This is a genomic window from Pedobacter suwonensis, assembly GCF_007833675.1.
GTDB lineage: Bacteria > Bacteroidota > Bacteroidia > Sphingobacteriales > Sphingobacteriaceae > Pedobacter > Pedobacter suwonensis.
In genome coordinates, this window is the sequence record NZ_CP031708.1 from 3,516,384 (window position 1) to 3,574,054 (window position 57,671).

A 57,671-nucleotide genomic window follows, 5' to 3' on the forward strand; every position below is an offset into this window, starting at 1 on the left:
GCCACCAGCATATTTCCGTTGAAGCCATATTTTTTATGCAGGTTATCTACAAAGTCAGCGATCCACTTGTCGCCTTTTTGCGGGTTGTAAACCAGCAAGAGGCTATCTGCCTTATCATCTTCTTTGGTACGGACTTTTTTATCAGCTTCCTTTTTTTCTTCAGATTTTTTACCTGAGCAGGCAGTTAGTAAAGTTGCAGAGAGGGCTAATGCTGAACATATATATCGAAAATTCATTTATACTGGGGATAGTGTATTTAAAACCCGAAAATTAAAGAATTTTAGACGGTTGCAACAAAAGAGTTTTACACATTTTCGCAATTTTGGCCATACCAGCACTCAAATAAATGTCCTTTGCTTCCGTAAACCGGGTCGCTATCTGGATTTTTTACCATAGAAATGGTTTTATCAGCTTCAGGACGCTCCTCTGCCTGGCCATATTTAATATCATAATCTGAGCCATTCGGATATGCGCCAACAACCGTAAAGTCATCACTTGAGTTCAGCTTTTTATGGGCTACACCTGCTGGAATAATCACGACATCACCTTTATCCAATTCGATGCAAACACCGTGTTGGCCGCCAAATTGTACATCTGCTTTACCGCAAAATACCCCCATTACTTCGTGTGTATTGCTATGGTAGTGATGATAATCGAAGATGCCATCTACCCAGGAGTTGGTATAACCGTTTTGCGCAAAAACCCTTTTTATTACCTCTGCAGTATCATCAGGATGCAACCTGAATGTACCTTTGTATATCATCAATGGCAAATTGGGATTGTTGGGGAAATTGCCATTTTCTTCAATTTTATGTGCAACGAGATAAGCTTCTTGTATCAGTTTTTCTTTGTCCATGATTTTAGGGTGTTTCAATAGTTAACAATGTAATTGGAAAAGGGTTTCGAGATTTGATGAATTGGGATGATAGTGATTCGTGCGGACACGACCACGGCGTAAAGCAAAGGGTTTAGATTTATCAGGTTTTTCTCCCGCAGATTTGGGAAGATAAACGCAGAGTTGCTCTCTTTTTCTTAAACTGATTTTATAATTTTGATAATTACAGAGATTATAATATTTTTAGTTAATCATCCTCATTTAAAAATACCAATTAAATTTTTATACTATGGATGAGAATGATATCTCCTATCAAATAAGAGGTGCAATATTTACAGTTTACAATGCATTAGGCCCCGGTTTATTAGAATCTGTTTACGAAACGGTATTGACTTATGTTTTAATCGAAAATGGCTTAGATGTTAAGCGACAGGTAAAATTACCAGTTGTTTTTGAAGGTATAACCCTTGATGTCGGCTATCGGATAGATTTATTAATAAACGATCTGGTCATTATCGAAGTAAAATCAGTAGAAACACTTGCGCCAGTTCACCATAAGCAGATACTTACTTATCTGAAGCTTTCTGGCTTACGACTTGGATTGCTTGTTAATTTTAATTCATCAGATATATCAAGTTCTATATGGCGAAAAGTGAATGGACTTTGATAAATGTTTGTGGCTGATTGATTTGACATCGCATAATTAAATATCTGCGTTATTTGCGACATCTGCGGGAAATTTTTTATCAAATTCATCAGATATATCCGTTCTATATGGCGAAAAGTGAATGGACTTTGATAACGTTTCTGGCTGGTTGCTTCGAAATCGCATAATTGTATATCTGCGTTATTTGCGAAATCTGCGGGAAATTTTTTATCAAAACTTAAACGCAAAAAAGCCACCCCAAAGGATGGCTTTTAATATGTAGTCAGTATAAACTGAAAACTGTAAATTGCTTACGCTAGTAACCTGATCGGTTCTTCCAATAAACCTTTTAATGTTTGCAAGAAAGCTGCTCCGGTTGCACCATCCACTACACGGTGATCGCAACCTAAAGTTAGTTTCATTACATTACCAGGAACAACAGCGCCATTTTTAACCACAGGTACTTGTTGAATCGCACCTACTGATAAAATTGCACCATCAGGCGAGTTGATAATGGAAGTAAACTCATCTATACCAAACATACCTAAGTTAGAAACAGTAAAGGTAGAACCTTCCCAATCTGCTGGCTGTAATTTTTTAGCTTTTGCTTTAGCACCAAAATCTTTTACCTCCGCAGAGATGTGTGATAAAGATTTTCCATCTGCGAACCGCACAACAGGTACCAATAAACCATCTTCAACGGCCATGGCTACACCAATATTAGTGTGCTCGTTAAAACGGATTTTATCGCCACCCCACGATGAGTTAACAGCAGGATGTTGTTTTAGGGCAACAGCAACTGCTTTGATTACGATATCATTGAATGAAACTTTAACCGGGGCAACGGTGTTGATTGCAGTACGTGCAGCCATTGCGTTGTCCATATCAATGCTGATGGTTAAATAGAAATGTGGTGCTGTAAATAAACTTTCTGCCAAACGTTTTGCAATTACTTTACGCATTTGCGAAACTGGTTGTTCAGTAAATTTGACTTCACCTACAAATTGTGGAATAACTGGTGCTGGTGCAGCAGATTTCTCAGCAGCCGGAGCTGATGCAGATTCTGTTTTTGCTGGCGCTGCAGCTGGTTTAAAGTTTTCGATATCTTTTTTAATGATACGGCCACCTTCTGCACTCCCTGCAACCTGAGCTAAATCGATTCCTTTATCTTTAGCAATTTTCTTAGCTAAAGGAGATGCTTTAACGCGGCTATCTGAAGAACTTTCGGCAACAGGAGCAGATGAACTTGAATCAGCAGTTGCAGCTTGTTTTTCTTCTTTTGGTGCTTCGCTTTCAGCTTTGGGCGCTGGAGCTGAACCACCTGCCAAAATTCCGCTTACATCAGTACCTTCAGGACCAACGATAGCGATAATTCCATTTACTTTGGCAGCCTGGCCTTTTTCTACACCGATGTGCAATAAAGTTCCGGTTGCATAACCCATTACTTCCATTGTAGCCTTATCGGTTTCTACATCAGCAAGTACATCGTCATCCTTAACTTTATCACCCACTTTTTTATGCCACTCGGCAATTACGCCTTCGGTCATGGTATCGCTCAATAAAGGCATGCGGATTACCGTAACACCTTTAGCAGCCAATTCTTCTTCACTTAAGCCTCCGCCTTGGGTAGCGGCAGCTTCTTCTTTTTTATCTTCTGCTTTCGGAGCATCGTCTTTGCTTTCAGCTTTCGGACTTGCCGAATCCTGACTTCCTGACTTTTCTGCTTCTAAAGCCGCTTTATAATCTTCGCCTTCTTTACCAATCACGGCCATGATGGCATCAACAGGAACAGCCTGACCTTCTTCTACGCCAACGTATAAAAGGGTACCATCCCAATAAGATTCCATATCCATTGTTGCCTTGTCAGTTTCTACTTCTGCCAAAACATCGCCGCTTTTCACTTTATCGCCCACCTTTTTATGCCACTTCGCCAAAACCCCTTCGGTCATGGTGTCGCTCATTTTGGGCATTTTAATTACATCAGCCATTATATCTAATTAATTGAAATCTTATTAATATTAGTCCATTACGTAAGGATAGTCCTCTTGCATATATACATCTTTGTATAACTCAGATGCATCAGGCCAAGGAGATTCTTCAGCAAATTTTACTGCCTGATCTACAATTCCTTTTACTTTAGCTTCTACTTCTTCAATCCAGGCCTGATCTGCATATTTTTCTTTCAAAATAGTTTCTCTGGCCAATTCAACAGGATCTTTTGCTTTATAATCTTCTAATTCTTCTTTAGTACGGTATTTTGCCGGATCTGACATCGAGTGACCACGGTAGCGGTATGTTCTCATTTCTAAGAAAGTAGGTCCTTCGCCTTTACGTGCGCGCTGGATGGCCTCGTCCATAGCATTATGTACCGCAACAGGATCCATACCATCAACTGGTGCACATGGCATGTCGAAACCTAAACCTATTTTATAGATATCAGTCATGTTAGTGGTACGTTGTACTGAAGTACCCATTGCATAACCATTATTTTCGCAAACAAAAACAACAGGCAATTTCCAAAGCATAGCCATGTTAAAAGTTTCGTTTAATGCACCCTGGCGCACTGCACCATCGCCCATATAACAAATGTTTACGTTATCAGTTCCTTTGTATTTTTCTGCAAAAGCAACGCCGGCGCCTAGTGGAATCTGACCACCAACAATTGCATGGCCACCGTAGAAGTTATGCTCTTTACTGAACATGTGCATTGAACCACCTTTACCTTTAGAGCAACCTGTAGCTTTACCGTACATTTCTGCCATAATACTATCAGCACTAACTCCTAAAGCTAAGGCGTGAGCATGATCACGATATGTTGTAATCATTGAATCACCTTTTTGCATTGCAGATATTGCACCTGCAACTACAGCTTCTTGTCCAATGTATAAATGACAAAAGCCACGTATTTTTTGTTGTCCGTATAACTGGCCAGTTTTTTCTTCGAATTTGCGCATCAGCAACATCGACTCGAACCACTTTAACCAGGTATCTTTATTTATTTCTACTGCACTCATTTTAGGGTATTTGTTTTTTTGCGACAGCAAATCTAATTTTTTTATTGTAATTTTTGACACTTTTTAGTGTAAAAACATCATAGTATTAGGGTTATAATCAGATTTAACAGTTGTTTTACAATTAAATGTAAAGCCCTATTTTCAATATTGCGTTGACATTGATTTTTTATAAGTAAATCAATTCCCTTTATCGTAATATGGAATCAATTTATTCTGAAATTTAATTCTGTGAATCTGCTTATATCCATAATTTAAAAATAAAGTATTTTCATTGAATAGTGCGTAACTAAGAGAAAACTTTTTTTGGAAGAAAGCCCGTTTTTTATGGGAATCTGGATCAAAAAAGGTGGATAAAAAACAGAAATGTTGATAACTTTCACTTTTTCTAAGATTACATTTGGATAACATTTGTATAATTAATACTTTTGGCAACCGACAATAAGCCCATGTGGTGTACGTTAATGTGTAAGTGAATACCCAAACATAACTGTATAACATGATTAAAAAATTTTTGTTTTCTACTCTAATTGCTATCTGTTCGCTCTCAGCCGCATTTGCGCAGACAAAAACAAAAGAATCTGGTAAAGAATTAAATGATCCCGACAACCTGGCGTCGCAATATTTTTCGCAGGTAATGGGTGTGGCGGTAGATGCAACATCAAATTTAAAACTGTACAAGTTTATTTACGAATGGATCGGAACGCCATATAGTTACGGTGGAAACACAAAAAGAGGCATCGATTGTTCGGCATTCACTAAAGCCATTTACGATAAAGTTTTCAACACGACAATTAGAAGAAATTCTCGCGATATTTTCAGCATGGTAGATCCATTATCAAAAGAAGATTTAAAAGAAGGCGATCTGGTTTTCTTCAAAATTAAAAGCAGAAGTATTTCACATGTAGGTATTTACCTGGGCGATAACCGCTTTGCACATGCGTCAAGTTCTCGCGGTGTAGTCATCAGCAACCTTAACGAGCCTTATTACAGCCGTTACTTTTACAAGGGCGGCCGCGTTTTAGAATCTTTTAAGAAAGAATTTACAGTAGAATAGTTCAGTTGGCAGTTAACAGTTCACGGTTGCCTAAATAAAGAATACAATCCTCCTAAAGAAATTTTGGAGGATTTTTTGTTTAATCTTCGTTTTAAAAACCATTCATTTCCTTTAAGTATCGTCATCCTGAATTTATTTCAGGATCTTCTTGCGATAAAAGCGATCAATAAAATAGCCTCCAAGACATACCTTATGAAGCTCATCAACACCCTCTTAACCTTACCATTCGTTGTTATAATCCTGATCAGTTGCACGAACAATAATGCACAGGTTACAATACCGGTAACCAGGCAGGATACCTTAATCAGGAAAATTAAAGATACCATATCCATTACCGCTGTTGGCGACATCATGCTGGGCTCTGCTTTCCCGACCAAAGCCAACCTCCCTCCTGACGATGCGGTAAACAGTTTCCAGGCAGTTGATGGTTTATTGAAAGGAGATATTGTTTTTGGCAACTTAGAAGGCTGCTTTCTGAACTCAGGCCATTCGAATAAATGTAATGGCATTAATCCGAATAACTGTTACGCCTTTAGAATGCCGGAGCGCTATGCCGGGATATATAAGAGTGCAGGATTTAATGTGTTGAGTATTGCCAATAACCATGTTGGTGATTTTGATACAAAGGGAAGGAAAAACACTGCCAGGATTTTAGATTCCCTCCAGATCCATTACGCCGGACAGCTAAACAAACCTTTTGAAGTTTTTGAAAAGGATAGCGTAAAGTATGCATTTTTTGCCTTTGCCCCCAATGAAAATACAGTATCGATCAATAAAATTGATAGCGCAAAAGCACTTGTGGCCCGATTAAAGCAAATGGCAGATATCGTAATCGTTTCTTTTCACGGAGGAGGTGAAGGTGCTAGGTTTGAACATGTTCCCCGTAAGAATGAAATATTTTATAAAGAGAACAGGGGAAATGTTTATGCCTTTGCACATGCAGTGATCGATGCTGGTGCAGATGTGGTGTTAGGACACGGTCCGCATGTAACCCGCGCTGTTGAAGTTTATAAAAATAAATTCATAGCTTACAGTTTAGGAAATTTTTGTACCTACGGGATGTTCAGCTTAAAAGGCAATAACGGCATTGCACCCCTGCTTCAGCTAAAAATAAATGCGAAAGGCGATTTTCTCTATGCCGATGTGGTATCGGTTAAACAGGATAAAATTAACCGTTTAACCCTGGATGATGACCATAAGGCATTTAAACGCATTAAAGAACTGACGGATGTTGATTTTATTGGTCATCAACTGAAATTTGCTGATAACAGAATCAGTTTAAAAGATTAATCTTCTGCGACATCAATTTCAAATTATTTCAGAATATTTGTCGTATGAAAACAGGGTTAATACTTCATTATATTATAGGTATTGCAGCTGCAATTTTAGTATTGGCAGCCGCTTACTACATCAACCAAAATCCGAAAAATCTGTTATCTGCGGGGATTATTATCCTGGCCGGTTGCTTGGTTGCCTTTAGCCAGTACCAAATCATCAAACAGAAGAAAAAGCAGTAATGTTACTGAGATTGGATGCTGAACAGCTGAAATTAAAAATTTTGATAGGCCATCATTCAGGATGAAAGCCTGGTTAGCTTTCATCCTTTGTGTTTTTTACCAGACCAATTCCAGATACAAAAAATATCAGGCCGATGATACCGTATACCATCAACCCCCTTGTATTTTCACTGTGGTTTACAAATCCATAGCCTGCGTAAATTAAACCGATTATTCCAAGAATGGTTAATACAGTCCCAAAAGTGCGTTTTACGTTCATACGGTTATAATTTTAATAAGAGTAAGACAAAATATTTTCCCTTTTGTTTTAAACCAATAAAGAAGCCCATTCCGAATGACGAAATGGGCTTCTTTAATAAGTGTTCTAATCATTTCATTTACCAAACACCTAACCTGTCTGTGGGCGCGATATACATTTTTGCGGTAGCAGGAATGTTAAATGCTTTATAAAAAGCTTCCATGTTATATACGGGGCCATTCACACGGAACATTTCCGGGCTATGCGGATCTGTTTTCAACCTTACGCGCATACTTTCATCGCGGGTTTTGATTCGCCATACCTGGGCAAAACTTAAAAAGAAACGCTGATCAGGCGTAAAACCATCAATCTTTTTATCACCTTTTCCTTGTTCTGTTAATTTAAAAGCATCATATGCAATGTTCAACCCACCAATATCGGCCAGGTTTTCGCCCAATGTTAATGAACCGTTTACGTGCTGATTGTCTAATAGCGAGAAGTTGTCGTAAAATTTTTCTACTTTACCGGCCTTCGCTTTAAATTGATCAGCATCGGCTTTTGTCCACCATTCTTTTAAATTACCCATTGCATCATACTGGCGGCCCTGATCGTCGAAACCATGTGTCATTTCGTGACCAATTACTGCACCGATTGCACCATAATTAATGGCATCATCTGCGCTGAAATCAAAGAAAGGAAACTGTAAAATTCCGGCGGGGAAAACAATTTCGTTGAAGGATGGATTGTAATAGGCATTAACAGTAGGTGGCGTCATGCCCCATTCTGTTTTATCTACATTTTTACCCAGTTTATCCATCATTTCTTTATAAGCATGTTTGCTTGCCGACTGAAGATTGGCATAATAGGTGTTTTTAGAAATCTCTACGTCATCGTATTTTTTCCATTTATCAGGATAGCCGATTTTTTTAATGAAGGCATTCAGTTTTTCCAAAGCTTTCTTTTTGGTATCTGGTGTCATCCAGTCTACCTTCTGGATTCTTTCTGCATATACTTTCTGTAAATTGTTTACCAAGGTTAGCATACGTTCTTTAGCCTCTGGCTTGAAATACTTTTCGGCATATAACTGGCCTAAAAGCTCGCCTAAATTACGATCGGTAGCATTCACAATCGCTTTCCATCTTTCTGTAGGCGCTTGCTGACCAAACAGTGTTTTAGAGAAAAAGTCAAACCTGACATCTCTGAATTTTTTGGTAAAAGCATTTGCCGATTCGTTCAGCGCATCAAATTTTAACTTTTCTTTCCAGATTTCTATAGGCTGACTTTTCAAAAGAGCTGATAGTGTCTGATAATATTTCGGCTGCCTGACAATAACGGTATCCGTACTTGCACCTAGTTTGTTTAGAACAGATTTCCACTCCATATTTGGGGTCAGTTTTTGAAAATCAGCCACCGTCATTTTGTGATAGTTTTTCTGTGGATCGCGCAGTTCAACAGGTGTTGAATGGGACTGGGCAATAGCTGTTTCCAGTTTTAAGATATCAGCGGCATATTTAGCTGCGTTTGCCGAATCGCCTGAAAGGGTAAAGATTTTTGTGATGTATTTGATGTACTCTGATCTGATTCTTTTTGCCTTATCATCCTGTTCGAGATAATAACTGCGATCTGGTAAGGTAATGCCAGCCTGGGTAAATGAAAGTGCATTTTTAACGCTTAATTTGTCATCTGGTTCAATACCAAAGCCTAATAAATCACCTTCACCATTTTTATAGCCTTCGGCAATGAAATTAATTAAATCCTGATCATTTTTAATTCTATCTATTTTACTTAAAAGCGGCTTTATAGGTTCGATACCCAATTTTTCAATAGTAAGCGTGTCCATGCCGCTGGTGTAAAAATCGCCAACTTTTTGTTCAGCACTTCCTTTGGCTGCCTTCGCTTTGGACGCATTTTCAAGAATGTTTTTAAGGTTCTTCAGGTTATCATTATATAGGGTGTAAAAAGAACCCCACCCTGTTTCGGTTTTAGGTATTTCCGTGTTTTTCATCCATTTTCCATTGGCATAAAGGAAAAAGTTATCACCTGGTTTTACAGTGGTGTCCATGCCAGCCTTATCAAAAAAAACGGTACGTATATTTGCCATATCTGTTTCCTGATGGCTTTTATTCTGACATGCCGCACATAGCAAAATGCCTGCCGCTGGAAGAAATAATTTAATTTTCATCTGTATAAATTTTGTTTTTTAAGTTATCATATTTATTCATACCACTGCAGGGTTTGAAAAATCCTGATGTTTTCGATTGATATAAGTTAGTTTGAAAAAACTTAAAGCTACGAAATGCCTGGTGTAGTTTGTATGAATTTTTATACCTTCATGAAAAAATCTAATTATGCAATACACCGTTTATATTTTAGTAGTAATAGGAGTTATAATACTGCTAAGTTCATTCGTAACTGTTAAACAAGGCACTATTGCGGTTGTTACCGTTTTTGGTAAGTACCAAAGGCTTTTAAGACCAGGTTTAAATTTTAAAATTCCTTTAATAGAACAGATTTATTCGAGGATATCGATCCAAAACCGCTCGGTTGAACTGTCTTTCCAGGCGGTTACGCAAGACCAGGCCAATGTTTACTTTAAAGCCATGCTGCTTTACTCGGTAATTAACCAGGATGAAGAAACCATCAAGAATGTGGCCTTTAAATTTGTTGATGCCACTAATCTGATGCAGGCATTGATCAGAACGATTGAAGGTTCGATCAGGGCATATGTAGCTACGCAAAAGCAGGCAAATGTGTTGGCCCAGCGAAATGAAATTGTGCTGCATGTTAAAGAGCAGATTGATCAGGTTTTAGATGGGTGGGGTTACCACCTTCAGGATCTTCAGTTGAACGATATCACTTTTGATGAGGAGATTATGCGCTCCATGAGCCGGGTGGTAGCATCAAACAACTTAAAGGCTGCTGCCGAAAACGAAGGACAGGCTTTATTGATTACCAAAACCAAAGCTGCAGAGGCTGATGGTAACGCTATTAAAATTGCTGCCACGGCGGAGCGCGAAGCTGCACAATTACGCGGTCAGGGTATCGCATTGTTTAGGGAAGAGGTGGCAAAAGGTATGACAAATGCTGCGCACGAAATGCAACAGGCAAATCTGGATACTTCGGTAATCTTATTTACCATGTGGACAGAGGCCATTAAACAATTTGCAGAATATGGCGATGGTAATATCATTTTCTTAGATGGCAGTACCGAGGGCATGAATAAAACCATGAAAGAAATGATGGCCATGCAGCTGGGGCAGAATCCTCCGACGAAGGGTTAGCGTATTTTTTTTTACAGAAAGACTGTTGCAAAGCGTAACAGTCTTTTTTTTTTGGCCTTAATTATTCGTTTTGGCTAAATGAAGAATTGATTAGCCTAAATTGTTACCATTAAATTAATTGAATTTTGAGTGATCATGAAATGCGATTGATATCAATCGGAACGTAATTATTGTACACTATTTAAAAATTAAATTAATCACGATGAAAGTTTTTGTCACAGGTGCAACCGGATTTGTCGGTTCTGCAGTAGTAAAAGAGTTAATTAGTGCAGGTTATGAGGTTTTAGGTTTAGCGAGGAATGAGGTAGCTGAAAAGGCGCTTGTGCTTGCCGGAGCCGAAGTACACAAAGGGGATTTGGAAGATTTACAGCGTTTACAGGAGGGTGCAAAATTGGCTGACGGTGTTATTCACACTGGCTTTATACATGATTTTTCACGATTCGAAGCGGTTTGCGAAATCGATAGACTTGCCATAGAAGCTATTGGAAGCTCGCTTGCAGGAACCAATAAACCCTTTATTGTAACTTCCGGAACGCTTTTGGTTAATCCCGGCATATTGGCCACGGAAGATATGATACCTGATTATAATGGTCGAAATCCCAGGCTAGCTTCTGAGAAGGCTGTTGATACACTTGCGGCGAAAGATATTCGTGTATCGGTTGTTCGTTTATCGCCATCTGTGCATGGTGAAGGTGATCATCATGGCTTCATACCCATGCTGATCGATATCGCCCGAAAAACGGGTTTATCAGCTTATATTGGTGACGGAGAAAATAGGTGGACAGGTATCCACCGGCTTGATGCCGCGAAACTTTATAGGTTGGCGTTAGAAGAAGCTACGCCAGGAACACGTTTTCACGGGGTAGCTGAAGAATCAATCCCCCTTAAAGCAATAGCAGAGGCCATTGGTGAACAGCTAGGTTTACCGGTTGTTTCTATACCTAAAAATGAGGCAGCCGCACATTTTGGTTGGTTTGAGCATTTTGCAGCGGTAGATGGGCCGGCGTCCGGGCGTTTAACCAGCGAACTTTTAAATTGGGAACCTCAATGTTCCGGTTTGCTTGAAGATTTGGAACGTGGCATTTATTTTAAGTAAATTGTATCATGGAAATTTCGAACCGTTACCATTTTAAAACAATATCAGCTTATCATAAACTTGCAGCATTGCCTCAACCTGGTCATCCGTTAGTTAGTGTTGTTAATATGGAAGAGGTTAATATGCCATCTGCTGGCCGATTAAAAACGATAATTTTTGATTTCTACTCCATAGCGCTTAAACGAGTTCCTAATGCGAAAATTAAATATGGACAAAAAATCAGTGATTTTGACAACGGTGTTTTATTTTTCATGGCTCCGGGGCAGGTGTTTACGGTCGAAACTGATCAGAATAAAACCCATCGCCCGACGGGCTGGATGATACTTTTTCATTCGGATTTACTTTGGCACACTCATTTAGCCAAAGCAATTAAGAATTATGATTTCTTTAGCTACTCGCTGTCTGAGGCTTTACATGTTTCTGAAAATGAAGAAGCATTACTTAATTCGATCGCCAAATTGGTGGAAAATGAAACCAATAACAATATCGATCATTTTACTCAAAATGTTATAATAGCACAAATAGAGCTTCTTCTTAACTACGCACAACGCTTTTATGGCCGACAGTTTATAACGCGTAAAGCGGTTAATCACCAGCTGCTTGATCGACTGGAACATGTTGTTAAAGGCTATTTTGCAGACGATCATTATGGTAACAGGGGATTACCAACAGTAACTTACATTGCCCAAAGGCTCAATGTTTCGCCGGGATATCTATCTGGAATGTTGAAAACGCTTGTTGGACAAAATACCCAACAATATTTACATCAGAAAGTGATTGATTTAGCAAAAGAAAAGCTTTCTACAACAGATCTTTCGGTTAGTGAAATTGCTTATGCACTCGGTTTCGAACATTTACAATCTTTTACAAAACTGTTCAAATCGAAAACAAACCTTACCCCTTCAGCATTCAGACAATCATTTAATTGAAATGATAAAAAAAAGCGAGCTACCTCAATGAGATAGCTCGCTCTGTATAAATCCTGTTTATTAAAGTTTCGACGGTGTTATACCCAGATTCATCACATAATTCCCTGATTGCTGCATGAAATCGCCCATTACTTTTAGCGATTCATCTTCAATGAAATCGAATGCATCCTGCTTGGTAACTTTAGCGCCCTTTTTAAGCGCTGGCAATCCTCTTAATGCCCTTAATTCATTTTGTCTGGCAAGGGTTTTAGCTTCCTGTGCATCGCGCTCTGCTTTAAGTTTGGCCTCGTTCAACGTCACAGAAACTTCGCTATCGCGTTTTTTAAGGTCTGCAACATCTTGTTTCAGGTATTTAAAATCCAATGAGTTTGCAATACGCTGCTCGCTGTTTTTGATCAATTGCGCTTTAACAGCACTCAAATTGGCAACTGCTTTGAAGTTCGAACTAGGAATAACATCCCAAGGCAAAGCGGATGATTCAGTATCCTCTCCGATTTTATCCATTGGATAAACAGAAGGGAAAACGACATCAGGAGTTACACCCTTGTGCTGTGTACTGCTACCGGCCACACGATAAAATTTCGCCATGGTTAAATTAATCTGACCTAAATTAATATCTGCAGGGTTGGTACTGTTAGGAGAAGTTCCAATGGTTTTATCTTTGGCAATTAATCCTGCTAATCTCTGCAGCATGCCAGGGTTAACCAGTTTATTTAAATCGATTGAAGATTGCACGGTACCTTTACCATAGGTTTGGCTGCCCATAATAATTCCACGCCCATAATCCTGTATAGCTCCTGCAAAAATTTCTGATGCCGATGCACTTAAACGGTCAACCATTACGCCAAAGGGACCATCCCAGGCCACACCACTATTTTCATCTTCATCTACCTCGATTTTGCCACGTAAATCTTTTACCTGTACAACAGGACCCCGATCGATAAATAATCCCGTTAACGAAATAGCTTCAACCAATGAACCCCCACCGTTTCCACGTAAGTCCATTACGATTGCATTTACCTTATCGAAGGTCTTTAATGAGTCGATTAATTTTTTAACATCACGGGTGGTGCTTTTGTAATTTTTATCGCCTGCATTTGCAGCTTTAAAATCTGCGTAAAATGCAGGTAAGGTAATAATCCCGATTTTATATTCTTTACCGTTACTGTTGATGGTTTTAACTTTCTTTTTGGCAGATGTTTCTTCCAAAACGATTCGATCACGAACCAATTCAATAATTACCGGTTTGGATGACATTTCTTTACCTACCGGTATCACTTTTAACCGCACTTTTGTCCCTTTCGGACCTTTGATTTTCGAAACGGTGTTATCTAATCTCCATCCCACAACATCCACAAACTCACCATCGCCCTGCGCCACCGCAATAATACGGTCGCCTGCACTTAGTTGTTTGCCTTTAAATGCAGGTCCGCCAGCAATAATTTCAGAAATTTTAACTACCTCATTTTCCAATTGTAAGCGGGCACCAATACCTTCAAAAGAGCGTGACATGTCTTCGTTAAATGCTGCGGCATTGGTTGGGTTAAAATAATTGGTATGCGGATCAATGGATTCGGTAAAAGCATCCATCAAAATTTGAAAAACATCCTGATTATTGGTTTTTGAAGTTTGTGATTGTAAATTTTTATAACGTTTGGTTAATGTCTCTACATTCTTTGCTTCAGCAGTACCGGCCAGATTCAAATTAATCAATTCGTATTTTACCCGTTTTTTCCAGTTATCATTTAATGCTGTGGAGGAAGTTGCCCATGGCTGTTTCTCCCTGTCGTAAACATAAGTGTCGTTTTGGTTAAAATCAAATTTGGTTTTAATCTGTGCCAGTGAATAATTAAAATATTCATTAAGGCGCTTAGCATAAACGTTATAGATAAAAAATGGACCACTTAAGTCGCCGTTTTTAAAATCATCATCTAAGGTATATCTGTATTTCTCAAAATCCTTGATATCCGAGGCCAGGAAATAATTTTTACCCGGATCTAAAGATTTGATATACTTATCTAAAACAATCGAGGAAATAGAATCGTTGATCTTAACTTTTTTATAATTGTAGCTTTCAATCAAATTTACAACCTCTTTAATAACAAGTTGCTGCTGCTCATCAGGTTTCACATTGGTAACCCCCTCAACCATTGGCTGAGTTTTAGGGGCAGCATGACAAGCAAGTACTGCCGCAGTAAAAATTACAAAAAATATCCTCTTTAACATTTCTTTAAATGATTTAAAATCCATTTCCAATTCTATATAGCCAATATGATACCATTTTAGCAAAAAAACAAAAAAGAGACAGCATTATTACCGTCTCTTGTTAAAATTTTATCAAATCTAACTAAAAGCTCTTTATTTAACAATTTCTTATGTAGAACGTTGACTATTATTTTTTGTTTTAACCCAAACACAAAATTTATTTGATTACAGCCGCTTCTGGCTATCTTAAAACAAATGGAGGTGAATTAATGGAATATGTTGCTTATTTAGCTTGGATTTACCTTTTTGCCGGTTTTATTGGCAATCATTTCCCTTGCATCTTTAATCTGTGCTTTATATTGGGTGGTTTTGATGGAATTAGCCAGCCATTCGGCCGATTTTAGATCTCTCAGCGCGAGTGTAAAGTCTTTCTTTTTAATTTTTACCTGAACAATGCCTAAAATAGATTCGATATAGGCATTGTTGCTTTTTAACTGTTTTGCCAGGATGCCTTGCTGGGTATAGAACCACATCGATTGTGTATATTTTGTATTGGCCAGGTAAACTTTGCCTAAAAGGTTATAGGTGTTCATTATTCCTGCCCTGTTCCCGGTTTTGGAATAATTTTTTAGCGCCACGTTCAAGAGAATTTGCTCTGCATCGGCAAAACGGCCAAGTTGATAGTGCATATTGCTCATCTTGATAACGGCCAGCCCATACCTGTTGAAGTTTTTTACGGAATTATATTCAAAAGCTGCTTTGCCAAATAAGGTGAGCGCTTCATTGTAGTCGCCTTTTCGCTCAAAATCTTCGGCTTCCTCGAAAAAGGAATTCCCATCCTCCAGCTCAAATTTAGAAACTGCTATTCTGATCGCACTACCATTAGGTTCCTGGATCTCAGATTTATCTAGATTTTGAGCTTGTAGTTGTAATGATGCAAAAAGGCCAAATAAAGCCAATACAATTTTGGTCATGCAACAAAAATAATACTTTAAATCTAATTTTAGCTAAATACCTGTAAATTAACATCAAAAGATGCCCAAACCATGTAAGAGTGTGAGTCGCAGTGGTAAACTTCACCTGCTGCAGAAATACCTATAATACCTGCAAAGCCATCAAAAGCCTTAAGCTCTGTAAAAGACTTATCAGATGCTTCTTTTAAAGAAAAACCATCGGTAACTCGGGTTACAATTTTTGCAGCCAAAGCGCCACTTACAATATCTTCTCCTACTCCGGTACAGGAAATACCCGCGTGCTGATTGGCATAGTTGCCAGCTACGGTTGCTGAATCGCTCACCCGGCAAGGAATTTCAAATCCTTTTCCCCCGGTTGAGGTTGCTGCAGCTAAGTTTCCGTCTGCATCAAGTGCTACGCAACCCACTGTCCCTTTGTTGTTCTTTTGGTTTAATTTAGCTTCGTATTCTAACTGGCGCTGCGGGGTAATCGGATTGAAGTATTCAAATCCGTTTGTTCTGGCAAACTGCCGGGCACCGTCACCACTCAATACCCGGTCATCATACGGGAGTAGTTTTTGTGCAACCTGTATAGGGTTTTTAATCTCTTCAACATTAATTACACCACTAAATTTCTCCGTTTTACCATCCATCAGGGCTGCACTTAGCCTTACTTTTCCATCACTTTGGATCTGTGAACCTATACCTGCGTTAAACAGTTCGTTATCTTCTAACAGCGCAACAGTATAAACAACGGTTTCTAAAGCTGTATGTGTTTTTAGATATTCATGTCCGAGCGTAACAATTGATGCTAAAGCATCTTGTTTAGCTTTTTTCGTTTCCTGATTGGTAGACGATTCGCTGAAGAAACCGCCATGTATAATTAGTTTCATGAGTTAGATTTGAGTATTGAGATGTGTGATAAAGATATGAGACAATAGATATGAGACCTTAAGCTAACCTCAATGAATTTACAGGGTAAGTAAGATCTTGAACGCTAAACCATACACCCTAAGCCCTCCACCTTAAACCTCTCTAGGCTACAGGCACAACCTTTGGATGATGGATCAACAGGCTATGGTCTGTTAAATCGTATACATCTCCATCACACATGACATGGACTACCATGTTTTTAATGGAAACAGGTTGCCCCATTTCTACATCGGTTAAATTGGTATCGGCCATGGTGCGGCCATCTACTAAAATTACCATTCCAGATCCAATGGCTTCCATTTTATGGCCATCAGAAATGAAAAGCCCGGTGTCTTCACCGAGTCCGATCCCTAAAATGCCAGGATTACTGGCGGCAGCATACAACAAACGGCCAATTCTGCCGCGTTGAACAAAATGTGTGTCTACAATTACATCGTCAATAAAGCCTAATCCTCCGGTAATTTTAACCTCTCCTTTTAGTAAGGCATCTTTACTGCTGCCCTGATAAATCATATTTTTGGAGCTTGCAGCAGCTCCGGCCGAAGTTCCTGCAATAACTACAGGTTCGTTTCTATATTTTTCCAATAGAATCTGATGGGTTTTGGTTCCGCCAAAGATGGAAGAAAGACGGAGCTGATCGCCACCGGTAAAGATAATTACGTCAGCAGCTTTGATACGCTCGTAATTTTCATCAGAATTGGCTTCTTCGCGGTTGGTAATATTAAGAACGCCAACATTATGCACCTCTAGTTGTGCGTAAGCTTTTATATATTCCTCACCAACTTTTTCTGGCATTAATGATGCCGTGGTAATAATCTCGAAACGGGATTGAATATCTCTTAATGATTCTGTAGTAATCCGTTTTAAGATTCCACGCTCGAAGAAATTCATATTTTCAGGTAACCCAAACTGAGTCTCTGCAAAACTACCTGTATTTATTGCGCCACCAATGATGATGAGTTTACCTTTCGGAACCATTCTTTGTGTATTATAATTGTATCGAAAAACCCAAATATATAGGCTTAAGATAAAAAACACGACTTTTTTTGTAAAGAATATTCAATTTATTAACAAAAGTTGAAATATTTTAATCTAAAATTAACAGGGTTGCCCTTGAAAATAAAACAAATACGCCTTAAAATTGATTTAGCTAAATGAAACGTCTGTTTTAAAAATAAATGCATAATTTACAGTCATCAATTTCATTCTTGATATGGAGTATAAAGAGCGATTCTTAAAATTCCTCTTTGCCAAAAAAAACAAACAAAACATTACATGAAGATATTAAATATACAAGTATTAAGAGGACCAAACATATGGTCCATTAACAGGAAGAAATTGATCCAGATGCGACTGGACCTGGAAGATTTAGAGCAAAAACCAACCAACGTAATTGAAGGGTTTAGCGAAAGGATGGAGAAACTGCTGCCAAGCATGTTTACTCACCGTTGTTCAAAAGGTGTTGAAGGTGGCTTTTTTACCCGTGTAAAGGAAGGAACCTGGATGGGACATGTGATAGAACACATTGCGCTCGAAATTCAGACACTTGCCGGTATGGAAACTGGCTTTGGCAGAACACGTATGACCAAAACTGAAGGTATTTATAATGTGGTTTTTAGTTATCTGGAAGAAAAGGTAGGGGTTTACTCGGCCGAAGCAGCAGTAAGGATTGCCGAAGCTTTGATCAACGATGAAGAGTATGATCTGGAACACGATATCCGAAGGATGAAGGAAATACGTGAACTCGAAGCTTTAGGCCCAAGTACAGGTTCGATTGTAGAAGAAGCAGTAAAAAGAAGCATTCCATGGATACGATTGAACAAAAGTTCTCTGGTACAGTTGGGCTATGGAAAAAATCAGGTGCGCTTTAGGGCTACCATGACGGAGAAAACCAGCAGTATTGCCGTGGATATTGCCAGCAATAAGGAAGAAACGAAACGGTTGCTTACAGAAGCTGCCATTCCGGTAGCCTCAGGAGTAACGATTTCAAATCCTGACGATCTGGAAGCTTCTGTAAAAAAAGTTGGCTTTCCTCTTGTTTTCAAACCACTTGATGGTAACCATGGTAAAGGTGCAACCATTAATGTTAAAACAATGGAAGATGCGGTGGCGGCTTTTGAATATGCCAAAACGTATTCTAGAAGAGTTATTATTGAAAAATACATTACCGGATTTGACTTCCGTGTGCTGGTTATCGATCATAAAGTGGTTGCTGCGGCTCAACGCGATCCGGCACATGTAAAAGGAAACGGGATCCATACCATTCAGGAATTAATTGACAAGGAAAATGAAGATCCGCGCCGTGGTTATGGCCATGAGAATGTGTTAACCGAAATAGCTGTTGATCGCGATACGTTGGATTTATTGGCCAAAAAAGAATATACTTTAGAAACTGTTCCGGAAAAAGGAGAGGTGGTTTATTTAAAATCGACCGCTAATTTAAGTACAGGAGGAACATCTATTGATGTTACAGACATTGTTCACCCACAGAATATTTTTATCTGTGAGCGGATTTCGAGGGTAATCGGATTAGATATCTGCGGTATTGATATCATGGCACAGAACCTTACCCAGCCGTTAACCGAAAACGGAGGAGTGGTGCTGGAAGTTAATGCAGCTCCTGGTTTTAGAATGCACCTGGCGCCAAGCGAAGGCTTGCCGCGTAACGTTGCGGCACCGGTAATTGATATGCTTTATCCGCAGGGTAAATTGTCGCAGATCCCGATCATTGCCGTAACCGGAACCAATGGAAAAACCACCACCACCCGTTTAATCGCGCACATTATCCGCAGTAATGGCAAACGTGTAGGTTTTACCACCAGTGATGGGGTATATGTACACAATACCATGCTGATGAAAGGTGATACCACCGGACCGGTGAGCGCGGAGTTTATTTTAAAAGATCCGACAGTAGAATTTGCCGTATTGGAAACTGCTCGTGGCGGAATTTTACGGGCAGGTTTAGGATTCAATGCCTGCGATATCGGTGTGGTTACCAACATACAGGAAGATCACCTGGGGCTTTCTGACATCCATAATCTTGACGATTTAACACGGGTAAAGGCCGTTGTGATTGGGGCAGTACGCCGCAAAGGCTGGGCCGTATTAAATGCCGATAACGGTTATTGTGTCCGTATTGCTAAAGATGCCCGTTGCAATGTTGCTTATTTTAGTATGGATGAAAATAATCCTGTTGTGAAAGAACATTGTAAAAAAGGTGGAATTGCTGCCATCTACGAAAATGGGTACATCACCATTAAAACCGGTGATTGGAAATTAAGGGTAGATAAAGTGACACACATTCCTTTAACTTTCGGTGGTGCCGTAAATTTTATGATCCAAAATGTACTTGCTGCCACGTTAGCAACCTATTTATGGGGTTATAAACCAGAGGATATCCGTTTGTCTTTAGAAACCTTTATTCCTTCGGCAGCACATACGCCAGGCAGGATGAATATTTTCAGATTCAAAGATTTCAATGTACTGGTTGATTTTGCGCATAATCCTGATGGATTTAATGGAGTAAAAGCTTTCCTTCAAGGTGTTGAGGCGACGGAGCAGGTTGGGATTATTTCGGCAACAGGAGATAGAAGAGATGAGGATATAATGGAAACCGCCCGTATTTCTGCACAGATGTTTGATAAGATCTACATTTGCCAGGAAAAATATCTCCGCGGCAGACAGCAGCAGGAACTGGTTGATTTGTTAATTAAAGGCATCAAAGAAGTTGATCCTGATAAGGAAATTATTATAAACCATAAAAGTACCGCATGTTTACAGATGGCCATTGATGCGGCTAAAAAAGGTTCTTATCTAACCATTTTAAGTAATACGATTGATAATACGATTCAGCGTGTTACAGAGCATTTAGACCGGGAATTGGAATCGTAGTTTATTGACTGATTTATTCTGTCAGTTATCGTCATTCCCAACTCAAAGCTTATAGATTCCCACCTGCGTGGCAATGGCGGCTGTAATAAAAAAAACTCCTTCGAATAGATCGAAGGAGTTTTTCATTTTCATATTTAAATTACTTAAGCCTGAGCATCACGTAATCTTTTGATTTCATCGTGCGACACTCTTAAAGCTGCTTTCTGGTCTGAAATTAATTCCCTGATATTTGATGGGATATCGTCTGCCTCTAAAGCCATTTTATATGCATTTTGTGCTGCATCCTCACCAAACTCGCAATTGTTTAAAACTGTTTTGCGGTCATGGCCGGTAAATAGTGCTTTAACGTCCATCCAGGCCCTGTAAATTTTACCAGAATTGGTGGTTCCTGTTTCAATATCTTCACCCAGAGCCGATACTTCTGTTGCCAGCGCCATTTTATATTTTTGGCTTTCGCCTATCATATTTAAAAATAATGTCTTCAAATCGGCATCTTCATCTTTTAATTCCTGACGTGCTTTTTCATAACCTTCAATACGATCGTTATTAATTTGGATCAGATCGTTCAATACCTCTGCTGTTTCTGTTGTCGTTTTCATGTCTTTATTTTTTATAGTTTCGATGTTATAAAATCAACATGAGCAATTAAAAAAGGTTTGTCATTTTTTTAATTGCTTAGAACAGTGAGCGATATTAACTAAAAGAGTAAAAGTTGAACTGTTATTATTTTTTGGAGAAATATTGTGTAAGCTTTTCCTTAACAAAGCGTCTCACCCGTGTAACCATATTGCCTTTTCGCTTAGTTAAGAAGCGTTTGATGGCTTGATATGCAATTGGGTCTTCAGCTATTGTGGTTGGGAATTCAACAATTTGTTTAGGATTGATAATAACGTTATAGATATCATTGATTCCGGAATGTACGCCCGTGCCATCGTGGCCAATGTTGTTCACGAGTGATTGCGACGGGTTAAGTGTTATACCGCCTTTTAAAAAAATCGAGGCATACCACCTTATGGCCCAGCTATTATTTTTGCCTCTTTTAAATTCCTGCATCTGTTTCCAGAAATTCATTTTATGATCAATAGAAAATGCAGCGCTCTTCTTTTTATCAAATTGTTTAAGAAGAACATCAATATTCGGTTCGAAATTTTTCCATGCCCTTCCCCAGGTTGCCCAACCCCAACTTGTTGCTGCCCTGTAGAAAAAGGACTGAGGAAGATCATCTGCTTTTAAAGGGTACATATAAGCGCCAATATGCATCACTTTTTCCTCTTCCCGGTAATGGTTTAAGGCATTATTAAAATAGGCCAGGGTATGTGGAGAAGTAATGAGATCATCTTCAAATACGATTACCTGATCGTACTCTTCAATTAATTGGGTAACTCCTGTAATTACGGCATTGGCTAAGCCTGCATTAATCTTACTCTCAATTACTTTAACAGATTTAAAGCTATCAGCTTTTTTAATGATTTTTCTTACTTCGGCAACTTTTTCTTTATCGGTATCGGTTTTGGCACCATCAGAGAAAATATACAGATGGCTTTCTGCTGCCAGCTCATTTTGCTGCAGAAATTGTAATGTTCGCTCAGTATGTTGCGGACGGTTGTATACGAAAAGTGCGATCGGAGCAAGGTTTTGCATGTTATTTTATTTCTATTAAGCTTACAATAAACTGGCCAGTTATACCTTCAATACGTCATTTCGACTGGAGCACCGCGGAATGGAGAAATCTTTTATAAGGTTTAGCTTCGCTTAGCTTACTGCATCACATCTTGGGTTCACTTTTATACGGTTAACAGACGATAACCCAATGATCGTCATCTTAATAGCTGTCGGATACATAGGGGAACGGCTTGTTCAAATCGTTGAGAAAGCAACATTTCAGGCTAGTGATTCTTGTTTTAAAGATTGCTTCGCCAGATGAAAAAGCCTTCTCGCAATGACGATTTCATGAAGGTTAATTCTACTGTCAATCATATTGATTTTTAAAAAAATACTTTTCTAAAGTACAGCAAACTTAAATAATATGCTTTAACTACTAAAATATATGCAGATCTTGATCTGATTTTTGAGTTAAAACGGTATAAGCATTGGCAAACTGTTCCTGCTTTTTCCTCCCTAACAAATTACCTAAGGTTTTCTTAATCCGGTATTCGAGCTCTATTTTTAGCGTTTTAGTAAACGTTTTGGGTGCTTTTCTATTTACAAACTCATTAAATTTTACGGTTTCAGTAGCTGTCATCGATACCTTATCTGCTAAAATTTCCAGTCCTTCGCTTCGCAGTAAAAACCTGAGCGAAGTTGGAGTGTACATGTTAATGTGCCCATAATCCAGAAAGTGTTTCATGCGTTTGTCTACGTCAAAACGGTAATCTTTGGGTACTTCTACTACAATGTATTTTGCTACGCGTTTTAATTCCCTGATGAGTAACCTTTCGTGTTCTACATGCTCCAGAACGTGCGCAAGAATAACCAGGTCAAATGTATTGTCTTGATAAGGAATTTCGTAACCGTCAAAAGTTTGGGCTTCTTTTAAACTGGAAAGGTTACGGCTTTTTATAAGGTCAACACCGCTTTGGGCAATTTCTAAGGCATAAAGTTCTGGCGCGAAATGCCATTCATTTAAAAAATGTAAAATGCTGCCGTCTCCGGCACCAACCTCCAGTACTTTTTTAGGTTTTAGTCCTTTGCATACGTCGACAATGTTTTGGGCTTTATATTTTGCGCCGAGCATTCTCCATGCTACATCGCTATTGGTATAAAAATTATCGTAGGCTGTTTTTACTTCTTCGCTTAACATGGTCCTGATGGTTTAAATACCTAGGCAATTATCCTGTTTATAAAAAACAGAGGTCGCTTTTTCATAGAAAAGTCCTGGCGAAATGCCGCTAAAGCTGATCTCTTTAAAACCTTTGGCTTTTAATAAGGTGCGGGCTGGCTGATAAACCTCACGCTCACTATCATCCAGAACGAGTACACCATTTGCTGAGAGGGCATCAACGCTATATTTGCAACAGTTTACACGGTCGCGTCCATCAACAATAATAATATCGAATTTTTTGCCAATCAGCGTTGCTTTTTTCGCGTATTCTCCATCTTTCTCCAGCTGGCAGAATATCATTTCAGCATTTCCCGGACTTGTGTTTTTAACTTTATCAAACCAACCTTTATCGTGCTCAACCGAAGTTACAGAGCCTGCTCTTTCAGCATAAAAAATGGTTGAACTGCCAGAGCCATATTCGAAAATATGCTGTGATTTGTTTATCCGTTCTTTAATAAAATCGATAAAAGAATAGGTTACCCAAGGCAAAGCCTTCCCTTTTCCGTCTACAGCTTGTTTTTTATCAAAGGCCGTAAACCAGCCAATGCTGTTCAGGTAGCCCTTGTGTCCGTATGATAATAGTGCCTTAAGCCTGCTTGGCTTTGCAATTAATGTGCTTAATGCTTTAAGAGTACTCAACGTTTAAATATTTTTTGAAATGCGGTGACCAAAAATAGTGATTTTAACATCATTATACCTTGTTGCCGAGTTTTTGGAATTAATAAGATATAAAATGTCGAACAGGCACAGGCTATTAAGGTTGCAATTGATGCACCAATGCCGGCATAACGAGGTATTAGCCAAAAATTTAACAAAATGTTTATGACCGCTCCAAAAGCGGTACGGTAAAAGGAAATCTTTGTATATCCTTCGGCCAATAGATACTGAGAACTGGCACTTCCCAAAAAGACAAATACACCAGACCAGATGTGAATGGGTAACATGTTTTCTGCACCTTCAAAACGTTTATCGTAAATAATACGAATAATAAAGGTTGAGGCAAAGGTAATAACTATTGCAACAGGCAAACTTATTGCGACTAATAAATTATACAGGTTTTGCAGGCGTTTAATGTAGCGGGCATAATCGGTTTTGCGGGCATTTATCAGTGCAGGAAAAACAGAAGTAACAATAGCAACAGGAATAAAATACCAAGCCTCACTAATCCTTGCTACGGCACTATAAATTCCAACAGCACTACTTCCTTCTGTTTTTAACATTACCTGGTCTATTTTCATGTAAATAGATACCATAACAGCCGATAGTATTAAAGGAGCCGATTGCTTTAAAAGTGATTTTGCCCGAGTTTTCTTAAAATGCCAGTTAAATAGATTTAATCCTTTGTTTTGATAAAGTAAAACGAGACCCAGGGCTAAGATAAAACCATCAAAAACCAGTGCCCAGGCAAACCAGATTACTGGCAGATGTAAAAAGACTAGTAAAATTTTTACCAGAGCTGAAATAATTACACAGATATTTTGAATATGTACTACATACTTAGATTGTACCTGTGATTGAAAGTAGGAATCAATTACATTAAATGATTTAAAAAATGCGGCGAATGATAGCAGAGCCACAACATAGGTTAAGGGTTCGCCTGGATTATCTGATAATTTATGAAAAACAAGATATAAGCCGATTGAAACGGGAATCAATAATAGGTTAACACCTAATCTCAGCAATAAAGAAGTTCCTAATATTTCGTCTTTTTTAGCCGGGTCGTTTAAAATTTCTCGAATGATAAATGTATCGAGACCTAAGGCACCAATAGCTGCAGCAATTGCAGTAAATGCATCAGCGAAGCTTAAATCGCCAAAAGAAATTGGCCCCAGGAACCTGGCAACAACAAAGCCGACAATCATGCTTAGTATTTTGCCAAACATCACCCACCCGGTATTCTTTAAATACTTGTTAAATGCTTCTTCGTCAAAACCTTTTATGGTGGGTAATTTCATTAACGCAAAGATGTAAAAAAATGTGCGTTAAGTAAGGTGCTGAAAATTCAAAATATTTTATGGTCGGTAGAACTATCCCCTCTTTTGTTTCCAGTGCCTTTGTCTCAGTAGTTTTTGGTATCAGTCGTAGGGATAACAACCTAACCACTTCTTTTTGTTGCAACCATTACGGGTAAAATGTATTGCAGGCATTGGAGGGTAAAAAACTTATTTATGGTCACAGATTTTAGGATTAACCAGGTATTAATTTAGGCCTGAAAGCTCTTTTCTATTCTTTCTAACTGTTTTAAATGATGCTTTAAATGTATTTCTATAAACCTAAGCCATTGTTTAGCGTTTAAATACCCTAATCTTGGGTGTTTTGTTTTGCTGGTGGATTTTGAATGTGCAAGCAAATGGTAATTATCGTCCAAAGCTTTTTCAAATTCTAAAATAAAATCGAGTGCTTCTGTTTTACTGATTTTTTTTACCCGCTCTTCCAGCCGTTTAGGCACTTTATACTTTTGTGCCGGAGGTAATGCACCCAATAATAATATCAGCTTTACTATAAAATGAGTGGGTTTGCTTTCTCCTTTGCCGTTTGCCGCATTTTCCAGGGCGATTAGCGAAAGCAGGCTCGAATCAAAGATGTGGGAATATACTTCGCTATAACTCCACCCGGAAATTGGTGGAATAGTCTGGAAAATATTTTCAGGGTAATGCGATAATTTCGATTTATAGGCATCGACCACCCGATGGATCGATGCCTTAACTTTTGCAGCCGTCATTTAATAAAGGTAAGCCGAATTACGGTTTCTCCAAATACTTTAAAAATTCATCTTTATAATAAGGAAATTCAAATATCTCGGCAATCGTAAAATAATTTTGCGGATCTACAACGGTTTGATAGAGGCTTTTAGCAATTTTTAACCGTTCTTCATCAAATGTGAATGTTTTAAGAATAAGTCTGCTCTGACTGCTGGAAAACGAGGCATTTTTACTGATCGCATTGATCAATCTTACCTTTTCGCTGTCAAAATTGGATTTTTTATAACTGGTATAAAATTCCTGAAAAGCCTCCGGAGATAATAAACGGTAGTACGGATCAGGTTGTGGCGGCATTGCCGGAACAATGCCTGTATTAAAAGCTCCGGTGTAACCATCAAAATCATCAAGTACGTACTGCCTGTTTCGAAAGATATTCAGCTGTTTCAGCGTAATTGAACTTCTATTATCCAGGCTTAAAACAAGTCTTTGTTCCGGGGTCACGCTAATCTGCTGTTTTAAGATTACCGTATCGCCCTGAATAATAGATAGTATGGGTGCAGAATTATAGACATCGTAAAAACGGAACCTGCCGGTAGCAGACGAAACGAGTTCTTCGTCCAGATATACGGTGTACCTGCCCGGATTAACGATTTCCAGGAAAACTTCGGCTGATCTGCGGTTGTTTTGAGCGAAACTTAGGGTAGCAAAAAGCATTGCCACTCCTAAAAAGATGGTTTTTTTCATTTTAATTAAGGTTTCATTTGTGTGTGTTTTGAATTAATGCGAAACAAATGCCAAAACCAAAACAAAAAAGGAACAGGATTCAAAAAAGTGTTAATAACTCTTCCAAATGAACAATTTGCTGTTTTACATCTTCAGGTTTTTCTTTTTGCAAAGGATTAAAAAAGATGGCTTCCATGCCAAAGTTGAGCGCACCGTAAATATCGGCTTCAAGGCTATCACCTATCATGATGCTTTCTGCCTTGATCGCTTGCGCTTTATCCAAGGCATATTCAAAAATGATGGGATTTGGTTTGTTTACACCTACATCTTCTGAAATAATCACATTTTCGAAATATGGATTAAGATTTGAAAGGTTCATTTTGGTTAAGGTTGTTTCCTTAAAACCATTTGAAATAATATGAAGAGTGTATTTTTGCTTTAGATAACTTAAAACATTTTCTGCATCTTCAAATAAATTGGTTTTGGTAGGTGAAATACTGACGTAATCATCTTCAAACTGATGCGGCACTGCGTCAGGATGGATACCCAGTTGAATAAAAGTTTTGCTAAAGCGTTCTGACCTTAAAAAATCCTTGGTGATTTTACCGAGATGATAATCAGCCCACAACTGATGGTTGTTTTGGGTGTAAGTACTGATGAAATCGGTACAGGATTTAAGTCCAAGTGTGTCTAACTGATAAGTATGATAAAGTTCATTTAGTGTTTCTTCTGCATTGCGGTCAAAGTCCCAAATAGTATGGTCGAGGTCGAAGAAGATGTGTTTTTTCATTTATGATGTTTTTACAAAGGTAACTTAATGATCTCTGATTTACAGATAAACCTAAGTTTGATTATTTATTGCCGTTTTTCATTTTTCTCCTATTGTGATGCAGCAGCCTTTGTTGCCAAATCCGATTGAAGCGAACACGAAGTGCAACGGAGTAGAACGAAAAGCGGGGCTATCCACCGCTAAGGATTACTGCATGCTTATTTCCAAATCCTATTTCGGTTCGGTGAGAGACCAGCTCATAGTATAATATTCTTACTGAAAGGAGCGCAGGTTTAGTACAAAACACTGAGTTTCCTCCCGTCTTCCGCTTGTACGCTTCGCTGCCTCGTACCTCGTTGCTGCAGGGTACCGCTGCAACCGGGGCTAGATGGCTACACCTGCATTTCATTTTCGGGGTTTTGGGTGCAGCAGCCTTTGTGGCTAAACCCGATTGCAGCGAACACGAAGTGAAACGGAGTAAAGCGAAAAGCGGGGCTATCCACCGCCAAGGATTACTGCATGCTCATTTCCAAAGCCTATTTCGGTCGGTGCGGCACCAGCCCATAGTAAAATATTCTTATTGAAAGGAGCGCAGAGCCAGTATTTCACATTAAATTTCCTCCCGTCTTCCGTTTGTACGTTTCGCTGCCTCGTGCCTCGTTGCTGCAGGGTCCCGCTGCAACCGGGGCTAGATGGCTACATCTGCATTTCATTTTCGGGGTTTTGGGTGCAGCAGCCTTTGTTGCTAAACCCGGATTGAAGCGAACACGAAGTGAAACGGAGTAAAGCAAAAAGCGGGGCTATCCACCGCCAGGGATTACTGCATGCTCATTTCCAAACCTATTTCGACCGGTTCGACACCAACCGATAGTATGATCATCCACGTTCGGCTAAATAATGGGCAACTTTTGAATCAATTTCTTCTATAAGCGCCTCATCCATATACTGATAATCATCTGGAATATCCAAAGTGATTATTTCTTTTTCATAAACTTCCTCAGGGAAACGTTCCGTAATTCTTTGTTTGTGTTTTTTCTCCATCACAAAAATCAGATCAGCCCAGATAATCAGTTTTGCATTGATTTTAATTCTTGCTGATGGTTCCGTTCCGGCTGATTTTACCTGATGCTCGGGGTGATTTTTATACATGGTCTCGGCAGTTGCACTACGCCATTTGTTTCTGCTGCAAACAAAGAGGATATTCATTTATATTGAACGTTACAGACTCCGGACTAAAGACTCTAGACTGAGGACTAACCTAAACTTTCTCTCCATAAGCTAAATCGCCCGCATCGCCAAGTCCTGGCACAATGTAAGATTTACTGGTCATTTCCTGGTCTATTGCGCCAAGCCAAAGTTTTGCTTTAGGCAGGTTGGCACGTACGTGGGCAACACCTTCGGCGCTCGCTATTGCAGCAACAATATGAAGCTCGGCAATTTTATAGCGATTAATCAGCTCTTTACAGCACATCACCATGCTTTGTCCCGTTGCCAGCATCGGATCGGCCATAATCAATACTTTTCCATCCAGATCCGGAGTAGAAATATAATCCATTTGAATGATAAAATCTTCTCCTTGATCCATTTTACGATAAGCAGAGATAAAACAGCATTCGGCTTTGTCGAAGATGTTGAGCAGTCCCTGCTGAAGCGGAAGTCCGGCCCTGAGTATAGTAGCCAGGACGGGCTGCTCGTCCAAAACACCACAAGTTGATACACCTAAGGGAGTTACGATATCCTGGTCGGTATATTTCAATGATTTGCTGATCTCGTAGGCGAAAAATTCGCCAAGCCGCTCCATGTTTTTGCGAAAACGCATCGAATCTTTCTGGATGTGCTCGTCACGAAGTTCTGCAATGAAAGTATTGGCAATAGATTTTGTCTTGCTGATATCGAAAATCATGGTATTACGTAAATATTATAGATTTGCGGCAAATTGTTTAATCACTAAATGTAGCAATTCCCGGCTAAATAATGTTTCATTAAAGTCAATTCCCCGCATAATGGAGCATTTCTTCGAAAAGTAATTTCAACTTCCTGTATTTGGGATGATCCGATAAGCTTTTCAAGTTCCAGCTACTGTAAAAAGTTCCATTTACCACTTTAACCGCATCAATATATTGGTGCATTTCTTTTACTGCTGCCGGTCGGGTTAGAAATTGCAGGATATGATCTGTTAAGCAGTATGAATTGACTACCAGTGGTGTTACTTTCTCCAACTGAAGGTCATACCAGTTAAATGGTGTACATGTTCCTGCCCTGAACCCCATCACATGATCGTAACCCATAGAATAATCAGAAGTGATGCCGGAGTTAAGGAGATTTAAATAGCATATTGGGAATTTTAAGGCATCCAGCTGCTGGCTGCTTAGCTTGATGAGGTTTGGATTTATCTTTTTTAGCTTCACCAAACCTTCTTTAATTTCAGTCATTTTCTGCTTGTCGCTGGCGCAGGGCCTCAACAAACCAAGCGATTGGTTGTTCAAGGTTTTAGAAATATCATTTGTTCTGATGTAATCGATTGGAACATCAGGGAAATCGACGAAATAAAGGGGACTATTTTTTTTTGAAGCAAACATCTCGTTTACCTGCTCAAGTACTTGTTCGTTGTTGATTCCGATTCCTGTTAACCTGTCAAATTTAGCATTCAGGTAATTATTTTCCTTTTTAAAAAGCGCACTGAAAACAAATTTGGTCCTGTTCAGGAAACCGTCAGGCAAATGGGTTAACATACTAAAATGGATGGTGGGCCAGTGCTCAAATTTCTTTTCCTGAAATTTAAAGTCCGGATGCTTTTTCCTGATGATACTTTTAATCATTAATGCCCACTCATCGATAATCGGCTTATCCAACACCCGCCATTTGTGCTGGTAACTTTTTGATGCCTTAAAGGCATCTTCCGTATTTCGATAATGAAGGTATTCTTCGTACCGGCTGATTATAAAAAAGGAAGCAGCAAAAACATCGAATGGTAATGCAGACCGATCGACAGGAAAGGGTACCTGATATTCACCAAATGATAAGGTTTTAGGTTTAATATCCTCTAATTTGTTGGAGAAAAGCAAAGGTGTGCTTTTAAAGAAAAGTTCTTCACCCAAAGGCTCATCGCCATAACTGATTTTGATGTGAGTACTTTGCAAAAAATATTGGCTGTTGCCTGTAAATTCTATTTCTGCTTTAAGAACATCTTTAAAAATGAAATTGAAGATATATTTAATTCTGGGCGTTAATATGTTGGAAAAGATGATCAGATGCATAACTTTATTTTAACAACGCGGTATTTAAAAAAAGAGTACAAGAAATATATCTTAGCCTGATATTAACCTAAAAATATTGACCATTAAAAATTAACGGTAATTTAACACCGGAACACTATCTAATACAAAAACTACAGTTAAAAGTTTGCCGTGAATTTCTTTTCAGGATAAAGGATTTTGGTGCTTTTACGGTTATTACCCTTTACTATATGGACTATACTCATCTGATCATCGAACATATCGTATAAAATACTGTCATTAACTTCAACAGATTTTAACGTAGGCACTTTTTCAACTTCCAGGTAAATATTGGTAGCTTCATGATCGATCTCAAATCCGATATAATTCATGGCAACGGCCTTGCTATTGGCCTTGAGCTGTAAATGAGCAAGCAGGTATCTTTTTACCAGCACATCCATGGCACTTTTCATATTCGGATTACTCAGATCGGTTTTTTGTTTGTATAATCTGGCTAGAATGGCCTCGAAATCGTCAGAAAAGATCCTGCAGCTTACTTCTAAGGTCTTATCCTTTGCATTAAAGTTAACTTCAGTTGTGCTTACGTGCAAGGGATGTTTCGTGCCCGCTTTAACAGAAAAAAAAGCACAGCACAAAAACAGCAGGATATATTTTAATTTATGCATCGGTTTTTTTAAGAAGTACAAAGTTAGGGCTTAAAATTAAGGAAGATAATAGATTTAAATAGCTAAGACCGTAACAAATTTAGTATTTACGCTTTTGTTTGACGGATATTTGGGGTTTTATCATTAAAAAATCTAATTTTAACTGTTGTAAACTATTTTAGTTCCAATAGTTAGCTTATTATTCATGCCCTTACAAGATTTTATTTTTTATTTTAAATTGGGTTGGGCGCACATTATCAGTGCCGATGCTTTAGATCACCAGCTATTTATTTTAGCCCTGGTGGCTATTTATAGTTATGTTAATTTAAAACAGGTGCTGATATTGGTTACGGCCTTTACCATCGGCCATTCATTCACCTTACTTTTAAGCGTTTTGGATGTCATCAGGTTTGATAGTAAATGGGTAGAATTCCTGATTCCCTGTACCATCGTCATTACGGCCATCAGCAACCTGTTCAGGAAAAATTTCTCTTTGAAATCAATCAAGATCAATTACTTTTTGGCATTGGGTTTCGGGCTTATCCATGGAATGGGTTTTGCAAATTCCATCCGAATCATGCTGGCCAAAGATCAGCAAATTGGCTGGGGCCTGTTTGGTTTTAACTTAGGTTTAGAGGCCGGGCAGGTTTTTATGGTGATTATTATTCTTTTAATTACCTTTTTAATTTTTAATTATACCCGCATAAAACGAATGAGTTGGGTTTTATTTATATCAGCAGCCGTATTTAGCCTGGCTTTAAAAATGGCTTTAGAGCGAATTCCTTTTTAATGAAATATAACAATGAATAAACTATTTACTTTAACCGGCCTGCTTATCTTCTCCGGAGGTTTGGCTATGGCGCAAAATATTCAGAATAACCCTGGCAGCAACCATGGGAATAAGTTTGAGCAGCTGGGTACTATTTTACCTACCCCTAACGAACAGCGTACAGCCAGCGGGGCACCCGGTGTTAAATATTGGCAGCAGCGCGCCGATTATAATATCAAATGTGAGCTGGACGAAAAAAACCTGCTGTTAACAGGAACTGAAACCATCACCTACACCAACAATTCTCCTGACCCTTTAACTTATATCTGGCTGCAGCTTGATGAAAATGAGCATAGCACAGATAGAAATGCAAACTATCAGGATGCGACAAAGATGCCTGCAATAGGCACCACTAAAATGTTAGACCAGTTAAGTACAACCGGTAACAATGGCTATGGTATCAATATTACGAAATTAACCGATGCGGCCGGTAAAAACTTACCTTACACCGTTAACAAAACGATGATGAGGGTTGATTTGCCGGTAGCATTGAGAACCGGGCAGAAATTTATCTTCAACATCAACTGGAATTATAAAATTTCTGACCGGATGAGTGTAGGTGGACGAGGTGGTTATGAATTTTTCCCGGGAGATGGAAACTACCTGTTTACCATGACCCAGTGGTACCCACGTTTATGCGTATACAGCGATTTTCAGGGATGGCAAAACCACCAGTTTACTGGTCGGGGCGAATTTGCCTTAACCTTTGGCGATTTTAAAGTACAAATGACTGTTCCGGCAGATCACCTTGTGGGTTCAACGGGAGAGTGTATTAATTATAGCGCCGTTTTAAGCCCAACACAGTTGAGCCGATATAATGCAGCAAAAACGGCTGCCGCGCCTGTTGAAATCCAGACCCTGGCCGAAGCTAAACTGGCAGAAACCAAAAAATCTACGGCTAAAAAAACCTGGGTTTTTAACGCTAATAATGTCCGTGATTTTGCGTGGACATCTTCCCGCAAATTTATCTGGGATGCCATGCCTCAAAAAATTCAGGCCAATAACAATACCGTAATGTGCATGAGTTTTTATGGAAAAGAAGCTTATAACCTATACAGTAAATTTTCTACACGTGCAGTAGCGCACACCATTAAAACCTATTCAGATTTCACCATTCCATACCCTTATCCGGTGGCGCAAAGTATCGAGGCAGCAAATGGAATGGAATATCCGATGATCTGTTTTAATTATGGCCGTACCGATGCAGACGGAACATATAGCGAAAGCACTAAAAATGGCATGTTAGGGGTTATTATTCATGAAGTTGGGCACAACTTTTTCCCGATGATTGTAAATAGCGACGAGCGCCAATGGACCTGGATGGATGAAGGTTTGAATTCTTTTGTGGAGTATTTAACCGAAGAGCTTTGGGATAATAAATTTCCAAGTAAAAAAGGACCGGCCTATACCATTGTTGATTACATGAAATTGCCTAAAGATGAGTTGGAGCCCATTATGACCAACTCTGAAAATATTGCGCGTTTTGGTCCAAATGCCTATTCAAAACCAGCTACAGGATTAAATATTCTGCGCGAAACCATTATGGGCAGAGAACTTTTTGATTATGCATTTAAGGAATACTCAAGAAGATGGGCATTTAAACATCCCCAGCCTGCTGATCTTTTCCGTACCATGGAAGATGCCAGTGGCGAAGATTTAGATTGGTTTTGGAGGGGATGGTTTTACGGAACCGATCCATGTGATATATCTTTAGACAGCGTGAAATTTGCAAAAGCCGATTTTCCTAAAGAAGTTCCTGCTGCCAGATCGAGAATGGTTAAAATTGACAGGCCTGCCGTAAATGCTTTTGAGGATATTTCTAAAATCAGAAATCGCGAAGACAAAAAAATCAGCTTCTATGTAGATAAAAACACAGCGGCTCAGGATTTTTATTATAAATACGATAGAGGATTGGTTACTGTTGATACAACTGTTGCCACGAAAATGGATATGACACCGCCTATAGAAGCGGTTGCAGAAGCTGATCAAAGTAAATATGCCAACCAGTTTTTATACGAACTGAGTTTTAGCAATAAAGGTGGTTTGGTGATGCCTATTATTGTAGAGTTTACCTATAAAGATGGAACAAAAGAAATAGACCGTATCCCTGCGCAGATCTGGAGACACAATGAACTTAAGACTTCTAAATTCTATGTGAAAAACAAAGAAGTGGCTTCAATTTTAATTGATCCGTTACGCGAAACCGCTGATATTGATACATCTAACAATACGTGGGGCGGTAAAGCCAAAGAAAGTAAATTTAAAGTATATAAAGCAAAAGCTGGTGGGGCTGTAAGAGGCCAGTCAGTTGGCAAAAACCCAATGCAGGCTGCTGCTGGGAAATAATGTATCATTATTTCTCCGATCGTCATTCCCGACTTGATTGGGAATCTTAAAGCTTTAGGATGAAGAAACTCTTTTGAAACTCCTCGTTGAACAAAATTCAACGGGGAGTTTTTATTTTCAACCTGGTAAATCGAAAATTAAACTTTTGATTTACTAGGTTGGAATAAGTTTAGATATTATGAATGGCATATTGAATTTTGAGGTTCCCTTAAATATCAATTTTCAACTTTCCTGACTTTCGTCTGTTACCTTTTAATGTTAAGTCTTATAATTTCCTCGATTTATCTTTAATAAACGGAGGAAAGAACACAATAATGATTTTAACATCAATTTTTATTAAGTTTGATATACTCATGAAATTTAAAATCACTTCAGAATATAAACCTACCGGAGATCAGCCAAATGCGATAAAACAACTGGTAGATGGTGTAAATGCTAATGAACACTACCAAACCCTATTGGGTGTAACCGGATCAGGAAAAACGTTCACGATAGCCAATGTAATTGAGCAGACCCAAAAGCCTACTTTAATTTTAAGTCATAATAAAACCCTGGCTGCACAACTCTATGGGGAGTTCAAGAATTTCTTTCCGGAAAATTCGGTGAATTACTTTGTTTCTTATTATGATTATTACCAGCCGGAAGCCTTTATTGCTTCGAGCAATACGTATATCGAAAAAGACCTGAGCATTAATGAGGAGATTGAGAAACTGCGTTTACGCACCACCTCATCATTAATGAGTGGCCGCCGTGATATTATTGTAGTATCATCCATATCCTGTATTTATGGTATGGGGAATCCCGAAGATTTTTCCCGGATGGTTTTTCGCTTTGGTGTAGGGCTTCGGATTTCGCGAAATGCATTTTTGCATAGTTTGGTAGAAATTTTATATTCCAGGACAACTACAGACTTTAAACGCGGAACATTTAGGGTTAAAGGGGATACTGTTGATGTTTATCCGGCATATCTGGATCATGCTTACCGCATTTCTTTTTTCGGCGATGATATCGAAGAACTTTCAGCAATTGATCCCGTTTCAGGTAAAACCCTCGAAAAACTGGAAGATATGGCCATCTATCCGGCCAACCTTTTCGTTACGCCAAAAGACCGGTTCAATCAATCCATTTGGGGTATACAGGAAGAATTGGAGATCCGAAAAAACCAATTGATTGCCGATAGGCACCTACTGGAAGCAAAGAGATTGGAGGAACGGACCAATTTCGATATCGAAATGATGAAAGAACTGGGTTATTGCTCTGGTATTGAAAATTATTCCCGGTTCTTTGATGGAAGACAGCCTGGGATGCGCCCTTTCTGTTTGCTGGATTATTTTCCTGATGATTATTTAATGGTCATTGATGAAAGCCACGTAACTGTTCCGCAGATCAGGGCCATGTACGGCGGAGACCGGTCAAGGAAATTATCTTTGGTTGAATATGGGTTCCGTTTGCCGGCCGCATTGGATAACCGGCCTTTAAATTTCAACGAATTCGAAGCCCTTGCGCCACAAACCATTTATGTGAGTGCTACCCCTGCCGAATACGAGCTGGAAAAATCAGAAGGGGTGGTAGTAGAGCAGGTCATCAGACCTACCGGATTACTAGATCCTGTTATAGAGGTGAGGCCTGCCATTAACCAGGTTGATGATCTTTTGGATGAAATAGACCTTACGATAAAAGATGGCGGCCGTGTGCTGGTTACTACGCTAACCAAACGTATGGCTGAAGAGTTAACGAAATATCTTGATCGCTTAAATATCAAAACCAGGTATATCCATTCCGAAATTAAAACTTTGGAAAGGGTAGAGATTCTGCGTGGTTTACGCCTGGGCGAATTTGATGTTTTAGTGGGTATTAACCTGTTAAGGGAAGGTTTAGATTTACCAGAAGTTACCCTGGTAGCGATTTTAGATGCGGATAAAGAAGGGTTTTTAAGATCAGAAAAATCGCTTATTCAAACCATTGGCCGTGCCGCACGTAATGATCGTGGCCGGGTAATAATGTATGCAGATGGTATTACAGAAAGTATGGAAAAAACCATTTCAGAAACGAACAGGCGCAGGGACATACAGATTGCCTATAATCTTGAAAATGGCATTGTACCCAAAACGGTCGGCAAATCGAGAGAAGCAATTTTAGAACAGACCTCAGTGCTCGATTTCTCGCAAAAAGCAAGCGATAATAAAGCAAAAGCCTATGTGGAAAATGCTGAAATCAGTATTGCGGCAGATCCAATTGTACAGTATATGGGTAAGGCCGAACTCCAGAGGGCAATTGATAACACCCGTAAGGATATGCAGAAAGCCGCAAAAGATATGGACTTTTTACAAGCTGCGAAGCTACGCGATGAAATGTTTGCGCTGGAAAAGATGTTTAACGAAAAATTCAGCAAGTAACGATTTGGTTTTAAAGATTGATTTTTAGATAATTTGAGTTAGAATTGCTTTCAATAAAATTATCTAAAAAATCATCAAATGAGATTTCTAAAGTGGGTAGTGCTAATCTTAATGGGCGTTCCGGGGCTTAAAAGTCATGCCCAAAATGCTGCGGCAATTTATCTTCATCTTGGGGGCAATGCTTACAGTTCTCTACATGAAGATGCTGAAAAAAGCTTGTCTGACCGTGGAATTGTTAACTGGTCTAACCCAGGTGAATATTTTACAGCCTATCTAAGGGTTTCAAAGCCAGGTACGCTGTTCATTTCTCTTAAAGATAAACCTGTGGTTGAAGGGCAATCTACTTTAGAATTTTCTATTAACAATCAATCCAAAAAAGTAAGTTTTGATGAAGCCAAACCTTTTGATGGTAAAATTGGCGACTGGATAATCAAAGATACCGGTTACGTTGCCATCACCATAAAAGGGATAAACAAAAGTGGCACTCAATTTCCTTTCATCCAAACGTTAAGCATTAGCGGAACGGCAGTAGAGGGAAAAACTGCTTACGTAAAAAACAATGAAGGCAGTTTCTTTTACTGGGGCCGGCGCGGACCATCGGTTCATTTAAATTATCAACAGCCTGAAAATATAAATGCAGAATGGTACTATAACGAAGTAACCGTGCCAAAAGGAGAAGATAAGTTAGGTTCCTATTTTATGGCTTGTGGTTTTGGTGAAGGTTATTTTGGTATGCAGGTGAACAGCCCGACGGAAAGACATATCTTATTTTCGGTATGGAGTCCTTTCCATACAGATGATCCTAAAAGCATTCCCGAAGCGCATAAGATAAAAATGCTAAAGAAAGGCGAAGGTGTATACACAGGAGAATTTGGGAACGAAGGCGCCGGGGGCCAGAGCTACCTGAATTATATATGGAAAGCAGGAAAAACCTATAAGTTTTTGCTGCATGGCGCGCCCGGAAAAGATAGCTTAACCACATACACTGCTTATTTCTTTATTCCCGAAACCAATAAATGGCAGTTGATAGCCAGCTTTTCTAGGCCGAAGACTAATACTTATTTAAAACATTTCCATTCCTTTTTAGAAAACTTCTCACCAGTGCAGGGAGATTTATCACGAAAAGTTTTGTTTGATAACCAATGGATCTGCGATGATAAAGGAACATGGACTGAATTAAAGGTTGCGCGCTTCACTACCGATAATACCGGAGCAAAAGGCTATCGGATGGACTATCAGGGAGGGATCAATAATGGTGCTTTCTATTTAAAAAATGGAGGTTTTTTTAATGATTATACCATGCCGGGAAAAATCTTTAGCAGAAGCACCAGAGGTAAAAAACCTGAAATTGATTTCAGCAAACTACCCTGACATTCAAAATAATTATGGAAATTTGAAATCTTCATCATCATTTTATTACAGCACATATGGACGGGCAAAACAGAAAAGATATTTATCCGGGTTTGGAAGTCGGAATCATACTGAAGAAAGATCAGCGATCAGGAAACATCACCTATGGCGTGGTGAAAGATCTGCTTACTTCATCCGCATTTCACTCCAGAGGGATAAAGGTTAGGCTCGAAGATGGTCAGGTTGGCCGCGTAGCAGAAATTATAGAAGATTAAAGCAATATTTAAACTTTTATCGCCCTATTTGCGTATTATATTTGTAATCAAATTGCAATTAAAGGCCTAAAAAGTAACAAAATGAAAGTTAGGTCGTCTATATTTGTAACAACAGTAATTTAAAGCATGGCATTAGTAAAATTCATTTTTATTACAATATTGGTACTTTGGCTAATCAGAATGTTGATCAGGCTAATTTTACCTATGCTGTTTAATAACCTGGCCAGCAAAATGCAAAGTCAGGCTACAGGACAGCAGCAACAGCGGCGACAGAAACCTGAAGGTTCTATTTCTATCGACTATATGCCGCCAAAACCCGATCAAAGTAAAACAGATAAACTTGGCGATTTCGTAGACTACGAAGAAGTAAAATAAACTAAACCCCGAACCTGTTTCGGGGTTTTTTGTTGAGGTCATTCCATTGTTAGTTCTCACTGCGCCACCGTCACCCTGATCCGATAGCCATCGAATTTATTCAGGGTCTTATCAAAAATGTATCATCGCATATTACAATTCAGCTTGAAATTTGATTACCTCGTTTCTTTTCTCAATTAGTTTCAGCAAATATTTTTTAAGAAATACTTTTTCTGCCAACCATCCTGCTATTCCAAAAGGCGCTTCAAATTCAAAAATATCAGTCATCTCTGTTTGAGAACCTATTGTTTTAAACAGGTGTTGGTGATGGAGTTTTTTAAAAGGCCCCATAATCATCTCGTCTATAAAGAACGTTGGGTATTTCAAAGTGCTAATCCTGTTGGTCATTTTAAACAAAATGCCAAAGTGTTTTGCTTGCCAGGTTACAGATTCATTTATACTGATCAACCCACTTTTCTTTCCAGCGATGGCTTTCTCACCAGAACTTTGCATCGACTGTACATGAAGGTCAATACTTCTGGCCAGGTCGAAACAGCGCGCGATGGGTGCATTAATCATTGTTTTTAAGATAATGGTTGGCATACTTTCCGTTTTTAATTACCACTACTTTTGGTGCTGCCTGCTTAGCTCGGCCATTGCTTTATCAATCTTTCCGTATCTGAAATCAAATCCATTATTTAGCAATATTGTTGGTTTAACCCACCTGCTTTTTAAAATCAGTTCCGTTTCCGTACCGATAATTTTTGCCCCAATGGCCAGCACCCAGGCCGGGGCAGGCAAACCGAAACTGCGGCCAAAAGCCTTTCTGATGCTGCGCATGAAAACATGATTTTTAATCACATCTGGTGCCGTGCAATTTACAACTCCTTCGATTTCGGGACGATTTAGTAACCATTCGATACTGCGTACAGCGTCCTCTTCGTGGACCCAGCTCATGTATTGTTTGCCATTGCCCTGTTTGCCGCCCATACCCAATTTCACCAGGTTAAGTAAGCGTGGGAATGCCCCATCTTTCAGACCTAAAACAATGCCCATTCTAAGTGCTATTTTTCGGGTGTTGGGGGTGTTGGTTTCAAAAAAGCATTTTTCCCAGGCTTTACATACCTCAACAGAGAAGCCTTTGCCAATTTCGCCTGTAAGTTCATCCTGTGGTCGGTCTTCTGCATGGCGGTAAATGGTCGCAGAAGTAATGTTGATCCAAAGTTTTGGTGGATTTTTCATTTCTTCAATGGCTTTACCGAGTAAATGAGTGGGGATCAACCGGGAATCAAAAATTTCTTTTTTGTTTTTCTCCGTGTACCTGCAGTTTACATTTTTACCACAAAGGTTAACCACGAGATCTGCCCCTTGCAAACTGTATACCCAATCTCCTATGGTTTTGCCATTCCAAACCAGTGTTTTAATGTTGCCTTGTTCAGCTTGTGGCTTTCTCGCCAGAATGATTACTTCATCGGTCATGACGCTAAAATATTTCGCTAATACACCACCCAGATAACCATTTCCGCCGGCCAGTATAATTTTTCCGTATTTCATGATCTTTATAAAACTAAGATTAAACCCAAAACAATTAAACGATACAACGCCCAGGTAATGCTCATTACCCAGCCCAGCTTTAATAATTTACTTCTACGGATATGCTCTAAAAACATCAATCCAGCAACCATTAAAAAGTAAAATAGGAAAAACGATGGACGAAAGTCAAAATATTCTGCTAGTATTATAATGGGCAAAAGCAAAAGTGAACCCGCGAATGAAATGGTCATCATGTTCCCTAAGTAATCCCAAAGTTTTTCTTTTCTATAAAAGCTGATAATAATACCCTGAAAAAATAGCTGTCCACCGCAGATTAAATATTCGCGGTATTTACTGCCTAATGGGACAAAATCTGTCAAAAGATGTGCATAGTCTGTCAAAATATAGGCGGTAATGGCCCAGGTTAAAAATAAATATGCAATACGATAGCGCCGGTTAAAACTGGGTTGTAAGGTGTTTTCTTTAACTGCTACCGGAATAATCACTTTGCGGTTGTAAGAAATAAATGCATAGAGCTTACGCATTAGATGAACAAATGGACTAAATGCAAATAAAGGACTAAAGAAGGGCATAGCATGTGCAATAATTTTGAATAAACTTTGGATGCCGTAAGTAACTTCGCCGGTTTCGGTATTCACCAGGGCAATTTCATTAGCCGCCCTTTGATGGTCTACCAGTGGGCAAATATCTGGTGGCATTTCCTGGTAAGCCTCCCTGCCATCTTGCGCTAACATTCCTGTTTTGACAAAAGCCTTAGTATAGGCATAACACATTGGGCACTCATTGTCAAATAATATCACATGGTTTTTAAGCGTTTTCATTTATTTAAATTTTGGTATTTTCAGTAAAAAATGAAAGTTTGAATTAAAAAATAAAGCCGAACAATTGGTCAGGCCTTTTGGGTGAGGTTTAGGGCTTAAGGTTTAGGTGTAGGGTTTAAGGTTTATGGTTTAAGGCGTTTTAACTTTAAAAAGTAAACCTATCTTGATACTTGCTACTCTCATCTTGATACTATTTACTCCACCTGCATCTCCCCTTTCCAATTTATTTAAACACTTTCAATATCGAGCCCCAAAACCAACTTTCTTCGGCTTTAAGCATTGTTTCTAAAGTTTTGTCAACGTTTACCGCAAGTTTGTTAATATCGTTTACTGATTTTTTAAACGTTTTATATTCCGGATCTTTTTCGTCGCCCACCACAGTTGATAGTTCATTTAAAACTTTTAAAACAGGTTCCAGTTCTCTTTTTTTGCGTTCCTTGGCTACCTGGCGTGCAATGTTCCAAACATCCTTATCCGCAAAAAAATATTCCTTACGTTCGCCCGCTTTATGTTGTTTTTCAATTAAGCCCCATCCAATTAAATCGCGGAGGGTCATGTTTGCATTTCCCCGTGAAATGCTGAGTGCATCCATAATCTCTTCCGTAGTAAGTGCTTCGGGAGAAATTAACAATAAGGCATGTACCTGGGCCATGGTGCGGTTAATTCCCCATTCGGAGCCTAGTTTTCCCCAGGCTTCTATAAATTTTAATTTTGCTGCTGCCAATTCCATAAACAAATATAAATATTGTTTTTTAACTTTCAAAAATTATTGAAAGTTTATTTATTTTGTAAGTCTGCTTTCGCGCTTAATTTCGTCCAGTATGGTTTGCCAGTCGTTACGATTGTTAATGAGTTTTAAGAGATCAGCCTGTTTCTCATCAAAATACACGGCTAGTTTTAGTACCGGTAAAGCTAAATCCGGTTTGAACATTGTACCAGGTGCAAATCCGGGCTCATTGTTTTTGGCCCGGTCTCGATCAAATTTAACAGTCGTGTGTACATATTCTTCATGTTGTTTTTCACCATTGATATATGGAATCAGCCACTCTACAGATTTTTTGATGGAAGATCCTTTTGGCGACTGATAAGTGTAGAAGTCTGGCCCCTTTGCCCTGTTGATCATAATGGCTAATTTTAGCATCGGTTCCAGGTCATAAATGTGGTAATGCATGGCATCACGTTCTTTAAAATCCAAACTTGTTCCATCGGAAAATAAATTGATGTTAATGTGGCTTTTTAAATTTTCGATTGTCCATTTAATAAACTCCTGATTATTTAAAACATAACCAATTTCACCAACTTCCTTTAACCGGTGCGCGTTCCAGTTGTTAATGGCGGTGGCTCTTCCAGTTTTCATTCGTTTGCTGTTAATCTCAGCAGATGCTGTTTCCGTCAGCCATTGTTCAATCTGTTGTTTATCTTTACCGGCTAGGTCTCTTCTGATCAGATCATAAGCCTCAATGGCTTTATCCAGATTGGTATCGTCAATAGGATCGCCACCTGGTTTATTGATTTTTGCCCATGCACCAAGAAATTCTGCACATTTGTTTAAATATTTCCGGTCATCAGTAATCCGGTATTGCAAGGCCAGTGCAAACATTTTGTTCATATCTGCCAGGGCTGATCTGGTTTTCTCTTTTTTTGGATTGCCCTTTAATAATCCTTCCGTTCGGATGGTATCAATTGGGTTCGGTGTTTCATTGAGATAGTTTAATGCCGCTTTTTCAAAGCCCTGGTATAATTTTTTAGTTTGCCCGTCATTTTTGATCTGCGCTTTTAGCTTTTTGATCTCGTCGTTATTTAAACTTACAATCTGAGCAAACGAAGAAAAAGTTAAGGCGGTGAGCGCAATCGTAACAACAAACTTTCTCATAATAAATAGGTTGAATTTTTATTCTTGATCACAAATCTAATTTTTTATTCAGCATGCATTTCATTTATTGCTTTTTTATACCGGCCAATTTTTTATTTTTGACGTTCGTTTAAAACTTAAACAAACCTTAATGAATAACTGGTTTAATAAAAATGGCATTCACTTGGCCATTATTGCATTTTTTGTAGTCATTACTTTTGCCTACTTCAGTCCTGTTTTACAAGGCAAGGCGCCAGCACAAAGCGATGTGATCCAATCGCAGGCTATGCAAAAGGAAATTATGGACTTTAAAGAAAAAGATGGTAAGGCACCACTCTGGACCAACCAGATGTTTGGTGGTATGCCAGCTTATCAAATCTGGGTACCATATGCCTACAACGGGGCTACTTATGGAATTGCTTTAATTACAAAAGCCTTACCTAATCCAACAGGTACAGTTTTATTATTGTTATTGGGTGCTTATTTCTTATTTATTGTATTAAAAGTTAATCCCTGGCTGGCTGCGGTAGGCGCAATTGCCTTTACATTTACCATGTACAATTTTGTTTTAATAGCAAGCGGGCATAGTAGTAAGGCATTGGCAATTGGCTTTTTCGCGCCGATAATAGCTAGTATACTGTTAACACTGAGGGGCAGATATTGGTATGGAGCAAGTTTAACGGCGTTATTTTTGGCGCTCGAAATCAGAACTAACCACGTTCAGATGACATACTATCTGATGCTGGCTATTTTTATATTTGTAATCGTAGAATTTTACCAGGCATTTAAGAACAAAACTTTACCTGCCCTGTTTAAATCTTTCGGTTTTCTTGCTTTTTCGGTAGCTATTGCGATCATGATCAACGCAAGTTTGTTATGGTCTACAGCCGAATATGCGAAAGAAACAAACCGAGGCAAATCTAATTTAACTGCTACAGAAACACCTGCTGAAAAAGGTTCGGGCATGTCAAAAGAATATGCCTATCAATGGAGCCAGGGTGTTGGCGAAAGTTTTACCTTTTTAATTCCGGATTTATATGGAGGTGCCTCTGGTATAGATAAACTGGTTAAACCAGAAGGTAATATGTATAAGGCCGTAGCTGAAGTTACAGGTGGCGATCCTACGCAAACTGCACAAGCTATACAGCAATTGGGGGGACAATTAAATATGCAACAGTACTGGGGGGAGAAACCATTTACACAAGGTGGTTACTATTTCGGTGCAATTATATGCTTTTTATTTGTTTTTGGGTTATTTGTGGTTCGTAGCCGTTTAAAATGGTGGATATTGGCAACAACAGTTTTGTTTATACTACTTTCTTTTGGCCGTCACTTCCCGCTGGTAAGCGATTTGTTTTTTGATTATTTTCCACTTTACAATAAGTTTAGAGCCGTTGAATCTATTTTGGCTGTAGTAGGCCTAATGGTTCCAATGCTGGCTATTTTAGCCATCAAGGAAATTCAGGATGGGAATATTGAACAAAAGATATTAATTAAAAAATTAACCTGGTCTGCTGCCATTACTGGTGGATTTGCGCTACTTGTAGCCATTGTGCCTACACTGTTTTTCAGTTTTAAAGCATCAAACCACATGCAGATTGTGCAGGCTTTAACCCAGACTTTACAAAATAATGCCAGCATTGCGCAAAAAATCGCCAATGGATTGGTAGAAGATCGGATTGCAATTGGTCGTGCGGATGCTTTGCGCTCATTCTTTTTTGTAGTGATCGGTTTCGGAATCGTTTGGGCATTTATTACCAAAAAATTAAACACACAACTGGCTTTAGGTTTATTAGCGCTGGCGGTTTTGGTCGATATGTGGCAAATAGACCGCAGGTATTTGAATAACCAAAATTTTGAATATAAAAAAACGGCTTCGGATTTCTTTAAGCCACGAGACGTTGATAATTTTATTATGGCTGATAAAGACCCGAATTTCAGGGTGTATGATGCTTCTATAAATACGTTTAGCGATGCAAGTACCTCTAACTTTCATAAAACAGTTGGCGGCTATCATGCTGCTAAACTGAAACGTTTTGATGAGCTTATTCAGCATCAGTTTACCAAAAGCGTGAATCAAGACGTTCTTGATATGTTAAATACCAAGTACATCATTACACAAGATCAGCAAAACGGATCGTATAAAATGCAGCGTAACCCAACAGCTGCGGGTAATGCCTGGTTTGTACAAAGTGTACAGTTTGCTAAAAACGCCGACGAAGAAATGAAGGCAATCAGCAGTTTCGACGCAAAAAAAGAGGCTATTGTTGATGAAAGATATAAAAACCTGATTGATACCAAGCGTTTAGGTACTGGTCAGGAAGGGTTTATCAAATTGACCAGTTACAATCCTGATCATTTAACTTACGAATACTCAACGGCTAAAGATGCAATTGCAGTGTTTTCAGAGATCTATTACGATAAGGGCTGGAAAATGTATGTGGATGGAGTAGAAAAGCCATACTTCAGGGCCGATTACGTTTTACGTGCAGCACAATTAGAGGCCGGTAATCATAAGCTTGAGTTTATTTTCCATCCAACATCATATTACACGGGAGAGAAAATCTCTTTGGCTGGATCAATCTTGTTATTGGCCGGATTAGGTTTTGGCTTTTATTCAGAAGAAAAGAAGAAAAAGAAAGCGGTTAAAGCTTAAATTCTTTTTCGATAATTTATAACCCCGTAGGATTTGATTTTACGGGGTTTTTTCTTTCGCAACTTTTTTCAATGATATCCAGCCACGAAAACGGAGAAGTACGGAGTATCTCCTCGTTTTGTCATCCTGCCTGATAATTTATAATGAAAATCAATGAATGAGTTTTATCTTTGGCTAAATTCTTGCATTGGCTCGCCACCTGCAACTTGCAGGGGCGATTGAGCAAGAAAAGCATTCCATCTTCAGGGTTGCAGGTGCACCAAACCTTTGTTTCTAAACCCGATAGAGCGGAATAGCCCGGAGCGCAGCGAGGACTATAAGCGATAGCGGGACTGTAATTGCCAAGAAAGATGAACCGCTCATTTTCGAAATCTAACCTGCAATTACCTTTAGTTTGACCTACAAACCACTTATTTATAACAATCCGAATTCCAATATTTTCCAGGTAAATGACAAACCGAAAGCGGTTGACCAATTAAGCACCCTTACTCATTTTAACAATCTTTATCAAATGGCATAATAATTTAACAGTGTCGTAACATTTGTTTGATATCCAGCGTCTTATCTTTGTAATGAAAATCAGGTAATATGTTAGAGTCATTCTTTGCCGTATGCTTATTAATTGTTGTAATTTATTTCTTTAGCCCGTTTGAGGTAAAACTCGATGAGGAAGAAGAGTGGTAACACGTTTAATTTAACTCTAAACTGCTTAAACCGGGCGGTATTAATATCCTTTCCCCTGAACTTTCCTTTTTATGGATAAAAGAAATCTCGATGTAGTCGTAATCTCTGATGTACACCTGGGTACTTATGGCTGCCATGCTAAAGAACTTTTAAAGTATCTTAAAAGTATTAAACCCAAAACATTAATCTTAAATGGAGATATTATCGATATCTGGCAGTTTAGCAAAAGTTACTGGCCCGAATCGCATATGAAGGTCATCCGTAAGCTGATGAAATTCGTTTCAGAAGGGGTGCAGGTTCACTATCTTACCGGGAACCATGATGAGATGCTTCGCAAATTCGACGGCATGGAAATGGGTACTTTTCATTTACAGAATAAGTTGATTTTAGAAATGGACGGGAAGAAGGCCTGGTTTTTCCATGGTGATGTTTTTGATGTGACTATGCAGCATTCCAAGTGGCTGGCTAAATTGGGAGCTGTTGGTTACGATACGCTGATCCTGATCAACAGTTTTGTAAATTGGGTATTAACGGCCTTTGGAAAGGAAAAAATGAGCTTTTCAAAAAAAATCAAAGCAAAGTTTAAAGATGCCGTTAAGTTTATCAACAGTTTTGAACAAACGGCAGCAGAACTGGCTATCGAAAAAGGTTACGAGTATGTGGTGTGTGGCCATATTCACCAGGCCGAGCAACGCGAAATGGCAACTGCTGCCGGAAAAGTAACGTATCTGAACAGCGGTGATTGGGTAGAAAGTTTAACGGCTTTAGAATACGAGGATAAAAAATGGACAGTGTTTAAGTATGAACACCAGCATTTTACGAAAGATCAACTGGAGGAAGGAATGCTCTCAGATGCAGAAGATTTAAAAAGTAAACTGGACATCAATATTCTTTTGCAGAATATAAAATATGAAATTGCCCAATAATTTTAGATATTCGGGCATAAATGAAGATACTTTACGCAATACAGGGAACAGGTAACGGTCATATCAGCAGGGCACGGGAGATTATTCCTTTGCTTCAAAAATATGGCGAACTGGATATTTTGGTAAGTGGTACGCAGGCCGATGTAAAACTAAGTCAGCCTGTAAAGTACCAATTACATGGTTTCAGTTTCATCTTCGGTAAAAAAGGCGGGGTAGATCATTATAAAACGTGGTTGAATATGAATCTTTTCCGTTTTAGGAAAGATATGAAACAGCTGCCGCTTAAAGAATACAATTTAATCGTTAACGATTTCGAACCCGTAAGTGCTTGGGCCTGTAAATTGCAGGGGATAGAATGTGTATCATTAAGTCATCAGGCAGCATTTAAATCGAAAAAAGTACCCCGCCCCAGAACTTTAGATTGGGGTAAGCTTATTTTGAGCCGCTATGCACCTACCAAACACCACATTGGCTTCCACTTCGACCGTTACGATAGCTTTATCCATACGCCTGTAATCAGGGCAGAGATCCGAAACCTGAAAAATGAAAATTTAGGGCATTATACGGTCTATCTCCCGGCCATTGACGATAAACGCCTGGTTAAGCTTTTTAAACAACTCCCTGAAGTCACCTGGCAGGTTTTCTCCAAACACAGCAAAATTGCTTATCGCGAAGGGAATGTTTTTGTAGAGCCGGTTAACAACGAAAAATTTAACAAAAGCCTGGCTACCTGCGAAGGTTTATTTACGGGCGGAGGTTTTGAGGGCCCTGCAGAAGCACTTTATTTAAAGAAAAAGCTACTGGTTGCACCCATGCGTTTCCAGTTTGAACAGCAATGTAATGCCTATGCCTTAAAACAGTTTGGTTTGCCTGTTATCTGGGGAAGTACCCGTAACTGGCTGCCAATTATTAAAAACTGGTTAGAAAATCCTCAGCAACATAAGTTCGATTTTCCGGATGAAACCGCCCGGATTATTGATGATATGGTGAAGAAATACGCGAGGGTTTAGGTTATAGTCCTTAGTCTGGAGTCCAAAGTAGATAGCCAGCAGGTCAAATTAAAATGTCATTATAAGGAGGCTTTTTCAGCTGACGAAGCAATCTCTTATTACAATGTTTAATTCCAATGGACAATTATGTACATCCCTATGTTTTGGCTTTTTTGCTTAAGTTCAGTTGCAATGTATGAAGTAATCTAAACCTAAAGGACTGGAGCGGGCATCCCGATTTTTCATCTGTATAAAGCGTATGGCAGGGCTACCTTAACCGAAAAGAACAGAAACCTGCTTTCTAAAAAAAAATAATACATTCGCTTTTTAGTATATCCTTTTTATCTTACCTCGCTGTCTTCGACTCCGCTCAGACTAACCATTCTATAGTTCCTGGCTTTAAGCTTTGTTCTTTCCGCTCTAATCTTCTTCCCGCTTTAATCTTTCTTCCCCTACTCTAAAATTATTTTCTTTACTTTGCCTACTCTTTTAAAGGCATGATTAATCAGTTTAGAAAACTAAATCCAGTTAACCTCGTATTCTTGCTGGCGTACACGTTCTTTTTGCGTATTGCCATTTTTCAGGAAACGCATGATCAACTGAACTTTGATTTTTTGGAGCCTTTTGCGCGTTTACTGATCAATATTGACTTAGATCATGCTTTTACTCCTTATACCAATATTTTTATTGCGGCACTTTTAGTGTATGTACAGGCATTAATTTTCAACCGGGTGGTAAATAACCATAATTTATTAGCCAAACCCAATTTTCTGCCAGGGCTGATGTTTATTACGGGAACAAGCCTGTTTATGCCTTTTATGATCCTGAGTCCGGCACTATTATGTAACTTTCTGCTGATCTGGATTATTGATAAATTTTTAAAACTGGGCAAAAGTGCAAATTCCATCACTACCATTTTCGATATCGGGATGATTATTGGAGTTGGAACCTTAATCTATTTTCCGTTTATGGCCATGTTGCTGATGATCTTTTTAGCGTTGTTGCTTTTTAGATCTTTTAACTGGCGCGAATGGGTGGCTGGCTTAATCGGCTTTATCACGGTTTTCTTTTTTCTGGCAGTGTTTTATTACTGGAATGATAATTTAAGCTCGTTTTATCAGATTTGGAGGCCCTTGGGGAATAAGTTTCCCTCGGTTTTTAAAATCAACTATAACGATTATCTGGTGCTGATTCCCGTAACGGTAATTATGATACTGGCATCGCTACAGCTGCGCGAAAATTTTTTCAGAAGTTTCATCAGTACAAGGAAAAGTTTTCAGCTGTTGTTTTTCATGTTTATTATTTCTGCAGCCAGTTTTTACCTTAAACCTAATTTCAGGACCTGGCATTTTTTGCTTTGCGTGCCACCCGGATCGGTACTGCTGGCCTACTATTTCAGCAATGCCAAAAAGCGTTGGTTTTACGAGACATTATTCGTTTTATTTGTGCTCTCCATACAGTATTTTCTTTTTGTTTAACCTTTTTTAACAAATAACTAGAATGAAACTTAACAAAGATTGATAGCTTTGTGAACGATTTTATAATTGAAGCTTTTTAGTTTTAATTAAGATGGATAAAAAAATGGGGACATTGGAATTTCTAAGAACATATTATTTGCAACGGGAGATTTTAAATGCGTAGTTTAAGCATCGATATTGGAAATTCTGCTGTTAAAGTTGGTGTTTTTGAAAATAAAGAAATTGTTCACCATCAGCGTTTTAATAAGATCGGGATACTCGATCTGGCTCAATTGATTGAGAAGTTTTCGCCAACAAAATCTATCATTAGCAGTGTTAACCAGGAATTCGGGCCGTTAGAGGTATTTTTGAAAAAGCATACAGCGTATATCCGTTTTTCATCCCTGTTAACAAACGGTGTGCAGAACAGATATAAAACACCGGTTACACTGGGTTTAGATAGGTGGGCTGCTATTCTGGGTGCCAACGGTTTACATCCGTCAAATGCCAGTTTAGTGGTTGATGCGGGCACCTGCATCACCTATGATGTTTTAAGCAGCTCCAGAGAATATTTCGGAGGCAGTATAAGTCCGGGTATAAGAATGCGCTTTAAGGCAGTGCACGAATTTACGGGGCGCTTGCCATTGGTAGACTGGAACGAACATGATGAGGTACCGGAAGGAACCGACACTTTATCGGCCATTAAAAACGGTGTTTTACAAGGGATAATAAATGAAATTGAAGGCTTTATTGCCATAAATAATAAAAAAGAAAGTGCTCTGAAGGTAATTATAACAGGGGGAGATGCTAATTTTTTGTATAAACAATTACAAAACAGCATCTTTGCGCCTCAAATTATAAAAGATCCTTACTTAGTATTAAAAGGATTAAATGAAGCTATTGCAGATTAAAATGTACAAAAGAATAAATTATATTGCAACCATACTCGTTCTTGTTTGTGGTTTAAATGCTCAGGCACAGGTTACCACTTCATCACCATATTCAAGATATGGGCTCGGAAATATAAAAGGATCTTTATTGCCTCAGTTTAGGGCAATGGGTGGAATTTCTACTGCTGTAAGCAAAGTCACCGGCTTCAATAATATTAATATGCAGAATCCCGCATCATATGCTGGTATTTCGCTAACCACTATTGATATTGGTATGAGCGCAAGTGTAACCAACCTTACGCGCAACAATTTAAGCGAATCAAGTTTTAACTCTACTTTCAGTCACCTGGCCTTTGCCGCTCCTGTTACCAGAAGATCAGCATTGAGTTTTGGTATTTTACCTTATTCCGATCTGGGCTATAACTACAGGAATACCGTAAAAGTTGATACTACAACCTTAAATCAGCTTTATGAAGGAGAAGGCGGTTTGTCAAAAGCTTATTTAGGCTATGGCTACCGTTTTGGCGACCATTTAAGAATTGGCGGTAACCTGGAATACATTTTCGGCAACCTTCAGAACACCCGTGCTACGGAGTTTAATAGTGCAGGTTCTTACAATGCGAAACTTCAGACCAAAAATAGTGTTGCCGGCTTAAGCTATTCTTATGGTATTCAGTACGATTTTACATTAGGTAAAAAAACAATCGTTACCCTGGGTTACTCGGGAAGCACTTCCGGAAAGGTTAACTCTACCCTTACTTCATATGCTACTTTGTATACAAGAGATCAGGATGGGAATGAGAGTACTGCTGCAGACACTTTAAATACGGTAAATAACGGAAAATCAAATCTTACTTTACCCTTAACCCATAATTTTGGGATCGCCATCCAACAGAATGATAAATGGTTAATTGGCGCCGATTTTAGAATGGGTAAATGGTCTAAAACCAGTATCAATGATGTAAACCAGGGTTTGCAGGATAGCTGGGGAGCTTCTTTAGGCGGGCAATGGACACCAGATGCATTTTCTTACAATAGTTACCTGAAGCGTATAGATTATCGTATCGGTTTTAACTACGATAAGACTTATATTAAAATCGGTAATCAGGATATTAAGCAAATGGGTGCATCTTTAGGTTTTGGGTTCCCGTTACCTACTGCAAATGGTGGTACTGCATTTTATAAAATCAATTTTACAACAGAACTCGGACAAAGAGGAACATTAAACAATAATTTGGTTAAAGAGCAGTATATTAATTTCCACCTGGGTTTTACCCTGAACGATACCTGGTTTCGTAAGTACCGCGTAGATTAATGAAATTAAAAGCATTTTTATATGGTCTGTTTCTGGTATTGCCTTTTTTTCTGGCTTCCTGTGGAGACGACGATCTAAAAAAAGCAGATGCTGTTTCGATAAATAAGACCATCCTCTCCCGCGACCGAACTTTAGGTGTAGATATTATTTACAGCGATTCTGCCAGGATCAAGGCCAAAGGTGTTGCCCCCATCCTTGATAAGGTTACGCCTGCTAATGGCAGCACTTATCAGGAGATGATTAAAGGAGTCAATATCGACTTTTATAACCCGAACGGCACCATTGATGGAAACCTGGTGTGCGATTATGCCATTAGAAGGGATAATGAGCTCAAAACGGAATTCAGGAAAAATGTAGTAGTGAAAAGCAGTAAAGGTGATACCTTCTCCTCTCAGGAATTAATCTGGGATGAATCGAAGAAAATTTTCTACTCCAACCAGCGGGTATACGTAAAGGGAATTGATGGAAGCGTGGGTGAAGGAATAAATTTCAAGGCACCACAGGATTTTAGTACCTACGAAATGGATAGCGGAAATGGCGAATTGAATATGAAAGAAGGCGTAGCACCCTAAGCAATGTAAAATGTGAGATGTAAGATATGATGTGAGATGTGAGATTTGAGATGGGTGAGGTAATCGGAAACCTTCGAAATATTTATAGATTCAAAGCCAAATTTCTTTTCTTCCATCCTCCATTTTTACATCTCCCGTCCTCCATTCTTACCTCTTCCATCCCCCTAATAATTAGGTGCTTGATAAATAAAATTTTGTATTTTCTTTTTTAAGGCAAATTTGTATCTTGCGCCCTCTTAAAAAAGAACTAAATAAATTATAAATACAATATGGGATTAATGACATTTTTGCGCAACCGTGCAGGCTATATTCTGGTCTTTGCAATCGGTTTTGCAATTGTTGCATTTTTAGTAGGTGATGCAATTAACGTGGGTAAACCTTTTTGGTCCGCAAATCAAAAAGTGGTAGGAACTATTGATGGTAACGACATCAATATCGATGAGTTCGGGCCAAAGGTTGATCAGGGAGTAAACCAGATGAAACAGCAATACGGTGGTAGTGCAAATGCTCAGATGACGGCTATGGCTGTTGATCAGGCCTGGAATGCAGAGTTAGCAAAAGTTTTGTTAACTAAAGAGTATGATCGTTTAGGTTTAACCATATCAGAAGACGAGTTGTTGGATCTGTTACAAGGTCAAAACCCTAGCCCTTTGATCAAACAATATTTTTCCAATCCACAAACCGGACAGTTGGACCGTGCTACCTTGATGAACTTTTTGAAATCAAAAGATCCTCAGGCTTTGCAACAATCTAATGTGTTACAGGAGGAAATTAAAAACCAGGCATTACAAACCAAATATTCCAACTTAATCCGTAATTCGGTTTATGTAACTTCATTAGAAGCTACAGATGAATATAACAACCGTAACAAACTGGCTAATTTCAAATACGTAAGTTTAGATTATGCTTCAGTTCCTGATAAATCGGTTAAATTAACGGATGCTGATTATTCGGAATACTATGATCAGAATAAAGCGCGTTTCAACAATCCGCAGGAAACACGTGCTTTTGAGTATGTTACTTTCAGTATAAGTCCTAATAAAGCCGATTCATTGGCCATCAAAGCTCAGGTAGATAAAATTGCTGCTGATTTCCAGATGGCTAAAAACGATTCACTTTTTGCAGCGATCAATTCTGACGTAAAAGTTCCTTTTACCTATATTACAAAAGGTAAATTGGATCCTGCAGTTGATTCAGCAGTATTTGCTTTACCTGCAGGCAGTTTCTACGGTCCGAAATTAAGCGGCAACTCCTACAAAATTGTAAAAGTGGTGGCTACCCGTATATCTCCTGATTCGGTAAAAGCAAGCCATATCTTAATCGACCCGGCTAAAGTTGGCGGCGAAGATAAAGCACTTAAATTAGCTGATTCATTAAAAGGATTAGTTTTGAAAGGTGGCAATTTTGCTGAACTGGCTAAAAGCTATAGTGTAGATGGTTCTAAAGATAAAGGTGGCGAGTTAGGTACGTTTGCGCGTGGTGCAATGGTTCCTGAATTTGAAAACGCTGCTTTTGATGGCAAAACCGGTGATATTAAAGTGGTAAAATCGCAGTTTGGTTACCATGTGATTAAAATTGAAAAGCAAATCGGTTCTTCTAAAGTAGCTAAATTAGCCTATGTAGAAAAAGCACTGGCCGCAAGCAGCAAAACCCAGGCTGCCGCTTATAAAGCCGCGAGCAGTTTCTTAACTGATGTAAAAGGTAACGATTTCAGTAAATTTGCAGCTCAAAAGGGTCTAAAAGTAGGTGTAGCAGATAGAGTTACAGCAACACAAGGATTTGCGGCAGGTTTAGATAATCCACGTAAACTGATCCAGGATGCTTACGCTGCAGATAAAGGTGATGTTTTACCAGAGATTTATACCATGAGCAATGCTTATGTAGTAGCACGCTTAACCAACATTAGTCCTAAAGGCATTTTGTCATTAGCTGATGTGAAAAAAGAAATCGAGCCGATGGTACTCAATGCAGTTAAAGCAAAACAATTGAAAGAGAAATTAGCTAATGCGGGTAAGGGAAGTATCGATCAGGTAGCGGCTAAAGTTGCCCGTCCGGTTAATCCAGTACAGAACGTAGTATTTGCCAATCCGGTAATTCCAGGTGTTGCTCAGGAAAATGCATTGGTGGGAAGTGTATTTGGTTCACAGCCGGGCAAATTGTCTGCTCCTGTTCAGGGTGAGCGTGGTGTATATGTATTTACCGTTGATGGATTTACAAATCCTGCTCCAATTGCAAATATGTTTAAACAAAAAGAAAGCATGTTGTTAAGTTTAGGTCAGCGTTCATTAGGATCAGCTTTCCAGGCTTTGCAGGATAATGCCAAGATAAAAGACAATCGCGTGAAATTCTATTAATTAGAAAATATGTAATTTTGTAACCGTTCCGATGATTATTCGGAACGGTTTTTTTATTTAAGGCCATGGAAATTCAGGAAAACATTATAAATAAAGTTGCCAATAGTGGTTTAATTACTTTAAACCTTGAAGATTTTTATCATAAGGGCGAAAGAGTTGTGTATGATATTGCAGATAATCTGTTTCACGGCTTAATGCTTAGGGAAAAAGATTTTCGGGCATTTATAAAGGATCACGATTGGGCGCAATATCAGGATAAAAATGTAGCCATTACCTGTTCTGCAGATGCTATTGTGCCAACCTGGGCCTATATGCTGCTGGCCAATAAGCTAAAGCCCTATGCAAACGAAGTGGTATTCGGCGATTTAAATACTTTAGAAGCCGTTTTGTTTACCAAGGCATTGGCTAAAATCAATCCCGGTGATTATGCAAACGAACGTGTGGTCGTAAAGGGATGTGGCGATATCGAGGTGCCGGTCGCAGCGTATGTAGAAGTTACCAATTTGCTTACTCCGGTAGTGAAAAGCATTATGTTTGGCGAGCCTTGCTCTACGGTACCTGTTTATAAAAGGAAAGATTAAATTTTAAGCTCCCTTGCCTTAAGCAATCGTCATGCTGATCCGATAGCTATCGGATTTATTTTACAAGTAGAAATCGTATTTTCAATTGTCTTGTAGCTAATACGTATTCAGCATCTTTTGAAAATAGACTCTGATTCTGGTTTTCGTGGTTAGGTTTACCTTGAAATTAAATACCGGAATTACGGTTCAAGAGGGATAGTATTAATCAATCTGTGCTCCGTAGTTAAGCATGAATATAAGAAAGATTAAATTTTGGTTGGCTTTTTGTATATCTTCATAGAGGGAAAATTTGACCATACTATTTAACATGGTTTTTTTCTCGTAACACACACAAATGAGTACAAAAGCAATGAAAAAAATATTGATAACGGTTACAGCCGGCCTGTGTAGTTTACTCTCGGTAGCACAACAACTTCCTTTAAAGAAAGAGGCTGTATTTCAGGAGGGCGAAGTATTACAGTATAAACTGAGGTATGGATTTATTACTGCGGCGGAAGCCACGATTAAAGTAACCAATTCTGATTTGAAGTTTGATAACAAACCTACATATAAACTCACGGTTGATGCACAGACTTCAGGTACATTTGATATCTTTTATAAGATAAGGGATCATTACGATTCATATATTGATAAAACTGATCTTTTACCTTATTTCTATCAGGAGAATATCCGTGAGGCCAGTTATAGACGACAGGATAAGGCGCGTTTCAATCAGGATGGAAAGAAAGTTGTTTCCAACAGGGGTACCTTTACCACACCAACCAATCAAACATTTGATCTCGTTTCAGCATATTATTTTGCACGAAGCCTGGATATGAGTAAAATCAAAGTTGGAGATAAGTTTAAGTTGAACTATTTCTTGGGCGATGAGATTTCAGCATTGGAGGTAGAGTATATCGGTAAAGAAACGGTAAAGAGTAAGTTAGGCAATATCCGCTGTTTGAAATTCAGCCCATCTATTAAGCCTGGTCGTATATTTAAAAAAGATAGCAGGTTATACCTTTGGGTAACCGACGATGGGAACCGGGTGCCGGTAAAGGCTCAGGTTGAGATATTGGTTGGTGCAGTTACAATGGAATTAAAATCAGCCGATGGGCTGAAATATGCTTTAGCAAAAGAATAATGATGATAGAAGTTGAACAGGTGCTGGTGCACGAAGATGTATTGAAAGAAAACTTTGTTTGTAATTTAAGCAAATGCAAAGGAATCTGTTGTGTGGAAGGCGATTCCGGAGCGCCTCTAGATCATGACGAAAAAGCCGTTTTAGAAGAAATTTATCCTAAAATAAAACATCTGTTAAACGAAAAGGGTATTAAAGCGATTGAAGAACAAGGCGTTTATGTAGTGGATGAAGATGGCGATTTAACTACCCCTTGTGTCGATAAAAATAAAGAATGCGCTTATGTATTGTTCGAAGGCGGTATTACTAAATGCGCTATTGAAAAAGCATACGAGCAGGGGATTGTAGATTGGCAGAAGCCGATTTCCTGCCACTTGTATCCTATCCGGATTACCAAATATCCGGAATTTGAAGTGTTAAACTATGATCGTTGGCATATCTGCCATGATGCCTGTACTTTTGGTCGCGAACTTAAAGTGCCGGTATACAGTTTTCTAAAGGGGCCGCTAATCCGTAAATATGGTGAGGACTGGTACAAAGAATTGGAGAGTTCTGTGGCGGCATTATAGCGATCAACACTGTGCTCCGTATTGTGCGGGTTAAGTTCTCTATGATGGGTTCATTGTCTTAAACAACGGTTTGCTAAAATGTTGCTATATCAAGGTTAACTATAGCTGTATCTCAGTAATATTGGGTTAAGGTTGCTTTTTATATAGATTTGAAACCTTTTTCTAACCAGTAAGTTGAGCATTCAGCTGAGATTTCGCCTTATGGTATTAACTAATTGTTAAAAAATTAACATTCTTATGAGCTGAAAATTAATTTTATCAATAATTGGCGCGGAATGAAGTGGTGAAAAAGTG

Annotated in this window: 52 protein-coding genes (1 of these 52 only partly in view); 25 read left to right on the top strand and 27 right to left on the bottom strand. The window is 38.8% G+C overall.

The annotated features are described in order from the left end of the window. Window positions 1-236: the 5' portion of a serine hydrolase domain-containing protein gene (locus DV942_RS14505; RefSeq protein WP_145858605.1), read on the bottom strand. 994 nt of this gene lie to the left of the window's left edge; 236 of the gene's 1,230 nt are visible here — the first part of the coding sequence; the start codon lies at window positions 234-236; its stop codon lies beyond the left edge, outside the window. A 68-nt stretch (window positions 237-304) separates the two neighbouring features. Beyond that, window positions 305-856, bottom strand: a complete 552-nt coding sequence (locus tag DV942_RS14510; protein ID WP_145858607.1) for a cupin domain-containing protein — start codon at window positions 854-856, stop codon at window positions 305-307. A gap of 268 nt (window positions 857-1,124) precedes the next feature. On the opposite strand from DV942_RS14510, the gene DV942_RS14515 reads away from it, so the two are divergent. After that, window positions 1,125-1,502 (top strand): GxxExxY protein, encoded by a 378-nt coding sequence (locus DV942_RS14515; RefSeq protein WP_145858610.1) that lies wholly within the window; start codon window positions 1,125-1,127, stop codon window positions 1,500-1,502. 290 nt (window positions 1,503-1,792) lie between these two features. Here DV942_RS14515 and DV942_RS14520 read toward each other — a convergent pair whose 3' ends face one another. Beyond that, complete coding sequence (locus tag DV942_RS14520; RefSeq protein WP_145858612.1) at window positions 1,793-3,469, bottom strand: pyruvate dehydrogenase complex dihydrolipoamide acetyltransferase; 1,677 nt, start codon at window positions 3,467-3,469, stop codon at window positions 1,793-1,795. A 30-nt stretch (window positions 3,470-3,499) separates the two neighbouring features. Then, entirely contained in the window at window positions 3,500-4,495 is a 996-nt protein-coding gene (gene pdhA / locus DV942_RS14525) for a pyruvate dehydrogenase (acetyl-transferring) E1 component subunit alpha (protein ID WP_090981414.1), read from the bottom strand. A 496-nt stretch (window positions 4,496-4,991) separates the two neighbouring features. On the opposite strand from pdhA, the gene DV942_RS14530 reads away from it, so the two are divergent. The 3 genes from DV942_RS14530 to DV942_RS14540 all read left to right on the top strand — a co-directional run bounded on the left by DV942_RS14530 (window position 4,992) and on the right by DV942_RS14540 (window position 7,066). Then, a complete protein-coding gene (locus DV942_RS14530; RefSeq protein ID WP_090980930.1) occupies window positions 4,992-5,549 on the top strand; it encodes a C40 family peptidase in 558 nt (185 codons plus the stop codon). Between the two features lie 192 nt (window positions 5,550-5,741). Next, window positions 5,742-6,839 (top strand): CapA family protein, encoded by a 1,098-nt coding sequence (locus DV942_RS14535; protein ID WP_145858616.1) that lies wholly within the window; start codon window positions 5,742-5,744, stop codon window positions 6,837-6,839. A gap of 44 nt (window positions 6,840-6,883) precedes the next feature. Next, window positions 6,884-7,066 carry a hypothetical protein gene (locus tag DV942_RS14540; protein WP_139222276.1) on the top strand — a complete coding sequence of 61 codons (183 nt, stop codon included), beginning with the start codon at window positions 6,884-6,886 and terminating at the stop codon, window positions 7,064-7,066. A gap of 73 nt (window positions 7,067-7,139) precedes the next feature. On the opposite strand, the gene DV942_RS14545 is transcribed toward DV942_RS14540, so the two are convergent. Beyond that, window positions 7,140-7,325, bottom strand: coding sequence for a hypothetical protein (locus DV942_RS14545; RefSeq protein WP_090980928.1), 186 nt, complete (start codon window positions 7,323-7,325; stop codon window positions 7,140-7,142). 118 nt (window positions 7,326-7,443) lie between these two features. Further along, complete coding sequence (locus DV942_RS14550) at window positions 7,444-9,486, bottom strand: M13 family metallopeptidase (RefSeq protein WP_145858618.1); 2,043 nt, start codon at window positions 9,484-9,486, stop codon at window positions 7,444-7,446. A 166-nt stretch (window positions 9,487-9,652) separates the two neighbouring features. On the opposite strand from DV942_RS14550, the gene DV942_RS14555 reads away from it, so the two are divergent. From DV942_RS14555 to DV942_RS14565, 3 genes are all read left to right on the top strand, one after another. Continuing rightward, complete coding sequence (locus tag DV942_RS14555; RefSeq protein ID WP_090980924.1) at window positions 9,653-10,585, top strand: SPFH domain-containing protein; 933 nt, start codon at window positions 9,653-9,655, stop codon at window positions 10,583-10,585. A 202-nt stretch (window positions 10,586-10,787) separates the two neighbouring features. Then, window positions 10,788-11,681, top strand: a complete 894-nt coding sequence (locus DV942_RS14560; RefSeq protein ID WP_145858621.1) for an SDR family oxidoreductase — start codon at window positions 10,788-10,790, stop codon at window positions 11,679-11,681. Window positions 11,682-11,689: 8 nt separating this feature from the next. After that, window positions 11,690-12,610 (top strand): helix-turn-helix domain-containing protein, encoded by a 921-nt coding sequence (locus DV942_RS14565; protein ID WP_145858623.1) that lies wholly within the window; start codon window positions 11,690-11,692, stop codon window positions 12,608-12,610. Between the two features lie 60 nt (window positions 12,611-12,670). On the opposite strand, the gene DV942_RS14570 is transcribed toward DV942_RS14565, so the two are convergent. The 4 genes from DV942_RS14570 to DV942_RS14585 all read right to left on the bottom strand — a co-directional run bounded on the left by DV942_RS14570 (window position 12,671) and on the right by DV942_RS14585 (window position 17,679). Then, complete coding sequence (locus DV942_RS14570; protein WP_134204537.1) at window positions 12,671-14,860, bottom strand: carboxy terminal-processing peptidase; 2,190 nt, start codon at window positions 14,858-14,860, stop codon at window positions 12,671-12,673. Window positions 14,861-15,102: 242 nt separating this feature from the next. Then, entirely contained in the window at window positions 15,103-15,789 is a 687-nt protein-coding gene (locus tag DV942_RS14575; RefSeq protein WP_090980915.1) for a tetratricopeptide repeat protein, read from the bottom strand. 29 nt (window positions 15,790-15,818) lie between these two features. Further along, the gene (locus DV942_RS14580; RefSeq protein ID WP_145858626.1) at window positions 15,819-16,661 is read right to left on the bottom strand and encodes an isoaspartyl peptidase/L-asparaginase; all 843 of its coding nucleotides are present in this window, start codon (window positions 16,659-16,661) and stop codon (window positions 15,819-15,821) included. 142 nt (window positions 16,662-16,803) lie between these two features. Beyond that, window positions 16,804-17,679, bottom strand: a complete 876-nt coding sequence (locus DV942_RS14585) for a cyanophycinase (RefSeq protein ID WP_090980911.1) — start codon at window positions 17,677-17,679, stop codon at window positions 16,804-16,806. 297 nt (window positions 17,680-17,976) lie between these two features. Between DV942_RS14585 and cphA the strand changes: the two genes are divergently transcribed. After that, on the top strand, window positions 17,977-20,592 hold the full coding sequence (gene cphA / locus DV942_RS14590; protein ID WP_145858628.1) for a cyanophycin synthetase: 2,616 nt from the start codon (window positions 17,977-17,979) through the stop codon (window positions 20,590-20,592). A 143-nt stretch (window positions 20,593-20,735) separates the two neighbouring features. Here cphA and DV942_RS14595 read toward each other — a convergent pair whose 3' ends face one another. From DV942_RS14595 to DV942_RS14650, 12 genes are all read right to left on the bottom strand, one after another. Next, complete coding sequence (locus DV942_RS14595) at window positions 20,736-21,191, bottom strand: PA2169 family four-helix-bundle protein (RefSeq protein ID WP_090980907.1); 456 nt, start codon at window positions 21,189-21,191, stop codon at window positions 20,736-20,738. Between the two features lie 124 nt (window positions 21,192-21,315). Then, entirely contained in the window at window positions 21,316-22,233 is a 918-nt protein-coding gene (locus DV942_RS14600; RefSeq protein WP_145858630.1) for a glycosyltransferase, read from the bottom strand. A gap of 397 nt (window positions 22,234-22,630) precedes the next feature. Beyond that, complete coding sequence (locus DV942_RS14605; RefSeq protein ID WP_145858633.1) at window positions 22,631-23,392, bottom strand: class I SAM-dependent methyltransferase; 762 nt, start codon at window positions 23,390-23,392, stop codon at window positions 22,631-22,633. 12 nt (window positions 23,393-23,404) lie between these two features. Then, window positions 23,405-24,052: an O-methyltransferase gene (locus DV942_RS14610; RefSeq protein WP_090980899.1), complete on the bottom strand. Its 648-nt coding sequence runs from the start codon at window positions 24,050-24,052 to the stop codon at window positions 23,405-23,407. Further along, entirely contained in the window at window positions 24,049-25,368 is a 1,320-nt protein-coding gene (locus tag DV942_RS14615; RefSeq protein ID WP_145858635.1) for a flippase, read from the bottom strand. Before DV942_RS14615 ends, DV942_RS14610 begins: the two co-directional genes overlap by 4 nt. A 248-nt stretch (window positions 25,369-25,616) precedes the next feature. After that, window positions 25,617-26,135: a DUF1569 domain-containing protein gene (locus DV942_RS14620; protein ID WP_145858639.1), complete on the bottom strand. Its 519-nt coding sequence runs from the start codon at window positions 26,133-26,135 to the stop codon at window positions 25,617-25,619. A gap of 19 nt (window positions 26,136-26,154) precedes the next feature. Beyond that, a complete protein-coding gene (locus DV942_RS14625; protein WP_145858642.1) occupies window positions 26,155-26,859 on the bottom strand; it encodes a DUF4476 domain-containing protein in 705 nt (234 codons plus the stop codon). Window positions 26,860-26,938: 79 nt separating this feature from the next. Then, window positions 26,939-27,628: a YjjG family noncanonical pyrimidine nucleotidase gene (locus tag DV942_RS14630; RefSeq protein ID WP_145858644.1), complete on the bottom strand. Its 690-nt coding sequence runs from the start codon at window positions 27,626-27,628 to the stop codon at window positions 26,939-26,941. Between the two features lie 855 nt (window positions 27,629-28,483). After that, entirely contained in the window at window positions 28,484-28,813 is a 330-nt protein-coding gene (locus DV942_RS14635; RefSeq protein WP_145858647.1) for a low molecular weight protein tyrosine phosphatase family protein, read from the bottom strand. Window positions 28,814-28,865: 52 nt separating this feature from the next. Beyond that, the gene (gene upp / locus DV942_RS14640) at window positions 28,866-29,510 is read right to left on the bottom strand and encodes a uracil phosphoribosyltransferase (protein WP_145858649.1); all 645 of its coding nucleotides are present in this window, start codon (window positions 29,508-29,510) and stop codon (window positions 28,866-28,868) included. Window positions 29,511-29,595: 85 nt separating this feature from the next. Further along, a complete protein-coding gene (locus DV942_RS14645) occupies window positions 29,596-30,864 on the bottom strand; it encodes a DUF7033 domain-containing protein (RefSeq protein ID WP_145858652.1) in 1,269 nt (422 codons plus the stop codon). A 137-nt stretch (window positions 30,865-31,001) separates the two neighbouring features. Then, window positions 31,002-31,508: a DUF6702 family protein gene (locus DV942_RS14650; protein ID WP_145858655.1), complete on the bottom strand. Its 507-nt coding sequence runs from the start codon at window positions 31,506-31,508 to the stop codon at window positions 31,002-31,004. A 184-nt stretch (window positions 31,509-31,692) separates the two neighbouring features. Between DV942_RS14650 and DV942_RS14655 the strand changes: the two genes are divergently transcribed. The 6 genes from DV942_RS14655 (at window position 31,693) to DV942_RS14680 (ending at window position 39,058) form a co-directional block, all read left to right on the top strand. Continuing rightward, window positions 31,693-32,277 (top strand): HupE/UreJ family protein, encoded by a 585-nt coding sequence (locus DV942_RS14655; protein ID WP_145858657.1) that lies wholly within the window; start codon window positions 31,693-31,695, stop codon window positions 32,275-32,277. A 12-nt stretch (window positions 32,278-32,289) separates the two neighbouring features. Beyond that, window positions 32,290-34,662, top strand: coding sequence for a M1 family metallopeptidase (locus DV942_RS14660; RefSeq protein WP_145858659.1), 2,373 nt, complete (start codon window positions 32,290-32,292; stop codon window positions 34,660-34,662). 353 nt (window positions 34,663-35,015) lie between these two features. Beyond that, the gene (gene uvrB / locus DV942_RS14665) at window positions 35,016-37,058 is read left to right on the top strand and encodes an excinuclease ABC subunit UvrB (RefSeq protein ID WP_090981410.1); all 2,043 of its coding nucleotides are present in this window, start codon (window positions 35,016-35,018) and stop codon (window positions 37,056-37,058) included. A gap of 78 nt (window positions 37,059-37,136) precedes the next feature. Then, a complete protein-coding gene (locus DV942_RS14670) occupies window positions 37,137-38,429 on the top strand; it encodes a DUF3472 domain-containing protein (RefSeq protein ID WP_244950702.1) in 1,293 nt (430 codons plus the stop codon). Window positions 38,430-38,485: 56 nt separating this feature from the next. Then, the gene (locus tag DV942_RS14675) at window positions 38,486-38,683 is read left to right on the top strand and encodes a YwbE family protein (RefSeq protein WP_086548157.1); all 198 of its coding nucleotides are present in this window, start codon (window positions 38,486-38,488) and stop codon (window positions 38,681-38,683) included. Window positions 38,684-38,809: 126 nt separating this feature from the next. Beyond that, the gene (locus DV942_RS14680) at window positions 38,810-39,058 is read left to right on the top strand and encodes a DUF4834 family protein (RefSeq protein WP_090980868.1); all 249 of its coding nucleotides are present in this window, start codon (window positions 38,810-38,812) and stop codon (window positions 39,056-39,058) included. 132 nt (window positions 39,059-39,190) lie between these two features. Here DV942_RS14680 and DV942_RS14685 read toward each other — a convergent pair whose 3' ends face one another. From DV942_RS14685 to DV942_RS14705, 5 genes are all read right to left on the bottom strand, one after another. Next, complete coding sequence (locus tag DV942_RS14685) at window positions 39,191-39,640, bottom strand: SRPBCC family protein (protein ID WP_145858661.1); 450 nt, start codon at window positions 39,638-39,640, stop codon at window positions 39,191-39,193. 21 nt (window positions 39,641-39,661) lie between these two features. Further along, window positions 39,662-40,591 (bottom strand): TIGR01777 family oxidoreductase, encoded by a 930-nt coding sequence (locus tag DV942_RS14690; protein WP_145858663.1) that lies wholly within the window; start codon window positions 40,589-40,591, stop codon window positions 39,662-39,664. 5 nt (window positions 40,592-40,596) lie between these two features. Next, complete coding sequence (locus tag DV942_RS14695) at window positions 40,597-41,412, bottom strand: DUF393 domain-containing protein (protein ID WP_145858666.1); 816 nt, start codon at window positions 41,410-41,412, stop codon at window positions 40,597-40,599. A 223-nt stretch (window positions 41,413-41,635) separates the two neighbouring features. Further along, complete coding sequence (locus DV942_RS14700; protein ID WP_244950703.1) at window positions 41,636-42,175, bottom strand: GbsR/MarR family transcriptional regulator; 540 nt, start codon at window positions 42,173-42,175, stop codon at window positions 41,636-41,638. 18 nt (window positions 42,176-42,193) lie between these two features. Then, complete coding sequence (locus DV942_RS14705; protein ID WP_145858668.1) at window positions 42,194-43,285, bottom strand: alginate lyase family protein; 1,092 nt, start codon at window positions 43,283-43,285, stop codon at window positions 42,194-42,196. Window positions 43,286-43,415: 130 nt separating this feature from the next. Between DV942_RS14705 and DV942_RS14710 the strand changes: the two genes are divergently transcribed. The 11 genes from DV942_RS14710 to DV942_RS14760 all read left to right on the top strand — a co-directional run bounded on the left by DV942_RS14710 (window position 43,416) and on the right by DV942_RS14760 (window position 57,377). Continuing rightward, window positions 43,416-45,920, top strand: coding sequence for a YfhO family protein (locus tag DV942_RS14710; protein WP_145858670.1), 2,505 nt, complete (start codon window positions 43,416-43,418; stop codon window positions 45,918-45,920). A 755-nt stretch (window positions 45,921-46,675) separates the two neighbouring features. Further along, window positions 46,676-47,530 (top strand): UDP-2,3-diacylglucosamine diphosphatase, encoded by an 855-nt coding sequence (locus tag DV942_RS14715; protein WP_145858673.1) that lies wholly within the window; start codon window positions 46,676-46,678, stop codon window positions 47,528-47,530. A 20-nt stretch (window positions 47,531-47,550) separates the two neighbouring features. Continuing rightward, the gene (locus DV942_RS14720; RefSeq protein ID WP_145858675.1) at window positions 47,551-48,540 is read left to right on the top strand and encodes a glycosyltransferase family protein; all 990 of its coding nucleotides are present in this window, start codon (window positions 47,551-47,553) and stop codon (window positions 48,538-48,540) included. 476 nt (window positions 48,541-49,016) lie between these two features. Continuing rightward, on the top strand, window positions 49,017-49,997 hold the full coding sequence (locus DV942_RS14725) for a DUF6427 family protein (protein WP_090980851.1): 981 nt from the start codon (window positions 49,017-49,019) through the stop codon (window positions 49,995-49,997). 155 nt (window positions 49,998-50,152) lie between these two features. Continuing rightward, the gene (locus DV942_RS14730) at window positions 50,153-50,887 is read left to right on the top strand and encodes a type III pantothenate kinase (RefSeq protein WP_145858677.1); all 735 of its coding nucleotides are present in this window, start codon (window positions 50,153-50,155) and stop codon (window positions 50,885-50,887) included. Between the two features lies 1 nt (window position 50,888). Continuing rightward, window positions 50,889-52,181, top strand: a complete 1,293-nt coding sequence (locus DV942_RS14735) for an OmpP1/FadL family transporter (protein WP_244950704.1) — start codon at window positions 50,889-50,891, stop codon at window positions 52,179-52,181. Beyond that, on the top strand, window positions 52,181-52,753 hold the full coding sequence (locus DV942_RS14740; RefSeq protein ID WP_090980845.1) for a hypothetical protein: 573 nt from the start codon (window positions 52,181-52,183) through the stop codon (window positions 52,751-52,753). Before DV942_RS14735 ends, DV942_RS14740 begins: the two co-directional genes overlap by 1 nt. A 269-nt stretch (window positions 52,754-53,022) precedes the next feature. After that, the gene (locus tag DV942_RS14745; protein ID WP_145858682.1) at window positions 53,023-55,107 is read left to right on the top strand and encodes a peptidylprolyl isomerase; all 2,085 of its coding nucleotides are present in this window, start codon (window positions 53,023-53,025) and stop codon (window positions 55,105-55,107) included. A gap of 65 nt (window positions 55,108-55,172) precedes the next feature. Then, on the top strand, window positions 55,173-55,688 hold the full coding sequence (locus DV942_RS14750; RefSeq protein WP_090980841.1) for a DUF2480 family protein: 516 nt from the start codon (window positions 55,173-55,175) through the stop codon (window positions 55,686-55,688). 349 nt (window positions 55,689-56,037) lie between these two features. After that, a complete protein-coding gene (locus DV942_RS14755; RefSeq protein ID WP_090981406.1) occupies window positions 56,038-56,811 on the top strand; it encodes a DUF3108 domain-containing protein in 774 nt (257 codons plus the stop codon). Between the two features lie 2 nt (window positions 56,812-56,813). Beyond that, the gene (locus DV942_RS14760) at window positions 56,814-57,377 is read left to right on the top strand and encodes a DUF3109 family protein (protein WP_145861769.1); all 564 of its coding nucleotides are present in this window, start codon (window positions 56,814-56,816) and stop codon (window positions 57,375-57,377) included. Window positions 57,378-57,671 lie beyond the last annotated feature (294 nt).

Excerpts from the sequence above, each read along its gene's own strand:
- DV942_RS14510 (WP_145858607.1), bottom strand. The coding sequence starts at position 856 with ATGGACAAAGAAAAACTGATACAAGAAGCTTATCTCGTTGCACATAAA.
- DV942_RS14515 (WP_145858610.1), top strand. The coding sequence starts at position 1,125 with ATGGATGAGAATGATATCTCCTATCAAATAAGAGGTGCAATATTTACA.
- DV942_RS14520 (WP_145858612.1), bottom strand. The coding sequence starts at position 3,469 with ATGGCTGATGTAATTAAAATGCCCAAAATGAGCGACACCATGACCGAA.
- pdhA (WP_090981414.1), bottom strand. The coding sequence starts at position 4,495 with ATGAGTGCAGTAGAAATAAATAAAGATACCTGGTTAAAGTGGTTCGAG.
- DV942_RS14530 (WP_090980930.1), top strand. The coding sequence starts at position 4,992 with ATGATTAAAAAATTTTTGTTTTCTACTCTAATTGCTATCTGTTCGCTC.
- DV942_RS14535 (WP_145858616.1), top strand. The coding sequence starts at position 5,742 with ATGAAGCTCATCAACACCCTCTTAACCTTACCATTCGTTGTTATAATC.
- DV942_RS14540 (WP_139222276.1), top strand. The coding sequence starts at position 6,884 with ATGAAAACAGGGTTAATACTTCATTATATTATAGGTATTGCAGCTGCA.
- DV942_RS14545 (WP_090980928.1), bottom strand. The coding sequence starts at position 7,325 with ATGAACGTAAAACGCACTTTTGGGACTGTATTAACCATTCTTGGAATA.
- DV942_RS14550 (WP_145858618.1), bottom strand. The coding sequence starts at position 9,486 with ATGAAAATTAAATTATTTCTTCCAGCGGCAGGCATTTTGCTATGTGCG.
- DV942_RS14555 (WP_090980924.1), top strand. The coding sequence starts at position 9,653 with ATGCAATACACCGTTTATATTTTAGTAGTAATAGGAGTTATAATACTG.
- DV942_RS14560 (WP_145858621.1), top strand. The coding sequence starts at position 10,788 with ATGAAAGTTTTTGTCACAGGTGCAACCGGATTTGTCGGTTCTGCAGTA.
- DV942_RS14565 (WP_145858623.1), top strand. The coding sequence starts at position 11,690 with ATGGAAATTTCGAACCGTTACCATTTTAAAACAATATCAGCTTATCAT.
- DV942_RS14570 (WP_134204537.1), bottom strand. The coding sequence starts at position 14,860 with ATGGATTTTAAATCATTTAAAGAAATGTTAAAGAGGATATTTTTTGTA.
- DV942_RS14575 (WP_090980915.1), bottom strand. The coding sequence starts at position 15,789 with ATGACCAAAATTGTATTGGCTTTATTTGGCCTTTTTGCATCATTACAA.
- DV942_RS14580 (WP_145858626.1), bottom strand. The coding sequence starts at position 16,661 with ATGAAACTAATTATACATGGCGGTTTCTTCAGCGAATCGTCTACCAAT.
- DV942_RS14585 (WP_090980911.1), bottom strand. The coding sequence starts at position 17,679 with ATGGTTCCGAAAGGTAAACTCATCATCATTGGTGGCGCAATAAATACA.
- cphA (WP_145858628.1), top strand. The coding sequence starts at position 17,977 with ATGAAGATATTAAATATACAAGTATTAAGAGGACCAAACATATGGTCC.
- DV942_RS14595 (WP_090980907.1), bottom strand. The coding sequence starts at position 21,191 with ATGAAAACGACAACAGAAACAGCAGAGGTATTGAACGATCTGATCCAA.
- DV942_RS14600 (WP_145858630.1), bottom strand. The coding sequence starts at position 22,233 with ATGCAAAACCTTGCTCCGATCGCACTTTTCGTATACAACCGTCCGCAA.
- DV942_RS14605 (WP_145858633.1), bottom strand. The coding sequence starts at position 23,392 with ATGTTAAGCGAAGAAGTAAAAACAGCCTACGATAATTTTTATACCAAT.
- DV942_RS14615 (WP_145858635.1), bottom strand. The coding sequence starts at position 25,368 with ATGAAATTACCCACCATAAAAGGTTTTGACGAAGAAGCATTTAACAAG.
- DV942_RS14620 (WP_145858639.1), bottom strand. The coding sequence starts at position 26,135 with ATGACGGCTGCAAAAGTTAAGGCATCGATCCATCGGGTGGTCGATGCC.
- DV942_RS14625 (WP_145858642.1), bottom strand. The coding sequence starts at position 26,859 with ATGAAAAAAACCATCTTTTTAGGAGTGGCAATGCTTTTTGCTACCCTA.
- DV942_RS14630 (WP_145858644.1), bottom strand. The coding sequence starts at position 27,628 with ATGAAAAAACACATCTTCTTCGACCTCGACCATACTATTTGGGACTTT.
- DV942_RS14635 (WP_145858647.1), bottom strand. The coding sequence starts at position 28,813 with ATGAATATCCTCTTTGTTTGCAGCAGAAACAAATGGCGTAGTGCAACT.
- upp (WP_145858649.1), bottom strand. The coding sequence starts at position 29,510 with ATGATTTTCGATATCAGCAAGACAAAATCTATTGCCAATACTTTCATT.
- DV942_RS14645 (WP_145858652.1), bottom strand. The coding sequence starts at position 30,864 with ATGCATCTGATCATCTTTTCCAACATATTAACGCCCAGAATTAAATAT.
- DV942_RS14650 (WP_145858655.1), bottom strand. The coding sequence starts at position 31,508 with ATGCATAAATTAAAATATATCCTGCTGTTTTTGTGCTGTGCTTTTTTT.
- DV942_RS14655 (WP_145858657.1), top strand. The coding sequence starts at position 31,693 with ATGCCCTTACAAGATTTTATTTTTTATTTTAAATTGGGTTGGGCGCAC.
- DV942_RS14660 (WP_145858659.1), top strand. The coding sequence starts at position 32,290 with ATGAATAAACTATTTACTTTAACCGGCCTGCTTATCTTCTCCGGAGGT.
- uvrB (WP_090981410.1), top strand. The coding sequence starts at position 35,016 with ATGAAATTTAAAATCACTTCAGAATATAAACCTACCGGAGATCAGCCA.
- DV942_RS14670 (WP_244950702.1), top strand. The coding sequence starts at position 37,137 with ATGAGATTTCTAAAGTGGGTAGTGCTAATCTTAATGGGCGTTCCGGGG.
- DV942_RS14675 (WP_086548157.1), top strand. The coding sequence starts at position 38,486 with ATGGACGGGCAAAACAGAAAAGATATTTATCCGGGTTTGGAAGTCGGA.
- DV942_RS14680 (WP_090980868.1), top strand. The coding sequence starts at position 38,810 with ATGGCATTAGTAAAATTCATTTTTATTACAATATTGGTACTTTGGCTA.
- DV942_RS14685 (WP_145858661.1), bottom strand. The coding sequence starts at position 39,640 with ATGCCAACCATTATCTTAAAAACAATGATTAATGCACCCATCGCGCGC.
- DV942_RS14690 (WP_145858663.1), bottom strand. The coding sequence starts at position 40,591 with ATGAAATACGGAAAAATTATACTGGCCGGCGGAAATGGTTATCTGGGT.
- DV942_RS14695 (WP_145858666.1), bottom strand. The coding sequence starts at position 41,412 with ATGAAAACGCTTAAAAACCATGTGATATTATTTGACAATGAGTGCCCA.
- DV942_RS14705 (WP_145858668.1), bottom strand. The coding sequence starts at position 43,285 with ATGAGAAAGTTTGTTGTTACGATTGCGCTCACCGCCTTAACTTTTTCT.
- DV942_RS14710 (WP_145858670.1), top strand. The coding sequence starts at position 43,416 with ATGAATAACTGGTTTAATAAAAATGGCATTCACTTGGCCATTATTGCA.
- DV942_RS14715 (WP_145858673.1), top strand. The coding sequence starts at position 46,676 with ATGGATAAAAGAAATCTCGATGTAGTCGTAATCTCTGATGTACACCTG.
- DV942_RS14720 (WP_145858675.1), top strand. The coding sequence starts at position 47,551 with ATGAAGATACTTTACGCAATACAGGGAACAGGTAACGGTCATATCAGC.
- DV942_RS14725 (WP_090980851.1), top strand. The coding sequence starts at position 49,017 with ATGATTAATCAGTTTAGAAAACTAAATCCAGTTAACCTCGTATTCTTG.
- DV942_RS14730 (WP_145858677.1), top strand. The coding sequence starts at position 50,153 with ATGCGTAGTTTAAGCATCGATATTGGAAATTCTGCTGTTAAAGTTGGT.
- DV942_RS14735 (WP_244950704.1), top strand. The coding sequence starts at position 50,889 with ATGTACAAAAGAATAAATTATATTGCAACCATACTCGTTCTTGTTTGT.
- DV942_RS14740 (WP_090980845.1), top strand. The coding sequence starts at position 52,181 with ATGAAATTAAAAGCATTTTTATATGGTCTGTTTCTGGTATTGCCTTTT.
- DV942_RS14745 (WP_145858682.1), top strand. The coding sequence starts at position 53,023 with ATGGGATTAATGACATTTTTGCGCAACCGTGCAGGCTATATTCTGGTC.
- DV942_RS14750 (WP_090980841.1), top strand. The coding sequence starts at position 55,173 with ATGGAAATTCAGGAAAACATTATAAATAAAGTTGCCAATAGTGGTTTA.
- DV942_RS14755 (WP_090981406.1), top strand. The coding sequence starts at position 56,038 with ATGAAAAAAATATTGATAACGGTTACAGCCGGCCTGTGTAGTTTACTC.
- DV942_RS14760 (WP_145861769.1), top strand. The coding sequence starts at position 56,814 with ATGATAGAAGTTGAACAGGTGCTGGTGCACGAAGATGTATTGAAAGAA.